Genomic DNA, 57,671 nt, shown 5'->3' with positions numbered 1-57,671 from the left:
GGGCGGCCCCTTCGGATCGCGCGTAAACAGCTGGACGACGCCGCCCGAGTGGTTGCCGTACAGGGCCGAGAACGGGCCGCGCAGCACTTCGATGCGCTCGGCCATGTCGAGATTGAAGGTGGCGGCCTGGCCCTGGCCGTCGGGCATGGTGGCCGGGATGCCGTCGGCGATCAGGCGCACGCCGCGCACGCCGAAGGCGGAACGGGCGCCGAAGCCGCGCGAGGAAATCTGCAGGTCTTGCGCATAATTCTGGCGGTCGCGCGCGACCAGGCCCGGCACCGAGGCCAGTGCCTCGGACGCGTTCACGCGCGGCTGGGTGTCGCGGATCTGCGCCGCGTCGATCACGTCGATGGCGGCCGGCAGGTCGAAGCTGGTGTGCTCGGATCGGCTGCCGGTCACGACCACCACGTTCATCGGGCCCTGCACCATCGGCGCTTGTGTCTGCGGCTCTTGCGGCGCGTCTGCCGCGAACGACGCCAGCGGCCAGCAGGCGCACAGGGCGGCGATCGCGTTCAAGCGGAATGCGTGTTGCGTCATTGTCTCTCCAGTGTTGTGATTGCTCCCCGCGAGGCGGGCTGCTGCTAAATGCGACAAGCAATATACCCCTCATGCAAAAAACGCGCCCGCAGCTGCGTGGCATGGCGCTTGCATCGCTACCGCTGTGGGTTCGTCGACCGGGGGTGTACCGGTCCGCTGACCGCTTGTGCTGTCCTGATTTTGAAACAGGTGTACCGGAAACACACAGCGGCCCCGGCGTGTACGGGGCAGGAGGTGCTGGCACGGCCCTTGCGGCAGTCCCGGTGTGCTTCGACACACCCGTTGCTGCCAACGGCCTACAACCATGAAGAAAGAGGATGACATGAATCTCGCGGACATCAGCAAGCTCGGCGTTGCCAACCCGTTCAAGCAGCGCTACGACAATTATATTGGCGGCCGCTTCGTGGCCCCGGTCAAGGGCGAGTACTTCCCCAACGTCACGCCGATCACCGGCCAGCCCTTCTGCGAGATCGCCCGCTCGACCGCCGAGGACATCGAACTGGCGCTGGACGCCGCCCACGAGGCCAGGGAAGCCTGGGGCAAGACCTCGCCGGCCGAGCGCGCCAACATCCTGAACAAGATCGCCGACCGCATCGAACAGAACCTCACCATGATCGCCACCGCCGAGACCATCGACAATGGCAAACCGATCCGCGAGTCGATGGCGGCCGACATTCCCCTCGCCATCGACCATTTCCGTTATTTCGCTGGCGCCATCCGCGCGCAGGAGGGCTCGATCGCCCAGATCGACCACGAAACCTATGCGTATCACTTCCACGAGCCGCTCGGTGTCGTTGGCCAGATCATTCCCTGGAACTTTCCGGTTTTGATGGCGGTCTGGAAGCTGGCGCCGGCGCTGGCCGCCGGCAACTGCGTCGTGCTGAAACCGGCCGAGCAGACCCCGGCCTCGATCATGGTGCTGATGGAACTGATCGGCGATTTGCTGCCGCCGGGCGTGGTCAATGTCGTGAATGGCTTCGGGCTCGAGGCGGGCAAGCCGCTGGCCTCCAGTAAACGCATCGCCAAGATCGCGTTTACGGGCGAGACCGGCACCGGGCGCCTGATCATGGGCTACGCGGCGCAGAACCTGATCCCGGTCACGCTGGAACTGGGCGGCAAATCACCCAACATCTTCTTTGCCGACGTCATGGACGCGGACGACGAATTCTTCGACAAGTGCCTGGAAGGCTTTGCGATGTTCGCGCTGAACCAGGGAGAAGTGTGCACCTGCCCGTCCCGTGTGCTGGTCCAGGAATCGATTTACGAACGTTTCATCGAGCGTGCGCTGGCACGTGTTGCCGCCATCAAGCAGGGCAATCCATTGGATTCGTCGACCATGATCGGCGCCCAGGCTTCGCAGGAACAGCTCGAGAAAATCCTCTCCTACCTCGACATCGGCCGCCAGGAGGGTGCCGAGGTGCTGGCTGGCGGCGAGCGCAACATGCAGGGCGGAGAACTGGCCGAAGGGTATTACGTGCGCCCGACCGTGTTCAAGGGCGACAATAAAATGCGCATCTTCCAGGAAGAGATCTTCGGGCCGGTGGTATCGGTCACGACCTTCAAGGACGAAGCCGACGCGCTGCGCATCGCCAACGACACCCTGTATGGCCTGGGCGCCGGGCTCTGGACGCGCGACGCCTCGCGCGCCTTCCGCATGGGCCGGGCGATTCAGGCCGGCCGCGTCTGGACCAACTGCTACCACCTGTACCCGGCCCACGCCGCGTTCGGCGGCTATAAACAGTCGGGCATCGGCCGCGAGAACCACAAGATGATGCTCGACCATTATCAGCAGACCAAGAACCTGCTGGTCAGCTATAGCCCGAAAGCGCTCGGCTTCTTCTGAGGCGCGTTTCCCGCGGCGCCGTGTGCGCCGCGGGATTTCGCACACTCTATGGTTTCGGAGTAAAACTTAGTCGGAATCGGAGGAGGGCATGGGAACTGCGATCGAACGTGTGACCGCGACACCGGCGGCGCTGGACTTTATCCAGGAACTGCGGCTACGGCACGGTCCGCTGATGTTCTTCCAGTCGGGCGGCTGCTGCGACGGCAGCGCACCGATGTGCTATCCGCAGGACGAGTTCAACCTGAGCGACACCGACGTCCATCTCGGCAACCTGGGCGGCACACCCTTCTATATGGGCGTCGAACAGTTCGGGTATTGGGAGCATACCCAGCTGATCATTGATGTCGTCGCGGGCAATGGCGGCATGTTCTCGCTCGATAACGGCACCGGGAAGCGCTTCCTGACCCGCTCGCGCCTGTTCAGCGACGACGAATGCGCACAGTTGCGCGCGCAGCAGCCAGGCCAGCCCGTCTGACTGCAGTAGGGGAAGCCGTTTTACCCGTTGTATTGGCGCGACGCACTAGGCCTGTTTTGATCCCAACAAAAAGCACTTGCGGACTCCCGTCGGGGTTCGCTATAATTCGCCTCCTGCTGAAAACGACAACGAAATCAAGGTGTTGTGTTGACAAAAGGAACCGCAAAAGCTGCGGTGCAACAAAAAAGAGGTTGACGAAAAACGCGAAACACTGCATAATCTCATCTCTCTGCTGCTGACAAACAAAACGCTTTGTCGACAAGTAGCAAGACGCAGTACCGAACAAGTTCTTTAAAAATTAACAGTCGATAAGTGTGGGCGTTTGATGAAGGTGCCAGTGACTTCGGTCACTGATTACTTAAATTATCAAATGTTCACAAAAAAGAAATACGTTGTCTCAGCAATGGGATAACGGTCAGTATTTTGAGTGAGCGACCCGCTAGCAATAGCGGTGGCAGCAATGCCAACAAACAGAGATTGAACTGAAGAGTTTGATCCTGGCTCAGATTGAACGCTGGCGGCATGCTTTACACATGCAAGTCGAACGGCAGCGCGGGGCAACCTGGCGGCGAGTGGCGAACGGGTGAGTAATATATCGGAACGTACCCAAGAGTGGGGGATAACGTAGCGAAAGTTACGCTAATACCGCATACGATCTAAGGATGAAAGCAGGGGACCGCAAGGCCTTGTGCTCCTGGAGCGGCCGATATCTGATTAGCTAGTTGGTGAGGTAAAGGCTCACCAAGGCCACGATCAGTAGCTGGTCTGAGAGGACGACCAGCCACACTGGAACTGAGACACGGTCCAGACTCCTACGGGAGGCAGCAGTGGGGAATTTTGGACAATGGGCGCAAGCCTGATCCAGCAATGCCGCGTGAGTGAAGAAGGCCTTCGGGTTGTAAAGCTCTTTTGTCAGGGAAGAAACGGTGGGGGATAATATCCCTCACTAATGACGGTACCTGAAGAATAAGCACCGGCTAACTACGTGCCAGCAGCCGCGGTAATACGTAGGGTGCAAGCGTTAATCGGAATTACTGGGCGTAAAGCGTGCGCAGGCGGTTTTGTAAGTCTGTCGTGAAAGCCCCGGGCTCAACCTGGGAATTGCGATGGAGACTGCAAGGCTTGAATCTGGCAGAGGGGGGTAGAATTCCACGTGTAGCAGTGAAATGCGTAGAGATGTGGAGGAACACCGATGGCGAAGGCAGCCCCCTGGGTCAAGATTGACGCTCATGCACGAAAGCGTGGGGAGCAAACAGGATTAGATACCCTGGTAGTCCACGCCCTAAACGATGTCTACTAGTTGTCGGGTTTTAATTAACTTGGTAACGCAGCTAACGCGTGAAGTAGACCGCCTGGGGAGTACGGTCGCAAGATTAAAACTCAAAGGAATTGACGGGGACCCGCACAAGCGGTGGATGATGTGGATTAATTCGATGCAACGCGAAAAACCTTACCTACCCTTGACATGTCAGGAAGTCTTGAGAGATCAGGATGTGCCCGAAAGGGAACCTGAACACAGGTGCTGCATGGCTGTCGTCAGCTCGTGTCGTGAGATGTTGGGTTAAGTCCCGCAACGAGCGCAACCCTTGTCATTAGTTGCTACATTCAGTTGAGCACTCTAATGAGACTGCCGGTGACAAACCGGAGGAAGGTGGGGATGACGTCAAGTCCTCATGGCCCTTATGGGTAGGGCTTCACACGTCATACAATGGTACATACAGAGGGCCGCCAACCCGCGAGGGGGAGCTAATCCCAGAAAGTGTATCGTAGTCCGGATCGCAGTCTGCAACTCGACTGCGTGAAGTTGGAATCGCTAGTAATCGCGGATCAGCATGTCGCGGTGAATACGTTCCCGGGTCTTGTACACACCGCCCGTCACACCATGGGAGCGGGTTTTACCAGAAGTAGGTAGCTTAACCGCAAGGGGGGCGCTTACCACGGTAGGATTCGTGACTGGGGTGAAGTCGTAACAAGGTAGCCGTATCGGAAGGTGCGGCTGGATCACCTCCTTTCTAGAGTAGCACCGGGCCTTGAGCCCAGTCACCAAACGCTCACACTTATCGACTGTTGAACAAAGAACACAGTTTCGGGGCTGTAGCTCAGCTGGTTAGAGCACCGTGTTGATAACGCGGGGGTCGTTGGTTCGAGTCCAACCAGCCCTACCAGGTTATTTGCATGACCCAATCGGGGGATTAGCTCAGCTGGGAGAGCACCTGCTTTGCAAGCAGGGGGTCGTCGGTTCGATCCCGTCATCCTCCACCATTCATTTGGTACCGAAGGCTGAAAGTGCAAACGTAAGCAAGTCAATATGACGAGCTGCTTAGGTTTGATCTTTTAGAGATTAACTGTTGTTCTGTTCTTTAACAATCTGGAAGAAGTAAAGTTTTATTGAGTACGCATGACAATGCGTACTCTGGGTAGTAACAAATCAACAAACATGCAACAAGCTGTACTCTTATTTCTATGACCGCTTCCTGGCAGGTGGGTAACTGCGCGCCAGGAGCTAACGTTATAGGGACAAGCGAATAAGTGCACATGGTGGATGCCTTGGCGATTACAGGCGATGAAGGACGTAGTAGCTTGCGATAAGCTGCGGGGAGTGAGCAAACACACTTTGATCCGCAGATTTCCGAATGGGGAAACCCGGCCTTTTAGGTCATTGCATGCTGAATACATAGGCATGCAAAGCGAACGCGGCGAACTGAAACATCTAAGTAGCTGCAGGAAAAGAAATCAACCGAGATTCCCAAAGTAGTGGCGAGCGAAATGGGAAGAGCCTGTACGTGATAGTCGATTGGATAGTGGAACAACCTGGAAATGTTGGCCATAGAGGGTGATAGCCCCTTACACGAAATTCAAACGGTGATACTAAGCGTACGACAAGTAGGGCGGGACACGAGAAATCCTGTCTGAACATGGGGGGACCATCCTCCAAGGCTAAATACTCGTAATCGACCGATAGTGAACCAGTACCGTGAGGGAAAGGCGAAAAGAACCCCGGGAGGGGAGTGAAATAGATCCTGAAACCGTGTGCATACAAACAGTCGGAGCGGACTTGTTCCGTGACGGCGTACCTTTTGTATAATGGGTCAGCGACTTACATTCAGTGGCGAGGTTAACCGAATAGGGGAGCCGTAGAGAAATCGAGTCCGAACAGGGCGACAGTCGCTGGGTGTAGACCCGAAACCAAGTGATCTACCCATGGCCAGGATGAAGGTGCGGTAACACGCCCTGGAGGTCCGAACCCACTAATGTTGAAAAATTAGGGGATGAGCTGTGGGTAGGGGTGAAAGGCTAAACAAACTTGGAAATAGCTGGTTCTCTCCGAAAACTATTTAGGTAGTGCCTCAAGTATCACCATCGGGGGTAGAGCACTGTTATGGCTAGGGGGTCATTGCGACTTACCAAACCATTGCAAACTCCGAATACCGATGAGTGCGAGCTTGGGAGACAGACGTCGGGTGCTAACGTCCGGCGTCAAGAGGGAAACAACCCAGACCGCCAGCTAAGGTCCCAAAGATTGGCTAAGTGGAAAACGAAGTGGGAAGGCTAAAACAGTCAGGATGTTGGCTTAGAAGCAGCCATCATTTAAAGAAAGCGTAATAGCTCACTGATCGAGTCGTCCTGCGCGGAAGATGTAACGGGGCTAAGCCAGTCACCGAAGCTGCGGATATCCTTTATTGGATATGGTAGGAGAGCGTTCTGTAAGCCTGCGAAGGTGTCTTGTGAAGGATGCTGGAGGTATCAGAAGTGCGAATGCTGACATGAGTAGCGATAATGGGGGTGAAAAGCCTCCACGCCGTAAGCCCAAGGTTTCCTGTTCAACGTTCATCGGAGCAGGGTGAGTCGGCCCCTAAGGCGAGGCAGAGATGCGTAGCTGATGGGAAGCAGGTTAATATTCCTGCACCGTCGTATGATGCGATGGGGGGACGGATCGCGGAAGGTTGTCTGACTGTTGGAATAGTCAGTTTCTGCTTCATAGAAGGTACTTAGGCAAATCCGGGTACGTAATTCAAGGGAGTGGGACGAGCGGCCTTGTGCTGCGAAGCAATCGGAAGTGGTTCCAAGAAAAGCCTCTAAGCTTCAGTCATACGAGACCGTACCGCAAACCGACACAGGTGGGCGAGATGAGTATTCTAAGGCGCTTGAGAGAACTCGGGAGAAGGAACTCGGCAAATTGGTACCGTAACTTCGGGAAAAGGTACGCCCTTGTAGTTTGACCACTTTACTGTGGAAGGATGAACGGGTTGCAATAAACTGGTGGCTGCGACTGTTTAATAAAAACACAGCACTCTGCAAACACGAAAGTGGACGTATAGGGTGTGACGCCTGCCCGGTGCTGGAAGATTAAATGATGGGGTGCAAGCTCTTGATTGAAGTCCCAGTAAACGGCGGCCGTAACTATAACGGTCCTAAGGTAGCGAAATTCCTTGTCGGGTAAGTTCCGACCTGCACGAATGGCGTAACGATGGCCACACTGTCTCCTCCCGAGACTCAGCGAAGTTGAAATGTTTGTGATGATGCAATCTACCCGCGGCTAGACGGAAAGACCCCATGAACCTTTACTGTAGCTTTGCATTGGACTTTGAACCAATCTGTGTAGGATAGGTGGGAGGCTTTGAAGCGGGGACGCCAGTTCTCGTGGAGCCATCCTTGAAATACCACCCTGGTTTGTTTGAGGTTCTAACCTTGGTCCGTTATCCGGATCGGGGACAGTGCATGGTAGGCAGTTTGACTGGGGCGGTCTCCTCCTAAAGTGTAACGGAGGAGTTCGAAGGTACGCTAGGTACGGTCGGACATCGTGCTAATAGTGCAATGGCATAAGCGTGCTTAACTGCGAGACCGACAAGTCGAGCAGGTACGAAAGTAGGACATAGTGATCCGGTGGTTCTGTATGGAAGGGCCATCGCTCAACGGATAAAAGGTACTCTGGGGATAACAGGCTGATTCCTCCCAAGAGTTCATATCGACGGGGGAGTTTGGCACCTCGATGTCGGCTCATCACATCCTGGGGCTGTAGCCGGTCCCAAGGGTATGGCTGTTCGCCATTTAAAGTGGTACGTGAGCTGGGTTTAAAACGTCGTGAGACAGTTTGGTCCCTATCTGCCGTGGGCGTTGGAAATTTGAAGGGGGCTGCTCCTAGTACGAGAGGACCGGAGTGGACGAACCTCTGGTGTACCGGTTGTCACGCCAGTGGCATTGCCGGGTAGCTAAGTTCGGAAGAGATAACCGCTGAAAGCATCTAAGCGGGAAACTTGCCTTGAGATGAGATTTCCCGGAGCCTTGAGCTCCTTGAAGGGTCGTTCGAGACCAGGACGTTGATAGGCTGGGTGTGGAAGTGCAGTAATGCATTAAGCTAACCAGTACTAATTGCCCGTACGGCTTGTCCCTATAACCTTAGCAGGTCATAGAATTCGAATACAGTGTGCTGTTTGTTGATTCACACTACCCGAAACTTTACTTCCTCCAGATTCTGAGCACGTTGCCCATCAGGGAACGCCGCTCGTACAAGTTATGCCTGATGACCATAGCAAGTCGGTCCCACCCCTTCCCATCCCGAACAGGACCGTGAAACGACTTTGCGCCGATGATAGTGCTGCAACCAGTGTGAAAGTAGGTTATCGTCAGGCTAGTTATAGAGAAAAACCCCGTTGAGCTGATGCTCGGCGGGGTTTTTTGCTTTGTGCGCCGCTTTGTCGGCCGCGTACGCACGCCACGCGCCAGCTCGTCTTACAATAGCCCGATGCGCATCCTCATCGTCGAAGACCATCCCGACATCCTGGCCAACCTGTACGGCTTCCTCGAGCCGAAGGGACATGTCCTCGACTCCGCCCGCAATGGCTATGCCGGGCTGGCGCTCGCCTCGGAAAACGAATACGACGTCATCGTGCTCGACATCGGCCTGCCCGGCCTGAACGGCCTCGAGCTGTGCCACAAGCTGCGCGCGGAGCTGTCGATCGCCACCCCCGTCCTGATGCTCACCGCGCGCGACAGCCTGTCCGACAAGGTCGCCGGTTTCGACAGCGGTGCCGACGATTACCTGGTCAAGCCCTTCTCCCTGGTTGAACTCGACGTGCGTTTAAAAGCATTGGTGCGGCGTTCCGAAGGGCGCAACGCGGGCAGCAGCAAACTGCGCTTCGGCGAACTCACCTTCGACCCCGACACCCAGCAGGCCAGCCGCGCCGGCCAGGGCGTGAACCTGACGCGCACCGGCTACATCCTGCTGCAGGCATTATTAAAATCCGCGCCGCGCATCGTCTCGCGTGAGACCCTCGAGCAGGCCGTGTGGGGCGACGACCGCCCCGACAGCGACGCCCTGCGCACTCACATCCACGCATTGCGCCAGGCAATCGACAAGCCGTTTACGTACCCCATGCTGCTCACCGTTCCCGGCGTCGGCTACCGCTTGGCGCTCCCCGATGCGCCCGGCTGATTCGCTGCGCCGGCGCATCGTCGTTGCCTTTGTCTCCTTCGGCATCGTATTGTCGATCTTCTTTGCCGTGATTGCCGCGGTGGCGGTCGAAGGCGTCGAGGTGCACCTGGTCGACAACCGCCTGGCCGAAGTGGCGAAGTGGGTGCTGCCGCGCCAGGCGGCCGGACTCGCGGTCGACCTGCCGTCGGGACTGCGCTTCCACCGCGGTGAAGCCATTCCGCGCTCGCTGCGCGGTTTGCCGCCAGGCGTCACCGACATCCACGTCGAAGGCGTCGGCCTGCACGTGCTGTCCGGTACCGATGCGGCCGGCCCCTATGTCGTGGTCGATCACGAAAGCGATTACGAGAAGGTCGAGCTGGTCGTGTATTCGATGTTCCTCGTCTTTTTCTTTGGTTTCCTGCTGCTCGCCGCCGCGCTCGGCGGTTTTGTCGCCCGGCGCCTCATCAACCCCATCGGCGAACTGGTCGATGCCGTCGCCCAGGGCCGTGGCTCCTTCCCGCTGATACAGCGCAAGGACGAACTCGGCATCCTGGCCCGCGCGCTCGAGGCGCACACCACCGAACTGCGCGCCTTCCTCGACCGCGAACGCTTTTTCACGGGCGACGTCAGCCACGAACTGCGCAGCCCGCTTACCGTGATCATGGGCGCGGCCGAGATCCTGATGGCCAATGCCGCCAACCAGGCGACACGCGCGCCTGCCGAACGCATCTACCGCGCCGCGCACGAGGCTGCCGAATGCATCACCGTCCTGCTGCTGCTGGCGCGCGCGCCCGAACTCGGCAGCCTGCCGGCAGTCGCGGTCGACGCCATCGCCGCGCGCGAAGTTGAACGCTACCGGCACCTGGTTGCCGACAAACCGGTCGAGCTCGATTATTTCGAGGGACCCGCCTTCGCCGTCCAGGCGCCCGCCGAACTGTGCGCCACCGCCATCGGCAATCTCGTGCGCAATGCCTGCCAGTACACGGAGCAGGGCGCGGTCACGGTCGCGCTGGCTCCGGGACGGGTCGTGGTCGAGGACACCGGTCCCGGTTTGCCGGCCGCGGTACGCGAGACCCTGGCCTATTCCGGCGCGACGGCCGCCGCCATCCCGTCGCGTGGCTCGGCCGGCACGGGACTGGGCCTGTCGCTCGTGTTGCGCATCTGCGAATACCTCGGCGCGACGCTGCGCTACCAGGACCGGCCCGGCGGAGGCAGCCGTTTCACCATCGATTTCAACGGCGATTTCACACATCCTTAACGTCCCGCTGACCAGGCCCTGACGCGGCCTCGGCTATCCTTGCTGATTGCGTGGGCACATCCGACCGCGCGGCTTCGATGGATGACAGTTGGAAAAATTCTTCGCACGGCGCATCAGCGCACCCCTCCTCACCCTGGCAGTGGCCTTGCTGCTGGCATCCGCCGGCAATATCACCTTCTGGTCGACACTCGCCCGCGCGACCGGGGGCCTGAGCTTGCAAAACCTGCCGCTGCTGCTGGGCGCCTTCGTCATCATTGTCCTGTTCTTCAATGCCTGCCTGACGCTGGCCAGTTTCCGCTACGTCGCCAAGCCGGTCCTGATCGCGCTGGTCCTGAGCGCCGCCAGCGCCAGTTATTTCATTGCCAGCTACGGCATCGTGATCGACAAGGCGATGATCCAGAACGTGTTCGAGACCGATACCCGCGAAGCGCTTGAGCTCTTCAGCTGGAAAATGGTGTTGACCGTCGGCCTGCTCGGCCTGCTGCCCTCGATCCTGATCGCGCGCGCCGACATCGGTTTCCCGCAAGGGGTGCGCGGCCTGCTGAAGCGCGCCGGTATTGCCGGCGGCTCGCTGCTGGTGGCGGTGCTGCTGCTGGTGCTGTTATTCAAAAGCCTGGCGCCGGCCGTGCGCGAACACCGCGAACTGCGCTTCCTGCTGACTCCAACCAACACCATCCAGGCGATGAACGGCTACCTGCGCGCCAAGTGGGCCAAGCCGGTCGTGATCGCGCCGCTCGGGCGCGATGCGATGAAGGGGCAAGCCTGGGCCGGCCAACAGCGGCGCACGGTGACGATCCTCGTGGTCGGCGAAACCGCGCGCGCAATGAACTTCTCGCTCAACGGCTACAAGCGCGAGACCAATCCGCTGCTGGCACGCCAGCAAGGGCTGATCAATTTCTCGCAGGTGTCGTCGTGCGGCACCGCGACCGCCGTCTCGGTCCCCTGCGTGTTTTCAGCGCTGGGACGCGATGATTACTCGGAAAACAAGGCGACCAGCCAGGAAGGCCTGCTCGACGTCCTGTCCCATGCGGGTTTCAATGTCCTCTGGCGCGACAACAACTCGGGCTGCAAGGGCGTCTGCGCCCGCGTCGGCTACGAAGACCTGTCGCAAGCCAAGCCGGGCGACCCCTTCTGCCAAGGCTACGAATGCTATGACGAGCGCCTGCTGGCCGGCCTGCCCGAACTGATCCGCAAGAGCAAAGGCGACCTGGTCGTCGTGCTGCACCAGAAAGGCAGCCATGGCCCGGCCTATGCGCGCCGCTACCCTGCCGGCTTCGGGCGTTTCGGTCCCGTCTGCACGACGAACGAATTCGAAAAATGCTCGCGCGAATCGATCGAGGCGGCCTACGACAACACCATCCTGTACACGGATTATTTCCTGAGCAAGACGATCGACTTGCTGCGCCAGACCGCCTCCAATGAAGGCATGGACACGGCCATGCTGTATTTTTCCGACCACGGCGAATCCCTGGGCGAGAACAACATGTACCTGCACGGCGCGCCCTACATGTTCGCGCCGAAGGAGCAGACCCGGGTGCCAATGATGCTCTGGATGTCCGACGGTTTCAGCGCGCGCTTCCACATCGACCGCACCTGCCTGATGGCGCGCCGCGACCAGCCGATGTCGCACGATAACGTGTTCCACTCGGTACTCGGCATGCTCGACGTGAACACGGCCGTGCTGAACCCGAAACTGGACTTGTTCCGCGCTTGCACCAGGGGCACCTGATGAAGCGCGCCGGCATCGACAACGCACCGAAGCTGCTCGGTGCGCGCCAGCTCTTGTTGCTCTGCGCCGGCCTGCTGGCGAGCGCCCTGGCCATCCTCTGGATCGGCCGCGCCACCGACATCGACCTGCGGCTGGCCGACACCATGTACGACGCCGGCGCCGGCGCTTTTCCATGGCGCCATGCCTGGCTGACCGAAACCTTCAGCCACAGCATCCTCAAAACCCTGCTGACGCTGGCTGCCGCGTATTTCATCGTCGCCGCGGGCTGGGACGCCTTCCGTCCGCGCGCCGGACGCAGCGCACTCGACCGGCTGCGCTTGCGCATCGTCGGCCTGTCGGCCGTGCTGGTGCCGCTCGTGATCAGCATGCTCAAGCAGGCGAGTGTCGCGCATTGCCCCTGGGACCTGGCGCGCTACGGCGGCAACGAGCCGTATTTGCGCTTGTTCGACGCCTTGCCGCTCGGCGTGCAAGCCGGGCACTGCCTGCCGGCGGGGCACGCCTCGAGTGCGCTGTGGCTGGTGTCGCTCTGCGTGTACTGGTTGCCGGGCCGGCCGCGGGGCGCGCGCATGGTCGCGCTGGCGGCGCTGCTGCTTGGCGGCCTGGTCGGCTGGATGCAGCAATTGCGCGGCGCGCATTTCCTGACCCATACGCTGTGGTCGATCTGGCTCGCCAGCGCAATCGTGCTGGCCGTGATCGCGGTCCTGCAGCGGCAGCCGGCACGGCGTCCGCAGGCAGCGCCCGATTACCAGGCAGAAACGGTAGAAGACGCAGGCTGATTGCTTCAGCTCAGCGTGCGATATTTTCCGCGAGGCAAACTTTCCAGGTTATTTCACTGGAGAACCCCATGCACGAAGCAATCGACTCCTCTGGCCTGTCCGACAAGCTGGCCGCTCCCCTGAATGCGATCGTCTCGCGCCATCGGGCTTCGCTCATGCCCATGCTGGGCGGTAGCGGACCGGCTGCGCGCGCCGCCCTGGCGAACGACGACGCGGTGCGCAAGGTTGCCGTGTTCTGCTACCCGCTGCTTCCCGGGCTCGTGCGCCTCGCGATCAAGGAACACAGCTTCGTCGACTTCGTGATGAACAACCGCGAGAAACTGCTGGTGCGGCTGACTGTCGACCCCTCGCCGGCCACCGGCACCTGAACAAGGCTCGACGCTATTGCGCCACCGGTTCGACCTCTTTGGCGACGGCACGGCCGCGGCTGATGCTGTCGCCGTCCTTGCGGCGCAGGCGCCAGAAGATCGCCGCCGACACCACCGTCATGATGGCCAGCGCCCAGAACGCGTGATGCAGGGCGCCGGTCACCAGCACCTGGTTCGTTTGCGGCACTCGGCCCAGGAACCAGGCGGTCACCAGCGACCCGGCGGCCAGGCCGAAACTCATCGACAATTGCTGGAACGAACTAGAGATCGTGCTCGCCATGCTCGTGTCGCCCGCTTCGATGTCGGCATACGCCAGCGTGTTCATGCTCGAAAACTGCAGCGAATTGAAGAAGCCCTGCATCAGACTGACGCAGACGATGGCGGCCAGCGGCGTCTCGCGCCCGACCAGCCCGTACAGGGCGATCGTCACCCCAATGAATAAGGTATTGACCACCAGCACCTGGCGATAGCCGAAACGCGCCAGCACTTTCGGCGCGATCAGTTTCATGCCCATGGCAGCGGCCGCCGACGGCATCATCAGCAAACCCGACTGCCAGGCCGGCAAGCCCAGTCCCAGCTGGTACAGCAGCGGCAACAGGAAGGGCAGGCCGCCCACGCCGAGGCGCGTCACGAAACCGCCGACGACCGAGATGCGGAAGGTGCGCACCTTCAACAGGGCCAGGCGCAACAGCGGATATTTGATGCGGCTGGCGTGCAAGGCGTAGGCGCCGAGCAGGCCGGCGGAGATTGCCAGCAGCAAGGCCATGGTCGGGCCGCTCAGGGTATGCTCGCCGAAGATTTCCAGCAGCCAGGACAGGATCGCGGTGCCGGAACTGAACAGGATCAGGCCGAACACGTCGAGCGGGCGCCGCTCGTCGCCGTGGTAATCCGGCATGTGGCGCCAGACCAGGTACATGGCGCCCAGGCCGAAGGGGACGTTGATGAAGAAGATCGCGCGCCACGAGGTCCAGTGCACCATCAGGCCGCCGACGGTCGGCCCCAGCAGCGGACCGATCAGGGCCGGGATGATGACGAAGTTCATCGCGCCGAGCAGTTCGGATTTCGGGAAGGTGCGGACAATGGCCAGGCGCCCGACCGGCATCATCATCGCACCGCCCAGACCCTGCAGCAGGCGCGCCGCCGTCATCATCTGGGCGCTCGGCGCCAGGCCGCACAGGACCGAGGCGAGGGTAAAAATGCCGATGGCGATCAGGAAGACCCGGCGCGTGCCGAAGCGGTCGGCCATCCAGCCGCTGACGGGAATGCCGACGGCGAGTCCCAGGATATAGCTGGTGACGACCGATTTCAGGCTCAGCGGCGTGACCCCGAGGCTGAGCGCGATGCTGGGAATGGCGGTGTTGACGACCGTGGCGTCGAGCTGCTCCATGAACAGGGCAGTGGCGACCAGCCAGGGCAAATAAGTCTTGACGGTGGAACTATCCAAACGGGCCTCATCCGGCATTGGGCGCGCGGATGCGCATGCCTCTCCAGATTGTCACATAAAACATGCGATCCCGAGTTTCAAGCGGGCGCCGAAGCGGATTGCGTATTGACAGAATCCGCTTCAGGGCGTGCGCTCTTAAAACTGGTAACGCACGCTGGCGACCACGAAATTCACGCCGTCATTCGGCTCCTTGATGCTGGCGTTCGAATAATGCTGGAACTTCAGGGAGAAATCCCATTTGTTCTGCGTGACATAACCGACGCCGATGTGGTCGCCGAACTCGAAGGCGGTCGACAACTGGTGGTCGTTGTTGTTGTACAGCTCGGAGAACAGGTTGGCGCCGATGCCGCCTTCGGCATACCAGCCGAGCTTGTCGTCACGCTGGTAGCGCACGACCGGCGTGAGGCCGACGACCGCCAGATTCTGGTGCTGGCCCGGCACGCCGCGATACGCGGTGCCGCGCCAGTACGAGGCCGACAGGTCCCAGTAGCCCCCCAGGTGGCGCCCGTTCGAGGCGAACCACTGGCCGTCCCAATCCTTCTGGACGCCCAGGCGCAGCATGCGTACTTTCGAACCGCTGCCGACGTCGATGGACGCCGAGTCGAACCAGCTTCCATCGGCAGCGCCGGCGTGGCCCGCCAACAGGGCGGCTGCGGCGCCAAGGACGGCCCCGATTTTTTGAATAGAGAACATAATTGCTTTCGTATGTAAGCACCAGTCCATGCTGGCGCGTCCAATTATTGTACTAGTATGAACAAAAGCTCGTGATCACCCGTCAAATCGTAAAAGGGAACGTATGCCTCTTCCAGTTGTAGCATTCCTTGGTATTGGCCTGATGGGCCGGCCGATGGCCGCCCGCCTCGCTCGTGCTGACTATACCCTGCATGCATGGAACCGCAGCGCCACGAAGGCGCAGGCGCTGGCCGCCGACGGCGCCATTCCCTGCGCTTCATTGGCGCAAGCCGTCGCCGGTGCGCAGATCGTCGTCTCGATGCTGGCCGATGGCCCGGCGGTGGGGGCGGCCATCGACGCGGCGCTGCCCGCCATGGCGCCGGGCACGCTCTGGATCGACATGAGTTCCACGCGCCATGACGAGGCGCTGGCTTTCCATGCGCGGCTGGCGGGGCAGGGCATGCGCTTCCTCGACGCGCCGGTGTCGGGCGGCGTGGGCGGCGCGGAAGCGGGCACGCTGGCGATCATGGCCGGCGGCAGCCTGCACGATTTCAACGAAGCCGCACCCTTGTTCACGGTCCTTGGCAGCGCCCGGCTGGTGGGTCCGAACGGCAGCGGCCAGGTCGCCAAACTATGTAATCAATTGATTGTCGGGGCGACGATCAATGTCGTCGCCGAGGCCTTGCTGCTGGCGCAGGCGGCCGGCGCCGACCCGGCGGCCGTGCGCGAAGCGATCCGCGGCGGTTTTGCGGGCAGCCGCATTCTCGAGGTGCACGGCCAGCGCATGCTGGACCGCAGTTTCGTGCCCGGCGGGCAGGTGAAAAGCCAATTGAAGGATTTAAGAAACGTGCAGGCCGCAGCAGCGGAGGCGGGCCTGGTACTGCCGTTGACGAACGCGGCGGCGCGCAGTTATGAGTCGATCGAAGGGGAGTTTGGTAGCGCGGACCACGCGGCGGCCTTGCTCGCGCTGGAGCGGATCAATCCGGGGCAGCGGGTGGGGACGGGGCCGGATCAGTTGCCGTGATGTTGGCGGCGTTCGGGTAGGCATGGGCACGTACGCCGACGTCCGTGGCCGATGCGCACTGTAGGGTGGGCATGCCCACGCGTTATCACACTGCGCACATCGGCGCCGTCATACCCGGCCACGTCTTTAACCAACCGGCAACCCTGTCTCCACCAGCCTTACCCAATAACTCGCCCCGATCGGCAGCAGCTGGTCATTGAAATCATAACTCCCGTTATGCAGCTGGCACGGCCCGAGCCCGTGACCACCCGAGCGATGCTCGCCATCGCCATTGCCGATAAACACATAGCACCCCGGCTTCGCCTGCAGCATGAAGGCAAAATCCTCCGCGCCCATGGTCGGCTCGACCTCGGTATTCACGTTGGCCGGACCGACGACCGCGCGCATCGCCTCGACCGCGAACGCGGTCTGCTCGGGATGGTTGATTAGCGGCGGATAGTTGCGCTTGAACCCGAAATCGACGCCGGCGTTAAAACCGGCCGCGATCCCGTTCGCCATTTCCTCCATGCGCCGCTCGATCAAATCCAGCACCTCGGTCGAGAAAGTGCGCACGGTCCCGATCATCACCGCTTCGTCGGGAATGACGTTGGTCGCGCTGCCCGCGTGGATCTGCGTGATCGACAGCACCGCCGTCTCGAGCGGATTCTTTTCGCGCGAGACGATCGTCTGCCAGCCTTGTGCGATCTGCACCGCGACCATCACCGGATCGATGCCGCGGTGCGGTTGCGCCGCATGCGCGCCCTTGCCGCGCACGACGACCCGAAACTCGTTACTCGATGCCATCATCGGCCCCGGGATCACGCCGAAGCTGCCGGCCGCCAGGCCTGGCCAGTTGTGCATGCCGTACACCGCGTCCATCGGAAATTGCTCGAACAGCCCGTCCTCGATCATGCGCCGCGCGCCGGCGCCGCCTTCTTCGGCCGGCTGGAAAATCAGATACACAGTGCCATCAAAGTTGCGGTGACGCGACAAATAGTGGGCTGCGCCAAGCAACATCGCTGTATGACCGTCATGCCCACATGCATGCATCTTGCCGGGGTGGACCGACGCATGGTCAAATGTGTTGAGTTCCTGCATCGGCAGCGCATCCATGTCGGCGCGCAGGCCGATTGCGCGGCTCGATGTGCCGTTCTTGATAACGCCGACCACGCCAGTACCACCGAGCCCGCGCACGACGGGAATGCCCCAGTCGGACAGGCGCGCGGCGACGACGTCGGCGGTGCGTTGTTCTTCGTAGCAGAGCTCCGGATGCGCGTGCAGGTCGCGCCGGATTGCTTCCAGTTCGGTTTGAAATGCGAGGATGGGTTCGACAAGTCTCATCATGATCTCCCTGTTTGCATGGACATGGATGCAAGTGTTGTAAGCCATTGTAGCCCGCCTCATCATGCGAAATCCAGCACCGGCCACGGGCGTCTGCGGAATCCGCTAAAGTATTGGTTTATCGACGTTTTTTCCGAGAATAGTCCCCGATGTCCATCACCCAAGTCCGCGCCGCCTGCCCCCACGATTGCCCCGACACCTGTGCCTTGCTGATCACCGTCGAAGATGGCGTGGCGCTTGATGTGCGCGGCGATCCCGAGCATCCGACCACGGCCGGCGTGCTGTGCACGAAGGTATCGCGCTACGTCGAGCGCACCTATTCGCCGGACCGGGTATTGCACCCGATGCGCCGCGTCGGCAAGAAGGGAGAGGGAAAATTCGATCGCATCAGCTGGGATCAGGCGCTCGATGAAATCGCCGCGCGCCTGAAGCCGATCGCCGCGCGCGATCCGGAAGCGATCCTGCCCTACAGCTACTGCGGCACCATGGGCCTGGTGCAGGGAGAGGCGATGTCGATGCGCTTCTTCAACAAGCTGGGCGCCTCGCTGCTCGACCGCACGATCTGCGCCACCGCCGGCTTTACCGGCTACAAGTACACGGTCGGCGCCTCCATCGGCACCGACATGGAGCAGTTCCAGGACGCGAAACTGATCATCATCTGGGGCGGCAACCCGATCGCCTCGAACCTGCACTTCTGGATGCGCGCCCAGGAAGCGAAACGGCGCGGCGCCAAGCTGATCGCGATCGACCCCTACCGCTCGCTGACGGCCGAGAAGTGCCACCAGCACATTGCGCTGCTGCCCGGCACCGACGCCGCCTTCGCGCTCGGAATGATGCACGTCCTGATCCAGGAAGACCTGCTCGATCACGACTACATCGCGCAGCACACCCTCGGCTTCGAAGAGCTGAAAGAACGCGCCCTTGCGTGGACGCCGGAACGCACCGCCGACACCTGCGGCATCACGGCCCAGGAAGTGATCGACCTGGCACGCCTGTACGGCGGCATGGCCCAGCGCGGCGAGCCGGTCGCGATCCGCTGCAACTACGGCGTGCAGCGTGCGCGCGGCGGCGGCATGGCGGTGCGCAACATGAGCTGCCTGCCGGCCCTGGTCGGCGCCTGGCGCCATGCGGCGGGCGGCATCCAGCTCTCGACTTCGGGTTCGTTCCCGGTGAATAAAGCCAAGCTGCAGCGCCCCGACCTGCTGGCCGGCCGCAGCCCGCGCACGATCAACATGACGACCATCGGCGACGATTTATTGAAAGACGCCTCGCCCGCATTCGGCCCGAAGGTCGAAGCGGTCATCGTCTACAACGCCAACCCGCTGGCGATCGCACCCGATTCGGCCAAGGTACAACAAGGCTTCGAGCGCGAAGATTTGTTTACCGTGGTGCTGGAACACTTCCGCACCGACAGCGCCGATTATGCCGATATCCTGCTGCCGGCCACGACCCAGCTCGAACACGTCGATGCCCATCTCGCCTATGGCCACCTGTACATGCTGGCGAATAACGCGGCGATCGCACCGATGGGCGAAGCCAAGCCGAACACGGAAATCTTCCGCCTGCTGGCCGCGCGCATGGGGTTGACCGATCCCTGCTTCAGCGAATCCGACGATGAACTGGCCGCACAAGCCTTCGACAAGACCCACAGCCGTGCGATCCATTTTGATTGGGAATCGCTGAAACAAAAGGGCTGGCAAAAGCTGAACATGCCGGACGCCCCCTTTGCCGAAGGCGGTTTTCCTACGCCTTCGGGCAAGTGCGAGTTTTATTCGGCCGCGATGGCGAACGATGGCCTCGATCCGCTGCCTGCTTATATCGCCCCTTACGAATCGGTGGCCTCGAATCCAGCCCTGGCGAAAAAATATCCGCTGGCGATGATTTCTCCGCCGGCCCGGAACTTCCTGAACTCAACCTTTGTCAATGTACAGAGCCTACGTGCAACCGAGGGCGAGCCGCACCTCGACATCCACCCGAACGACGCCGCCCCGCGCGGCATCGTTCACGGTGACATGGCACGTATCTATAACGACCGCGGCTCTTTTGTTGCCAAGGCGCGCGTGACCGAGAAAGCGCGACCGGGCCTCGTGGTGGGCTTGTCGATCTGGTGGAAGAAGCTTTCCAAAGACGGCAAGAACGCCAATGAAGTGACCAGCCAGCGCCTGACCGACATGGGTCGGGCGCCCACTTTCTACGACACCCTGGTGCAGGTCGAAAAGGCCGCGCTCCGACCCGGACATGAAGAAACTATCCCCTAAACCTTCCCCTTTGTTCCGGCGCGCGCTCCTCCTGAGCGCCGCCGCCGGCGCCGTTTCATTACTTGCCAGTTGTTCTACTCTGAATTACTACACCCAGGCCGCCCAGGGCCAGCTCGAACTCCTCTCCGACGCCCGCCCCATCGATGACTGGCTGGCCGACCCGGCCACCAACACCTCGCTGCGGCACCGCCTGGAAACGGCGCGCCAGATCCGCCGCTTCGCGGTCCAGCGCATGGGCCTGCCCGACAACGACAGCTACAAAACCTACGCCGCGCTGAAACGCCCGTATGTGCTGTGGAACGTCGTCGCCACGCCCGAACTGTCGATGAAACCGCTGCAATGGTGCTTCCCGGTGGCCGGCTGCGTGAATTACCGCGGCTACTACAGCAAGGACGACGCGCAGGCCTACGCCAAACAGTTGCGCGACGAAGGCCGCGACGTCGAAGTAGGCGGCGTCAGCGCCTATTCGACCCTCGGCTGGTTCAACGATCCCCTGATCTCGACCTTCATCAATTATCCCGATGCCGAACTGGCGCGCCTGATCTTCCACGAGCTGGCGCACCAGATGACCTATGTGGCGGGCGACTCGCGTTTCAACGAATCCTTCGCCAGCGCGGTGGAAGAGGAGGGCGTCGAGCTGTGGCTGGAACGCTTCGGCAACCCGGCCATGCGCGAGGGCTTTGCGCGCTACACGGCGCGGCGCCAGGATTTCCTGGCACTGCTGCTGAAGTACCGGAAGGAACTCGAACGCACCTACGCCTCCATCATCCCGGATGAAGACAAGCGCATCGCCAAGGGGCGCCTGTTCGTCGCGCTGAAGGAGGAGTACCAGGTACTCAAGGCCACCTGGGGCGGCTATGCGGGCTACGACCGCTTCTTCGCCGAGCCGCTGTCGAACGCCCACCTGGCCTCGATCGCGACGTACAACGATTACGTCCCCGCCTTCCGCGCAATGCTGCGTCATGAAAAGGATTTCGGCAGCTTTTATCGCAAGGTGAACCGCCTGGCGAAACTTGACAACAGCGAGCGCCAGCACGCCCTGGCGCTGATCGACGTCGCCGCACCCGCCTCCACCCTCATGGTGCAGCGCACCAATGCAGCCATGCCGTAGAGTGCCTCGTAGAGTGCCTGTTCCAATCGCGCCAAAAGCGCTTGCTTCTGCAGGCGCTGCCCGATAGCATCACATTCAGCAATAGCAAAGACATAAGCGTCAGCACGCGCACGCCTGTTCCGCAGACCGCAACTGGTCTGCGGGGTGGGCCATAACGATCCTATTCGAGACAGAGGCACCGATGGACAAAATTTGGCTGAAGTCGTATCCCCCTGGCGTACCTGCCGAGATCAACCCCGACCAGTACACCTCGCTCGTCCACCTGCTGGAAGAATCGTTCCGCAAGTACGCACATAACAGTGCCTACGTGTGCATGGACCGCTTCCTGAGCTATGCCGAGCTGGACGAGTGCTCGAAGCGCCTCGCCGCCTGGTTGCAAAGCCGCGGCATGGACAAGGGTGCGCGCGTGGCCGTCATGATGCCCAACGTCCTCCAGTATCCGATCGCGATCGCCGCCATCCTGCGTGCCGGCTATACCGTCGTCAACGTCAACCCGCTGTACACCGCGCGCGAACTCGAGCATCAATTGAAAGACTCGGGCAGCGAAGCGATCATCGTGCTCGAGAACTTCGCGCACACGGTCGAACAGGTCCTCAAAAGCACGCCGGTGCGGCACGTGGTCGTGGCCAGCATGGGCGAACTGCTCGGCGGCGCCAAGGGCATGCTGGTCAACTTCGTCGTGCGTAACGTGAAGAAGATGGTGCCGGAGTTCGCGCTGCCGAACATGGTGCGCTTCAAGGACGCGCTGGCGCAGGGCGGCAAGATGCCGTTCAGCCCTGTCAACCTGAACCCGTCGGACGTCGCCTTCCTGCAGTACACCGGCGGCACCACGGGCGTCTCGAAAGGCGCCACGCTCACGCACCGCAACGTGATCGCCAACGTGCTGCAGACCGAAGCCTGGGCCGAGCCGGCCATGTCGATGCCCCCCGTGGTCGAGTTCCCGACCATCGTCTGCGCGCTGCCGCTGTACCACATCTTCGCGCTGACGGCCTGCGCCCTGTGGGGCATGCGCGCCGGCGCCATGAACATCCTGATCCCGAACCCGCGCGACATCCCTGGCTTCATCAAGGAACTGTCCAAGTACAAGATCAACATGCTGCCGGCGGTGAACACGCTGTACAACGCGCTGGTCAACCACCCCGACTTCGCCAGCCTCGATTTCTCGCAGCTGAAAACGGCGAACGGCGGCGGCATGGCCGTGCAGCAGGCGGTCAACGACAAGTGGAAGCAGGTCACCGGCAAGAGTATCATCGAGGGTTACGGTTTGTCGGAGACCTCGCCGGTCGCCACCTGCAACCGCTCGGACGAAACCGGTTTTACGGGCAGCATCGGCCTGCCGGTGCCGTCGACCGACATCGCCATCCTCGATGACGACGGCAACCCGGTACCGCTCGGCCAGCCCGGCGAGATCGCGATCCGCGGCCCGCAGGTGATGGCGGGCTACTGGAACCGTCCCGACGAAACGGCCAAGGTCATGACGGCCGACGGCTTCTTCAAGTCGGGCGACATCGGCACCATGGACGAACGCGGCTACGTGAAAATCGTCGACCGAAAGAAGGACATGATCCTGGTGTCCGGCTTTAACGTCTACCCGAACGAACTCGAAGGCGTGATCGCCGCCCACCCGGGCGTGCTCGAATGCGCGGTCGTCGGCGTGCCCGACGAGCACTCGGGCGAGGCCGTCAAAGTCTTCGTGGTGCGGCGCGACCCGGCCCTGACGGAAAGCGCGCTGATGGAGTACTGCAAGGCGCAGTTCACCGGCTACAAGAAACCGAAGTACATCGAGTTCCGCGACGAACTGCCGAAGACGAACGTCGGCAAGATCCTGCGGCGCGCGCTGCGCGACGAACAGCAGCAAAAGCAAAAGCAAGCAGCCTGACGCCACATGCTTGAGTAAGCAGCGCGTTTGGTTGGCGAAGCCGCCCGGGTGATGGGCGGCTTTGCATTTTATTGGACATAAAGTTTAAGAAGGCGAGGCATCAATGGACAAGTTTTGGCTCAAGTCGTACCAGGCGGGTGTCGCATCGGAGATCGATCCGACGCAATACCGTTCCCTGACCCATTTGCTGGAAGAGTCCTTCCGCAAGTACGCGGGCCAGAACGCGTTTGCCTGCATGGACAAGGTCATCACCTACGCCGACCTCGACCGCATGTCGCAGCAGATGGCCGCCTGGTTCCAGAGCCGCGGCCTGCAGCCGGGCGCGCGCGTGGCGATCATGCTGCCCAACGTGCTGCAATACCCGGTGGCGATGGCCGCGGCCCTGCGCGGCGGCTACACCATCGTCAACGTCAACCCGCTGTACACCCCGCGCGAACTGCAGCACCAATTGAAGGACTCGGGCGCCGAAGCCCTCGTCGTGCTGGAAAACTTCGCGCACACGGTAGAGCAGGTGATCGCGAATACGCCGGTCAAGCACGTCATCGTCGGCACCATGGGCGACCTGCTGGGCAGCGTCAAAGGAACGATCGTCAACTTCGTCGTGCGCAAGGTAAAGAAAATGGTGCCGGGCTGGTCGCTGCCGGGCTCGACCAGCTTCAACAAGGTGCTGGCCGAGGGCGCGCGCCTGACGTTCAAACCGGTGAAGCTTGGGCATGACGACATCGCCTTCCTGCAGTACACGGGCGGCACCACGGGCGTCTCGAAAGGCGCCGTCCTGCTGCACAAGAACGTGCTGGCCAACGTACTGCAAAACGAAGCCTGGTTCGGCCCGTCGCTCGGCCGCGCCCAGTCAGGCAAGCAGCTCGAATTCATGTGCGCGCTGCCGCTGTACCATATCTATGCGCTGACCGTCTGCGCCTTGCTCGGCATGCGCCTGGGCGGGATGAACGTGCTGATCCCGAACCCGCGCGACATGGACGGGTTTATCAAGGAACTGGGCAAGTACCGCATCAACGTCTTCCCGGCCGTGAACACCCTCTACAACGGCTTGATCAACCAGCCGGCCTTTGCGAATCTCGACCATTCGAGCTACCTGGTCTGCCCTGGCGGCGGCATGGCGGTGCAGCAGGCGGTCGCCGACAAATGGCTCAAGATTACCGGTACCCCGATCGTCGAAGGTTATGGCTTGTCCGAGACCTCGCCGGTCGTGACCGCGAACCGCTGCGACATCACCGATTTTACGGGCACCATCGGCCTGCCGCTGCCGTCCACCGAGATCCTGATCCTCGACGAAGCGGACAAACCTGTCCCCTTCGGCCAGTCCGGAGAGATCGCCGTGCGCGGCCCGCAGGTGATGGCCGGCTACTGGAAGCGCGACGACGAAACGGCCAAGGTCATGACTGCCGATGGCTTCCTGAAAACCGGCGATATCGGCATCATGGACGAGCGCGGCTACACGCGCATCGTCGACCGCAAGAAGGACATGATCCTGGTTTCCGGTTTCAACGTCTACCCGAACGAAGTCGAGAACGTCGTCGCCTCGCATCCGGGCGTGCTGGAAGTGGCCTGCGTCGGTGTGCCCGATAAACACTCGGGCGAAGCGGTCAAGCTGTACGTGGTCAAGAAAGACCCGGGCTTGAGCGTCGAGGCGCTGATGGAGTTCTGCAAGGAAGAGCTGACCGGTTATAAGCGCCCGCGCCTGATCGAGTTCCGCGACACGCTGCCGAAGACGAACGTCGGCAAGATTTTGCGGCGCGAGCTGCGCGATGAGAAGCAGAGCGCCTGACGATTGGATTCGAATGTCTGGGCGGATCGTCGGGTGATCCGCGTGGGCACAAGTGCCCACCCTACGGTGCACTACCGCCGCAGGCTTTTTTTCGTTCCGCGTAGCGGTTACAAACCCTTCCCGTAGCGTGGGCGGGTCTCCCGCCCACGCGGATCGAAGGCGCCGCGAACAGCACAGGCAACAGCCCCACTATGATCCTCGCGCTGCCAGCGCGAATTCGTTGACACCTCCCCACCTTTTTGCAACACTCATCTGGCTGTCGACCTGGGCCAGACGCGCCTCCTGCGCGCCGCCGTAGCTTGGCAGCTTCCCTCCCGCGGAGCTGCGAATGCGCGCCATGAACCGAGTGTTGTCCTCCCTGGTCCTCACCCTCTGCGCCCACGCCGCCATCGCGCAGACAAGCGTCTCCGCGTTCTCGCCCGAGGGCGCGGTCAAGGCGGTACGCCAGGTCACCGCGCGCTTCTCGAACCAGATGGTCGCCTTCGGCGATCCCCGCGCCCCCGACCCCTTCGCCATCGATTGCCCCGAGAAGGGCAAGGGACGCTGGATCGACGGCGCCACCTGGAGCTACGACTTCGACCTTGACCTGCCCGGCGCCGTCGCCTGCAGCTTCAGGCTGCTCCCGGAAACGCGCGACCTGGCCGGCCAGCCGCTCGCCGGCCCGCGCGCATTCTCCTTCCATACGAGCGGCCCGTCGGTCGCGCGCTCGCTGCCCCACGAGGGCGCCCGCCAGGTCGACGAGCAGCAAATCTTTCTCCTCGCCCTCGATGCGCCCGCACCTGCGGCCAGTATCGAAGGCCATGCCTGGTGCCGCGCGGGCGGCATCAACGAAAAGATCGGCGTACGCGTGCTGGCCGGCGAAGAGCGCGAACGCGTGCTGGCGCAGCGGCGCGATTTCGTCGACCGCTACCTGACCCTCTACTGGCGCGCGCGTGGCCAGGTCTGGAGCGTGTCCGCGCCGCTTAAAAACAAGCTGGGCGAGGGCCCCATCGTCGCGCTGCAATGCCGCCGCACGCTGCCGGCCGACACCGACCTGACGCTGGTCTGGGCCAAGGAGATCGCCGCGCCGAACGGCATCGCCAACAGCGTCGACCAGCAGCTGGCCTACCACACGCGCCCCGATTTCACCCTGGCGCTGCGCTGCGACCGCGTCAACGCGAAAGCCGGCTGCGTGCCATTTTTACCGGTGCGGCTGGACTTCAGCGCGCCGGTGTCCGTGGCCGATGCCCGCAAGATCCACCTCGAAGGCCCGGCAAACAAACGCTTCGCCCCCGAGTTCGGCGACGAGGCGAAGAGCGGCTTTGTCAGCGCGATGACTTTCCCCGGTCCCTTCCCCGAACTGGCTTCCCTGCAGCTGCGCCTGCCGCCCGGCTTGAAGGATGACGCCGGCCGCCCCCTCGTGACCGGCAAACAGGGCGCGCTGGCGCTGCGCGTCGACCGCCAGCCGCCGCTGGTGAAATTCGCGGCGCCCTTCGGCATCATCGAAGCGCGTGGCGACCGCATGCTGCCGGTCACGGTGCGCAATGTCGAAGCGAAGCTGGCGACGAGCGTACGCAGCAGCGGCGCCAGCCTGCGCGTCGCCCAGGAGGCGGACATCATGGCCTGGTTCGAGAAGCTTGCGGGCGGCCCGGTATCGAGCCCGTCCGGGCAGTACGGCGCTGCGCTGCAAAAGCAGGTGCTCGGCGCGCATGCCGGCGGCAGCGTCGAACGCTTCGCGCTGCCCAAACCGAACGGGCGGCGCGCCTTCGAAGTCGTCGGCATCCCGCTGCGCCAGCCGGGCTTTTATGTCGTCGAGCTGGCCAGCCCGCAGTTGGGCAAGGCGATCAACGACGAAGGCCGCACGGCCTACGTGCACACGACGGCGCTGGTGACCAACATGGCGGCCCACTTCAAGCGCGGCGCCGAGTCCTCGCTGGTCTGGGTGACGTCGCTCGACAAGGGACGGCCGGTGGCGCGCGCCCAGGTCGCCGTGCGCAGCTGCGCCGGCAAGGTTTTATGGAGCGGCGTCACCGACGCCAGCGGCGTGGCGCGCATCCGGCAGGAGCTGCCGCCGGCCTCCTGCCGCCGCGGAGGGGGCTATTTCGTCAGCGCGCGCAGCGGCGACGATTTCACGTTCACGCTCTCGGAGTGGCAGCACGGGATCGAGTCCTGGCGCTTCAACCTGAATACCGGATCGATGGACAGCGACAGCCGCGTACTTGCCACCGTGTTCGACCGTACGCTGCTGCGCGCCGGCGAAACGGTCCACATGAAGCACTTCCTGCGCCGCCGCGTCGGCGCCGGGCTGGCGCTGGTCGGCGCACGCGATCCGGCGCCGCGTAGCGTCCCTTCGTGGCCGGTGGCGGAAGCCGCCGCGGACAAAGCGCCGCGGCCCTCGCAGGGCTGGCTGGTGCACCAGGGCAGCGGCGACAAGATCGCCTTCGACCTGACATGGGACGCGGCCGGCCAGGCGCCTGGCGAATGGGCGATCCCGGCCGACTCGAAGCTGGGACAATACGACGTCGTCATCGGCGGCCAGGTCGCCGGCAGCTTCCGGGTCGAGCAGTTCCGCGTGCCGACCATGAAGGCCGTGCTCAAGGGACCGTCCGAACCGGCGGTGGCGCCGCGCAGCGTCGTGCTCGATGCACAGGTCAATTACCTGTCCGGCGGCCCGGCGGGACTGGCGCCGGTCAAGCTGAGAACCGTGCTGGAGCCGGCCAGCACCCGCTTCGACGGCTACGACGGTTTTGCATTCGCCGATGGCGACGTCAAGGAAGGCGTCGAGCAGCCGGGCGCAGGCGGCTGGTCTGACGAGGAGGATGATGAAGTCGATGAAGCCGCGCCCGAACACGACAGCAGCGCGGCCGCGCGCACGCAAAACCTGAATCTCGACCGCGCCGGCGGCGCCCGCGTCACGGTGCCCGACTTGCCCCAGCTGGAGCAGCCGCGCAGCCTGTTGGCCGAGCTGAGCTACCAGGACGCGAACGGCGAAACGCTCACGGCCTCGACCCGCGTGACCCTGTGGCCATCGCGCCTCGCGGTCGGCATCAAGCAGGACAGCTGGATGAGCCGCGACACCATGAAATTCCAGGTGGCGGCACTCGACGTGAAGGGCAAGCCGGCGGCCGGCGTCCAGCTTGATGTCGACGTGTTCCAGCGCACGACGTATTCGCACCGGCGGCGCCTGGTGGGCGGCTTCTACGCTTACGAGAACAGCAGCGAGATCAAGCGCATCGGCGCGGCCTGCGCCGGCCTCACCAATGAACGCGGCCTGCTGCTGTGCGAACTGAAGGCGCCGGGCGAGGGCAACCTGATCCTGCGGGCGCGCGCTGTCGATGCCGAGGGACGCGCCAGCGTGGCACGCAGCGAGGTCTGGATCGCCGGCCGCCGCGCTACCTGGTTCGAGGCTTCCGACAACGACCGCATCGACCTGCTGCCCGTCAAACCGCGCTTCGAGCCAGGCGAGAACGCGCGCTTCCAGGTGCGCATGCCCTTCCGTGCCGCCACCGTGCTGGTGACGGTCGAGCGCGAGGGCATCCTCGACACCTTCGTGCAGCGCATTTCAAGCCAGGATCCGACGATCACGGTGCCGATGAAGGCGAGCTATGCGCCCAACGTGTTCGTGTCGGCGCTGGTGGTGCGCGGGCGCGTGGCCGGCGTGCAGCCGACCGCGCTGGTCGACCTCGGCAAGCCGGCCTACAAACTCGGCATCGCGCCGGTGCGGGTTGGCTGGGCGGCGCACGAATTGCAAGTGCGGGTCAGCAGCGACAAGCCGGTCTATAAAGTGCGCGAGACCGCCGGCGTCCGTGTCAAGGTCACGCGCGCCGATGGCAAGCCGCTGCCGGCCGGCGCCGAGATCGCGCTGGCGGCGGTCGATGTCGGCCTGCTCGAACTCAAACCCAACGACAGCTGGAAGCTGCTCGAGACCATGATGAGCGAGCGGCCACTGCAAGTGCAGACGGCGACCGCGCAGATGCAGGTAGTGGGCAAGCGCCACTTCGGCCGCAAGGCGGTCGCACACGGCGGCGGCGGCGGGCGCGGCGCCAGCCGCGAACTGTTCGATACGCTGCTGCTGTGGCAGGGAAAAGTCAGGCTCGACGCCAACGGCGAAGCGCACATCCCGGTCCAGCTGAACGATTCGCTGACGAGTTTTCGCATCGTGGCCGTGGCCAGCGCCGGCGCCGGCCTGTTCGGCACAGGGTCGGTCGACGTGCGCAGCACGCAAGACCTGATGCTGATGTCCGGCCTGCCGCAACTGGTGCGCGAAGGCGATCGCCTGCGCGCCGGTTTTACGGTGCGTAACGCGTCCGACCGCGCGCAGCAGGTGCAGTTGAGCGCGCGCGTCAGCGCCGACGACAAGGCGCCGCAAGCGCTGGCTGCGCAGTCGGTGGCGCTCGGCGCCGGCGAGTCGCGCGAGGTCGGCTGGGATTATGTCGTGCCGCAGGCCAGGGCGCTGCGCTGGCAGGTCGATGCGAAAAGCGGCGGCGCCAGCGACAGCATGCGCGCCACCCAGAAGGTCGGATCTGCCGTGCCGGTGCGTACGCTGCAGGCGACCCTGCTGCAGCTCGACGCGCCGAAGACGATGCAGGTCGCACGTCCCGCCGACGCCTTGCACGGACACGGCGGCGTGCGCACCAGCTTCAGCCCGCGCCTCGGCGGCGACCTGGCCGGCGTGCGCGACTACATGGCGGCCTACCCGTATTCCTGTTTCGAACAGCGCACCTCGCGCGCGGTGGCGCTGGGCGACAAAAAGGAGTGGACGCAGGTCGCCGCGACGCTGCCGGCGCATCTCGACAGCGATGGCCTGCTCAAATATTTCGCGACGATGAACGAGGGCAGCGACAGCCTGACGGCCTATGTGCTGTCGGTGACGCGGGAGGCGGGTTTCGAGATCGAAGCGGAGCAGCGCGCACGCATGCAGGCCGGCTTGCAGGCTTTCGTCGAAGGCAAGACCGTGCGCGGCTCGCACCTGCGCAGCGGCGAACTGGCGGTGCGCAAGCTGGCCGCGCTCGAGGCGCTGTCGCGCGAAGCACCGGTACGCGGCGAGTGGCTGGAATCGTTCACGATCGCGCCGAACCTGTGGCCGACATCGGCCGTCATCGACTGGTACCTGGTGCTGCAACGCTCGCCCGCGCTGGCGCGGCGCGACACGCTGCTGGCCGAAGCGCAGCGGATCCTGCGCGCGCGCCTGAACCTGCAGGGCACGACGATGGGCTTCTCCACCGAGCGCAGCGACGACTGGTGGTGGCTGATGGCCTCGGCCGACGTGAATGCCAACCGCCTGCTGCTGGCGATGCTCGACAACCCGGCCTGGCAGGCCGATATGGGCCGCCTCGCACGCGGCACGCTGGGCCGCCAGCAGAAGGGCCGCTGGGGCACGACGCTGGCCAACGCCTGGGGCAAGCTGGCGCTGGAAAAATTCTCGGCAAAATTCGAAGCGCAACCGGTGACCGGCACCAGCAGCGCCGTGCTGGCAGGGACGGGCAAACCCGACAGCAAGCCCGCCAGCTGGACCGGTCCCGTGCCTGCCAGCGTGCTGCAGGGCTGGCCGCAAGGCCCGGCCCAGCTGACGCTGCGCCACAACGGCGGGGGCAAGCCCTGGGCCACCGTGCAGAGCCTGGGTGCGGTCCCCTTGACGGCGCCGCTGTCCTCGGGCTACCGCATAGCGCGCAGCGTGACGCCGGTCGAGCAGGCCACAGCCGGCAGCTGGTCGCGCGGCGACGTCTACCGCGTGAAGCTCGCGCTGGAAGCGCAGGCCGACATGAGCTGGGTCGTCGTCGACGATCCGATTCCGGCCAGCGCCAGCATCCTCGGCACCGGCCTGGGCCGCGATGCGCAGATTGCCACCCGCGGCGAGGAACGGCGCGGCTGGGTCCAGCCGGACTATGAGGAGCGCACCAGCGGCGCCTTCCGCGCCTATTATTCGTTCGTCCCGAAAGGTAAATGGAACATCGAGTACACGGTGCGCCTGAATAACGAGGGACGTTTCAGCCTGCCGCCGACGCGGGTCGAGGCGATGTACAGCCCCGAGATGTTCGGCGAAGCGCCGAATGCGGCGGTCGTGGTGGGACGCTGATGCGGCGTGCGCCGGCGCTGCTGGCTGCCTTGCTGTGCGCGGCCGCTGCTGCGACTGCCGCGGTGCCGACGCCGGCCCAGGTGCAGGCGGCGTATCGCGCCTCGGACGCCCGGCTGCTGGACCGCCACGGCGTGCCGCTGGACGCGCTGCGCATCGACATGCAGGTGCGGCGCCTGGCCTGGACGCCGCTGGCCGACATCTCGCCGGCGTTTGGTGCGGCCGTGATGCAGGCCGAGGACGGGCGCTTCATGGAGCATGGCGGCATCGACCTGCGCGCGGTCGGCCAGGCCGCCTGGGACAACCTGCTGCGCAAGCGCCCGCGCGGCGCCTCGACCATCACGATGCAGCTGGCAAGCCTGCTCGACCCGGGCTTGCGCGCCGGCGGCGGCGGCCGCTCGTGGGGCCAGAAATGGGACCAGGCGCTCGCCGCGCGCGAGATCGAGGCCGGCTGGAGCAAGGCGCAGATCCTCGAAGCTTACCTGAACCTGGCGCCCTTCCGCGGCGAGCTGCAGGGCGTCGGCGCGGCATCGCGTGCGCTGTTCGGCAAGGCGCCGTCGGGATTGGACCGGGCGGAATCGAGCATCCTGGCGGCCCTGCTGCGCGCTCCCGCGGCCTCCCCCAAGGCGGTCGCGCGGCGCGCCTGCGCGATCGCGCGCGAACTGGCCGAACCGAACTCAGGCGCCAGTTGTGCCGTGATCGAATGGCAGGCCGAGGTGGCGCTGGGTCGGCCCGCCATGGCGGCAATGGATGCACCGGCGCGCCAGGCCGCGCGCAAGCTGCTTGGCGAAGGCGGCCTGTCTGGCCCCAGCACGCTCGACGCCGGCCTGCAGCACTTCGCCGTCGATTCGCTGCAGCGCCACCTGCGCGCGCTGGCCGGGCGCAATGCCGGCGACGGCGCGCTGGTCGTGATCGACAACGCCAGCGGCGAACTGCTGGCCTATGTCGGCAATGCCGGCAACAGCGAAGTCGATGGCGTGATGGCGCTGCGCCAGGCCGGGTCGACCCTGAAACCGTTTTTATATGAACTCGCGCTCGAACGGCGCCTGCTCACGGCGGCCTCCCTGATCGACGACAGCCCGGTCGACATCGCGGCCGGCGCCGGCATGTACGTACCCCAGAATTACGACCGCCACTACAAGGGCCTGGCGAGCGTGCGCACCAGCCTGGCCAGTTCGCTCAACATCCCGGCGGTGCGCACCCTGTTGATGACGGGCCTGGACCGCTTTCACGCGCGCCTGCAGGAACTCGGCCTCACCTCGTTGACGGAAGACGCCCAGTTCTACGGCCCCTCGCTGGCGCTGGGATCGGCCGACGTCTCGCTGCTGGAGTTGACGAATGCCTACCGCACGCTGGCCAACGGCGGCATGCAGGGCTCCGTCACCCTGCGCCCGCGTGGTCCGGAGCGACAAAGGCGCGTGCTGGATGCCGGCGCCACCTGGATCGTCGGCGACATCCTCGCCGACCGCGGTGCCCGCAGCCCGACCTTCGGCCTGCGCAGCGAGCTGGCGACGGCCTACTGGAGCGCCGTCAAAACCGGCACCAGCAAGGACATGCGCGACAACTGGTGCCTCGGTTATTCGGACCGCTACACGGTCGGCGTCTGGGTCGGCAATTTCGATGGGCAGCCGATGTGGGACGTTTCCGGGGTGTCCGGCGCGGCGCCGGTCTGGCGCGACCTCATGGATTACCTGCACCGCGACCGCCCCGGCCAGCAGGGAGCGGCGCCGCGCGCGCTGGTCCGGCGCGAGGTGCGCTTCGTCCCGGCACACGAACCGCCGCGGCCGGAATGGTTCCTGGGCGGGACCGAGACCAGCGAGATCGAAGCCGTGCCGGCAGCCCGGCAGGGGCCACGCATCGTCTACCCGGCCGACGGCAGCATCATCGCGGCCGATCCGGATATCCCCGAGCAGCTTGAACGCGTGATGTTCCGGGCCCAGGGTGGTGCCGGCCTGCGCTGGCGCGTCGACGGCGCCGAAGCGGGGGAGGCGGGCGCGCCGGCCGCGTGGCGCCCCGTCCAGGGCGAGCACCGGCTGGAGCTGGTCGACAGCGCCGGCAAGGCAATGGCGACGAGCCGCTTCCAGGTGCGCGGCAACCGCCCGCTGGACGCGCCGAATCCATAAGCCCGTCTTATTGATCGGCCTGGCCGGGAAGCCAGGCCAGGGAATCGCCGCTCAGCCGTGGCGCAGGCCGGGAAGCCGGTCCGTCACCGTAAACGCAGCGAGTTCCGACTGGTTCGACCCTGCATCGTGCACATCGTCGAGCGCCATGAAGCGTGCGTTGGTCGACTGCGGCGTCAGATCGAGCAGCATGTAGCCGCGCCGGTCGCTGCGCCCGTACAGGATGTGCGGATTGCGCTCGACGTTCTCCTGCGTACGATGTTGTGGTCGCGAACTCGAGGTAACCGAAGTCCCGCAGAATTCCGCCGCAACCACCGGATTCGCCTTCGACACCGGCCGGTTGAAGTCCCGCCGCAATTGGCTCGCATAGAAGGTGTGCACGTCGCCGGCCAGAACCAGCGGATTCTTCGCGCCGCTGTTCACCAGCGTTTCCAGTAAACGCCGCCGCGCCAGCGGATAGCCATCCCAGCCATCGGTCCAGAAGCGGCCATCCTCGGGAGACTGGATCGGCACGCCGCTCGACTGCGCCATCGGCGTCTGCTGGGCCAGGATGTTCCATTGCGCGCGCGAGGACAACAAACCCTGCGCCAGCCAGGCTTCCTGCTCGCTTCCCAGCATCGTGCGCGACGGGTCGCGCAAGGCATCGCAGGCGCGCGCCAGCACCACGTTCGAGCCGCCGCGGCCCGGCTTCGGACAGGGCGGCGGCGAGCGATATTGGCGGTCGTCGAGCACGTGGAAGCGCGCCAATCTCCCCCAGTCGTAGCGCTGGAACATGCGGATGGCGCCGAAGCGGCCCCCCTGCGGCGGCGCCAGGCGCAGCGGCATGTGCTCATAAAAGGCTTGATAGGCTGCTGCGCGGCGCGCGGCGAAGTCGCCCGACAAGCGCTCGTCGATGTCGCCGGCGTAGTCGTTGGCGACTTCGTGGTCGTCCCAGGTCACGATCCAGGGCGCGGCCAGGTGGGCCGCCTGCAGGTCGCGGTCGCTTTTGTATTGTGCATAGCGTGCGCGGTACTGCGCCAGCGTGAACGATTCGTCGGTGCGCACGGCCCGCTCGGGATGGCGCAGCCGGTACGGGCCCCACTCGTAGATGTAATCGCCGAGGAAGGCGACCAGGTCGGGCGCGGCGGCCGCGATGTGGCGGTGCGCCGCGTAGTGGCCGAATTCCCAGTGCTGGCAGGACGCGACGGCCAGCTTCAGTTTCGAGGGCAGGGTGTCGTTCGCGGGCGCCGTGCGGGTCCGCCCGACCGGGCTGACCGCGTCGCCCAGCATGAAGCGGTACCAGTACCAGCGGTCGGGCTGCAAACCGCCCGCATCGACGTGCACGCTGTGGGCGAGGGCAGGCGAGGCCACCGCGCTGCCCGACGTGACGATCTTCCTGAACGCTTCATCCTGCGCCACTTCCCAGCGCACGGTCAGCGCCAGCGGCGGCACCGATGCCGCATCCAGCGGATCAGGCAGGATGCGGGTCCAGAGGATGACGGAATCGGGGAGCGGCGAACCGGAGGCGACGCCGAGCGAAAACGGATACGCAGCGCCGGCCGCAGCCGCGCCGAACGCGGTACCGGCCGAGGCCGCGGCCGCCAGGCGCGCCGCATCGAGCAGGAAGATGCGGCGTGCTTCCTTCACGGATTACTGATGCGAGATCAGCGATTCGATCGGCGGCAGCTGGCGCGGCTTGCGGTCCGGGCCGGTGGCGACATAGGTCAGCGTCGCTTCGGTGACCTTGACGATGTTCGACTGCAGGCGGTTGCGCTCGGCATACACCTCGACGTAGACCGTGATCGAGGTGTTGCCTACCTTGACGATATCGGCGTAAAACGACAGCAGGTCGCCGACGAATACCGGGTTCTTGAACAGGAAGGAGTTGACGGCAATCGTCGCGACGCGGCCATTGGCGCGGCGGGTGGCCGGCAGTGAGCCGGCGATGTCGACCTGCGCCATGATCCAGCCGCCGAAGACGTCGCCATAGACATTCGCGTCGGGCGGACCCGGCATCACACGCAGCTGCGGCATTTTTCCTTCCGGCAGGCGGTTGGTGTGGACAGGGGCGGTGTTTTCTGGCGTGGTCATCTTGATTTCTCGTGAAAAGCTACAATCGTCCCGAATTGAACCATAAATCCCGGACCCCTGCCATGCGACGCCATTCCACGAATCCCCCCCCACCGCCTGATGCGAAAGGCCGGCAGCGCAGCGACTGGGCAACCCTCAAAACGCTGTTCCCCTACCTGTGGGTCTACAAATGGCGGGTCATCGCCGCGCTCGGTGCGCTGATCGGCGCCAAAATGGCCAACGTCGGCGTGCCGCTGGTGCTGAAAAAACTGATCGATCAACTGGCGATCGACCCCACGCACCCGCAGGCGCTGCTGGTGCTGCCGCTCGGCGCGCTGGTGGCCTACGGCTTGCTGCGCCTGTCGACCACGGTGTTTACCGAGCTGCGCGAATTCCTGTTCGCGCGCGTGACGCAACGGGCGGTACGCACGATTGCACTGCAGGTGTTTCGCCACCTGCACGCGCTGTCGCTGCGCTTCCACCTGAACCGCCAGACCGGCGGCATGACGCGCGATATCGAACGCGGCACGCGCGGCGTCAATTCGCTGATCTCGTATTCGCTCTTCAACGTGCTGCCCACCCTGGTCGAGATCACGCTGGTGCTGGGCTACCTGGTCATCCACTACGACAAGTGGTTCTCAATCATCACCGCCGTCGCGCTGGCGACCTACATCACCTTCACCGTGCTGGTCACCGAATGGCGCACCCACTTCCGGCGCACGATGAACGAGCTCGATTCGAAAGCCAATACCAAGGCGATCGACTCGCTGATCAATTACGAAACCGTCAAATACTTCGGTAACGAGGACTATGAGGCGAAGCGCTACGACCAGGGCCTGCAGCATTACGAAAACGCGGCAGTACGTTCGCAGACCTCGCTGTCGGTCTTGAACACGGGCCAGTCGCTGATCATCGCCACCGCGGTCACGCTGATCCTGTGGCGCGCGACCGAGGGCGTGATCGCGGGCACGATGTCGCTGGGCGACCTGGTGCTGGTGAACTCGTTCATGATCCAGCTGTACATTCCGCTGAACTTCCTGGGCGTGATCTACCGCGAGATCAAGCAGGCGCTGGCCGACATGGAGCGCCTGTTTGGCCTGCTCGACCAGAACCGCGAAGTAGCCGATACGCCAGGGGCGCAGCCGCTGATTGCGCGTGGCGCGCGTGTCGAGTTCTCGCATGTGGAATTCAGCTATGAAGCGAAGCGCCAGATCCTGTTCGACGTCGACTTCGCCATCCCCGCCGGCACCACGACTGCGGTGGTCGGCCACAGCGGTTCCGGAAAATCGACCTTGTCGCGCCTGCTGTTCCGGTTCTATGACGTGAACAAGGGGTCGATCAGCATCGACGGCCAGGACATCCGGTCCATCACGCAAGCCTCGCTACGCTCGGCGATCGGCATCGTGCCGCAGGATACGGTGCTGTTCAACGACACGATCGAATACAACATCGCGTATGGCCGGCCGGGGGCGAGCCGCGCGGACATCGTCGCGGCGGCGCGCGCAGCGTCGATCCACGACTTTATCGAAAGCCTGCCGGATGGGTATGCGACGATGGTCGGGGAGCGCGGACTGAAACTGTCGGGCGGCGAGAAGCAGCGGGTGGCGATTGCACGGACCTTGCTGAAAAATCCGGCAATCCTGATTTTCGACGAAGCGACGTCGGCGCTCGACTCGAAGTCGGAGCAGGCGATCCAGGCGCAGCTGAAGGAGATTGCGCGCAATCGCACTACGCTCGTGATCGCGCACCGCTTGTCGACGATCGCGGATGCGCAGCAGATCATCGTGCTCGATCACGGCAAGATCGTCGAGCGCGGCACGCACGGGAGTTTGCTCGCGGCGCGCGGCTTGTATGCGCAGATGTGGGAGCGCCAGCTGGCGCGGCCGGATGAGGAGCTGGCGTCGCCGCCGTTGGAATTGCAGGGGGAGTGAGGATGTGGCGCCATTGCGTGAGGCGCTATTGGTTCGCATGATCCGCGTGGGCATGCCCACCCTACGTTATGCGCCTGCCTTTGGCCGTCGTGCGCCGTAGGGTGGGCATGCCCACGCGGATTTGCCCACCCAAGCTCACACGCGACGGCGCCACGAACGACTCAATACGTACTGAACATCTTCTGAATATCCCGCGTATTGGTCGTCCGGGTCAAGGCCAGCATCAACAAAATCCGCGCCTTCTGCGGCGACAAATTATCCCCCGCCACGAAATCGAGCTCGTCGTCATTCGCCTCGCCATTCCGCGCCACGATGCCCTGGCCGACCCGGCTCGAGCGCACGATGATCACGCCCTTCTTGCGTGCAGCCGAGAGGGCAGGGCGCACCTTCGCCGGCAGCGAGCCATCGCCCACGCCCGCGTGCACCAGCCCCCTGGCGCCCGACGCCACCAGCGCGTCGATCGCCACCGGCCCCACGTTCGCATGGGCGTAAGCGATTTCCACCTGCGGCAGCACCGACAAATTCATCACGTCGAACTCGGTATCGACCGTGTGCTTGCGGGTCGACGCGCGATAGAAGAAGGGCTTGCCGCCCACGATGTAGCCGAGCATGCCCAGTTCCGGCGTTTTAAACGTGTCGGCAGCGACCGTATTGGTCTTGGTGACGTCGCGTGCGCCGTTGATCTGGTCGTTCAGGGTCACCAGCACGCCGCGCCCGACGGCTTCCTGCGAACCGGCCAGCAGCACCGCGTTGTACAGGTTGATCGGGCCATCGGCCGACAGCGCGGTCGACGGACGCATCGAGCCGACCAGCACGACCGGCTTCCTGCTCTTGACGACCAGGTTCAGGAAATAGGCCGTCTCTTCCAGCGTGTCGGTGCCGTGGGTGATGACGATGCCGTCCACGTTCGGCTGCGCCAGCAGCGTGTTGACGCGCTTGGCCAGCGTCAGCCAGTGCTCGTTGCCCATGTTCTCGCTGGCGATCTGGAATACCTGCTCGCCGCTGACGTTGGCGATCTTCGTCATCTCGGGCACGGCCTGGATCAGCGCCTGCACGCCGACGGTGGCGGCCGTGTAGCCGACGGTGGTGGTGCTGGTGGCGCCGGTGCCGGCGATCGTCCCGCCGGTGGCGAGGATAGTCACGTTCGGTAGCTTCGTCGTTTGCGCCTGCGCCGACGACGTGGCGGCAAACGCAAGACAGAACAGTAACCCGAACAGGAACCCGAACAGCGTGGCGGCCGAGCGGGCGGTTTTCTGGAACAGCATGGACTTCTCCTTGATTACATGAAAAAAGGCCTCCCATCGCTGGAAGGCCTCGTATGCTTGTTGATGTTCGATCAGCGCAGCGGCGACGTGGCCACGTCCTTGTGCGGCACCGGCTCCTCGAGGTCGCCCTCCCATTTCGCGACGACGGCGGTGGCGATGCCGTTGCCGATCACGTTGGTGGCCGAACGCGCCATGTCGAGGAAGTGGTCGATGCCCAGCAGGAGCAGCAGGCCCGCTTCCGGGATGTTGAACTGGGCCAGCGTCGCGGCGATCACGACCAGCGAAGCGCGCGGCACGCCGGCCATGCCCTTCGAGGTCAGCATCAGCACCAGCATCATCATGATCTGGGTCGACAGCGGAATATCCATGCCGTAGGCCTGGGCGATGAAGACGGCGGCGAAGGTGCAGTACATCATCGAGCCGTCGAGGTTGAACGAGTAACCGATCGGCAGCACGAAGGCGGCCAGGCGGTTCTTGACGCCGAAGCGCTCCAGTCCTTCCAGGGTTTTCGGGAAGGCCGCTTCCGACGAGGCGGTCGAGAAGGCCAGCAGGGTCGGCTCTTTCAGCAGGCCGATCAGGCGCAGCACGCGCGGGCCGAGGAAGGCCATGCCGATCAGGATCAGGATCACCCACAGCAGGATGATGCCGAGGTAGAACTCGGCCATGAAGATGCCGTAGGTCTGCAGCACGCCCAGGCCGCTCTTGGCGATGATGCCGGCCACCGCCGCGAACACGGCGATCGGCGCGAAGTTCATCACATAGCCGGTCACCTTCAGCATGATGTGGGCGACGCCGTCGACCGCGTCGATCAGCGGCGTGGCGCGCGCGCCGACGGCGGCGGCGGCGGTGCCGAAGAAGATCGAGAACACGACGATCTGCAGGATCTCGTTTTTCGCCATGCCGTCGGCGATCGAGGACGGCACCAGGTGGGTGATGAATTCCTTCAGCGTCAGGCCGGAGGTCACGATGTCGGTCTTCGAACCGACCGGCGGCAGGTGGCCCGAGATCGCCATCGCGTCGCCCGGACGGAACAGGTTCACCAGGATCAGGCCCAGCGACAGCGAGAGGATCGAGGCGATGATGAACCAGCCGAGCGCCTTGACGCCGATGCGGCCCACTTCCTTGGCGTCGCCCATCTTGGCGATGCCGACCACCAGGGTCGAGAAGACCAGCGGCGCGATGATCATTTTAATCAGGCGCAGGAACAGGGTCGTCACCAGCGCCATCGTCTCGGAGAAGCCCTTGGGGTCTGCCAGATTGGTGTTGGCGATGTAGCCGACGACAATGCCCAGCGCGAGGCCGATCAGGATATATGTGGTGAGACGGTTTCGATTGTTCATGGGCTGATTCCTGTAGTCGGCCTGCGCGTTCGGTCCGGTATGCCGGGAATGAACTCCTGGCGCACCGAGGTGGGAAAAATAAGGTGGTTCTCAGAGCGAACGAGGATTCGTTCCAATTCTGAGTATATTGGCAAGTTCCGCAGTATCCTAGGGGCTGTTAGTGCTGTCAAGCACGCTCGGAGCTGTGGTTCAGGTTTGGCAAACAAGTGGCGAAATATGATTGAAATCGACAAGGTCAGTAAATGGTACGGCGACTTCCAGGTGCTTGCCGATTGCAGCACGCAGGTGGCGCGGGGCGATGTCGTGGTGGTCTGCGGCCCCTCGGGTTCCGGCAAGTCGACCCTGATCAAGACCGTCAACGGCCTGGAACCGGTGCAGGAGGGCGTGATCCGGGTCGACGGCGTGGCCGTCACCGAGCGCAAGACCGATTTACCGAAGCTGCGCGCGCGGATCGGCATGGTGTTCCAGAATTTCGAATTATTCCCCCACCTGTCGGTGCGCGAGAACCTGACGCTGGCGCAGATAAAAGTGCTGGGGCGCGCGAAGGGCGAGGCGATCGAGCGCGGCCTGCGCTACCTCGACCGCGTGGGCCTGCTGGCGCACCAGGGCAAATTCCCGGCCCAGCTCTCCGGCGGCCAGCAGCAGCGTGTGGCGATCGCCCGCGCACTGGCAATGGACCCAGTGGCGATGCTGTTCGACGAACCGACCTCCGCGCTCGACCCGGAAATGATCGGCGAGGTCCTCGACGTCATGGTTAAATTGGCCGAGGACGGCATGACGATGATGGTCGTGACCCACGAAATGGGTTTTGCGCGCAAGGTGGCCGACCGCATCGTCTTCATGGACCACGGCCGCATCGTCGAGGACACCCCGACCGACGCCTTCTTCACCGCCCCCCGCTCCGAACGCGCCCGCGAGTTCCTGGCCAAGATCATCCACTGACGGGCGGCGCGGCGGGTGATGTGCGTAGGGTGGGCTCTCGAGCCCACGCGGTCGTACCCATGCGTACCGCACGGATTCCGCAAGCCGGCTGCGTTCTCAAACATCTCGGGTGTTGGCATCCTGTTCATATTGCAATGTCACGGAGACCAGCGCGGCGCGCCATCCCCTATGCAGGTAAAATGACGCCGTCCCGCAATCCGAGAGCCGCCATGTCCACCATCGAGATCCCGCAATCCATCACCATCACCCGCCCGGACGACTGGCACCTGCACCTGCGCGACGGCGCGGCGCTGGCCAGCGTGCTGCCGCACACCGCGCGCCAGTTCGCGCGTGCGATCGTGATGCCGAACCTCAAACCCCCGGTCACCACCACCGCCGATGCCACCGCCTACCGCAACCGCATCCTGGCCGCGCTCCCGGAAGGCAGCAGCTTCGAGCCGCTGATGACGCTGTACCTGACCGACAACACCGACCCGGACGAGATCCGGCGCGCCCTGGATACCGGTTTCATCCACGCCGTCAAACTCTACCCGGCAGGCGCCACCACGAATTCGGACGCCGGCGTCACCGACCTCAAAAAATGCTACAAGGTGCTGGAAGTGATGCAGGACCTCGGCATGCCGCTGCTGGTGCATGGCGAAGTCACGGATAACGACATCGACCTGTTCGACAGGGAGGCCGTCTTCATCGAGCGCGTGATGCGTCCGCTGCGCAAGGATATGCCGACCCTGAACATCGTCTTCGAGCACATCACCACCAAGGACGCAGCCCAGTACGTGGCCGAGGCCGAAGGCCCGATCGCGGCGACCATCACCGCGCACCACCTGCTCTACAACCGCAACGAGATCTTCCGCGGCGGGATTCGTCCTCACTATTACTGCCTGCCGGTGCTGAAGCGCGAAGAACACCGCCTGGCGCTGGTGACGGCCGCCACCAGCGGCGACGAGCGCTTCTTCCTCGGTACCGATTCGGCGCCGCACGCGATCGGCGCGAAAGAGTCGAGCTGCGGCTGCGCCGGCTGCTACACCGCGCTGCACGCGATGGAGCTGTACACGCAAGCCTTCGCCGACGCCGGCGCGCTCGACAAGCTCGAAGCCTTCGCCAGCCTGAACGGCCCGGCCTTCTACGGCCTGCCGAAGAACGAAGGGACGATCACGCTCACGCGCGAATCGTGGACGCTGCCGGCCACCGTGCCGATGGGCGAACACCAGCTGGTGCCGCTGAACGCGGGCGAACGCATCGACTGGAAGATGCTGTAAGTGACATCCGGGTTCGCATCCTGGTTGGCGTCCGGGGTGGCGTCCGAACTCGCGCAGATCGACTGGTCGCGGCCGTGGTACGACGCCGTGCGCCCGGCTTATCAAGCTCTCGGTCTCGAAGGCGAGGAGTTCTCCGGCGCCTTCAACCGGCAAGCCGCGCTGCTGGCGCTGCGCAACCACCGTGGCCTGCCCATCGCCTTCGTGCCCCAGGAGTCGCTGCCGGACGGGATGGCGTATGAAGAATTCATCAGCGCGACGGGCAAGGTGCCCACGCGCGCGAACCTGCACGACTTCTTCAATGGCCTCGTGTGGCAGACCTTCCCCCTGATTAAACGCGAGCTGAACGCCTTGCAGGCGGCGCAGATCGCGGCGGCCGGCGGCAGTAAAGCACGCGGACCGGCGCGCGACGCCGCCACCATTTTCGACGAGAACGCGGCCCTGCTGGTGGTGCGCGCATCGAGCGAAGGGCGGGCGCTGGCCGACGAGCTGCGCGCGCACTGCTGGGAAGGAGCACTCTTTGAAAAGCGGGCGCTGTTCGAAAAGCGCGCCATGTCCGGGCCGGATGCCCAGCTCTGGCTGTTCGGCCACGCGCTGATGGAAAAGCTGGTCGCGCCGCGCAAGGCGATCACTGCGCACGTGCGCATCGTGTTCGCGCCCGATGAGTACTTCAGCTTCGACGCCGGCGCCCGGCGCGCCTGGATCGACACCACGGTCGCGCAAGCGCTGCGGGATGAAGGCTTGACGACCTCGGGCTTCACGCCGCTGCCGGTGCTCGGCGTGCCGGGCTGGTGGCCGGATCAGGACCAGGCTTTTTACCTGGACACGACCGTATTTCGTCCCAGGCGCAGGCAAAACGGGGCGGCTTGAAAGGAGCGGTAATGGGTGAGTCAGTTCGCTGGGGTATCCTGGGCACGGGCAAGATTGCACGCGCGTTTGCCACCGCGCTGCAGGACGTGCCGGGGGCGGTATTGGCCGGCGTCGCGTCGCGCAGCCTTGAGAAGGCGAGGGAATTCGCCGCCGATTTCCATGCGGCCGCCGCCTTCGGCTCCTACGAGGAGCTGGCTGCGTCAGGGGGCATCGACCTGGTCTACGTCGCCACGCCCCATCCGCAGCATGCGCAGAATGCCCTGCTGGCGCTGGGCGCCGGCAAGGGCGTGCTGGTCGAAAAACCGTTTACGATGAACCTGCGCGAAGCAGAGCAGGTCGTCGCGCTGGCGCGTTCGAAAAACCTGTTCCTGATGGAGGCGATGTGGACGCGCTTCCTGCCCGCGCTGGCCGAGGTCAAGCGCCTCATCGCCTCGGGCGAGATCGGCAGCGTGCACCAGGTGGTGGCCGACTTCGGCTTTACGGCGACCTTCGGTCCCGAGCACCGCGTGTTCAATCCGGAGCTGGGTGGCGGTGCGCTGCTCGACCTCGGCATCTATCCGCTGTCGATCGCCGCCAGCCTGCTCGGTCCCGTGGTCGACGTCAAGGCGCAGGCCGAGATGGGGCCGACCGGCGTCGATGTGCAGACCGGTTTCACGTTAAAACATGAGGGCGGCGCCATGTCGGTCTGCAGCTGCTCGTTCCAGGCGCGCACGCCGGGCGAGCTGACGGTATCGGGCTCGCGCGGGCACATCCGCATGAACACCATGTTCCACCGTGCGCGCTCGCTGGCCGTGGCGCTGGAAGAGGGCGGCACGCGCACGATCGACACGCCGTATCTCGGCAACGGCTATGTGCACGAAGCGATCGAGGCGCAGCGCTGCTTCCTGGACGGCCTGATCGAAAGTCCCGGCATGACGCACGGCGAGACGCTGGCGCTGATGGGGGTGATGGACGAGATCCGGCGCCAGATCGGTCTGCATTACGCGGCCGACAGCGCACGCTGAACACGCAAGGCCACCCGGCGTATGCATGTTGACAACACATCGCGATGCGCGAATACTCGGCAGGCCGTCCCCATTCACTGCCTGCCGAGAGCCTTCCATGCAACTCCTTCGCACCGCCATCCTCGCCGCCTGCCTGCTGCCGCTGGCTGCCCATGCCGACCCTGTCCCGGTCCCGCTTGAGAAGATGGCCTATGTCGGCGACTGGCAGGGCAAGGACATGCGCATCCAGATGGGCAAGGACGGCAAGGTCCAGTACAAGCGCAACCAGCCCGGCAAGAACCTCAGCCTCAGCGTCGACCTGCAGGGTTTTAATGGCGACAATTTCGATGTCGGCGTGCCCTTCCTGCGCTCGACGTTTGTGGTCAGCAAGCCGCCGCACCGCGAGGGCGACAAGTGGAAAATGACGGTCGATGGCGTCGAGCTGACCAAGGTGGATTGAACGATCACACGGAACAGATGCGTTGACCGTAGGGTGGGCGCCCCGTGCCCACGCGGAACGCCGCTTTGTGTTGGCCATAATTGAAAGGCCGCGCCAGATCATTGGTCAAGTTCCAACAATGAGCCGTTAGCGCGGCACAGCGCCACGTTACCGATAGGCAGGCGTCCGCGTGGGCACAGGGCGCCCGCCCTACACCTTCAAGAACTCTTCCTTGCCACCCAGCCAGCGCGCCAGGTGCGCATCCACGATCTCGACATTCGGCCCGGTCTCGCTCTCCAACAAGCTGGCCGCGATATCGCGCGCATGCTCGACCAGCCACTGGTCGGTTTCCAAATCCGCGAAACGCAGCATCGCCTGCCCCGACTGGCGCGCGCCCAAAAACTCGCCAGGCCCGCGGATCTCCAGGTCGCGCCGCGCAATTTCAAAACCGTCGGTGGTCTCGCGCATCGTCAGCAGGCGCTGCTTGGCGACTTGTCCGAGCGGGCTCTGATACAGCAGCAGGCAGACGCTGGCCGCCGAGCCCCGCCCCACGCGCCCGCGCAGCTGGTGCAGCTGCGACAGGCCAAAGCGCTCGGCATGCTCGATCACCATCAGCGAAGAATTCGGCACGTCGACGCCGACCTCGATGACGGTGGTCGCGACCAGCACGTGTACCTCGCCGGCCGTGAACGCATCCATCACCGCCTGTTTCTCGGCCGGCTTCATGCGCCCGTGTACCAGGCCGACCTGCAGGTCGGGCAGGGCTTCGGCCAGTGTTTCGTAGGTTTCGGTCGCGGTCTGCAGCTGCAGCGCTTCCGACTCCTCGATCAGCGGACACACCCAGTACGCCTGCCGCCCCTCGAGGACGGCCGCATGCACGCGTTCGATGACTTCGTCCCGCCGGTTCTGGTCGATCGCACGGGTGACGATCGGGGTGCGCCCGGGCGGCAGCTCGTCGATCACCGACACCTCAAGATCAGCGTAATACGTCATGGCGAGGGTGCGCGGGATCGGCGTGGCCGACATCATGAGCTGGTGTGGCACCAGGCCGTCGCTGCCCTTGTTGCGCAAGGTCAGGCGCTGGCCGACGCCGAAGCGGTGCTGTTCGTCGACGATCACCAGGCCCAGTTTCGCGAACTGCACCGTGTCCTGGATCAGCGCGTGGGTGCCGATCACCAGGCGCGCTTCGCCCGATTCCACCATCTCGACGGCCGCCGTCTTGTCCTTCTTTTTCAGGCTGCCGGTCAGCCAGGCGACTTTGACGCCGAGCGGCTCCATCCACGCCGCGATCTTGCGGAAATGCTGCTCGGCGAGGATCTCGGTCGGCGCCATCAGCGCCGCCTGGTAGCCGGAATCGATCGCCTGCGCGGCGGCCAGCGCCGCAACCACCGTCTTGCCGCTGCCGACGTCGCCCTGCAGCAGGCGCTGCATCGGATAACCCTCGCGCAGGTCGGCACGGATTTCCTTCACCACGCGCTGTTGGGCGCCCGTCAGGGCGAAGGGCAGCGCGCCCAGAAAACCTTCGGACAGCTGGCCGACAGCGCGCAGCGTCGGCGCGCCCTTGTCGCGGCGCGCGCGCTGGGCGCGTTTGAGCGATAACTGCTGCGCCAGCAGCTCGTCGAACTTCATGCGCGTCCAGGCCGGATGCGATTTTTCCATCAGCGCGTATTCGTCCACGTCCACCGGCGGGTAGTGCAGCATTTTGACGGCCGGCTCGAAGTCGATCAGGTCCATCTGGCGCCGGATCGCCGCCGGCACGGTGTCGGTCCAGTCCACGCGCCGCATCGCTTCGGCAATCGCGCGGCGCAGGATCGGCTGCGACAGGCCTTCGCCGGACGGATACACGGGCGTCAGGGAAGTGGGCAGCGGCGCATTCTCGTTCACGACTTTATAGGTCGGATGGACCATCTCGGCCCCGAAGAAGCCGTGTTTGATTTCGGTGCGCGCCCGCACGCGCACGCCCTCGGAAAGCTGCTTGACCTGGCTGCCGTAGAAATTCATGAAGCGCAGCAGCAGCTCGCCGCTGTCGTCGGCAATGGTGACGAGCAGCTGGCGCCGCGGTTTCAGGCTGATCTCGTTCTTGATGACGAGACCCTCGACCTGCGACACATGGCCGCCGCGCAGGCAGGCCTCGCGGATCGGCACGATCTTCGTCTCGTCCTCGTAGCGCAGCGGCAGGTGCAGGATCAGGTCCATGTCGCTGCGCAGGCCGAGCTTGGCGAGTTTCGTTTGTGTCGTTTTCGGGGCGGGAGGGGTCTTTAAGGCAGGCATATCGCGGCAGATTGATGCAGGCTGGCGTAAAATAGAGGGTTCGCCGCACGTACTTGGGGCCATATTGTAAGGCTGCCAGCACTTAAGCACTTATTTTCCCAGAATTGACCAGAATGTATTCGCTTTCCGATTTCGATTTCGACCTGCCGCCCGAACGCATCGCGCAATTGCCGCTGCCGGACCGCAGCGCTTCGCGCCTTTTGCAGCTCGATGGCGAGCAGATCACCGACCGCCATTTCGCCGACATCGTCGACCAGCTGCAAGCCGGCGACCTGCTGGTGATGAACAATACCCGTGTTTTGAAAGCGCGCTTTTTCGGCGTGAAGGAAACCGGCGGCCAGGTCGAGGTGCTGGTCGAGCGCGTGCTGGACGACCGCACCGTGCTGGCGCAAGTACGCGCGTCCAAGTCGCCGAAACCCGGCAACCGCATCCGCCTGGCCGACGCCTTCGACGTCACCACGGGCGAGCGCGCCGGCGAATTTTTCACGCTCCACTTCGAGGGCGACGTGTTCGAGCTGATCGAAGCGCATGGCCGCCTGCCGTTGCCGCCCTATATCGAGCACACGGCCGACGAATTCGACGAGCAGCGCTACCAGACCGTGTATTCGAAGGAACCGGGCGCCGTCGCCGCGCCGACCGCCGGCCTGCACTTCGACCAGCCGCTGCTGGATAAACTGGCGGCCAAGGGCGTGAACTTCGCCTACGTCACGCTGCACGTGGGCGCCGGCACCTTCCAGCCGGTGCGCGTGGAAGACCTCTCGCAGCACAACATGCACACCGAGTGGTACACCATCGCGCAAGAGACGGTCGACGCCGTGCGCGCTGCCAAAGCCGCCGGGCGCGATGTCGTCGCCGTCGGCACCACCTCCTTGCGCGCACTGGAATCTGCCTCGCAGACGGGCGAACTGGTGGCCGGCAGCGCCGACACGGCGCTCTTCATCACGCCGGGCTACAGATTCAAGACGGTCACGCGTTTGATCACCAATTTTCACTTGCCGAAGTCGACCCTGCTGATGCTGGTGTCGGCCTTTGCCGGTTACGCCGAGATCCGCAAGGCCTATGCCCATGCGATCGCCAACGAATACCGTTTCTTCAGCTATGGCGACGCCATGCTGTTGACAACCTCATCACGCTAGAATCCCCGATGCTCGAATTTACGCTCCTCAAAAAAGACACCAGCGGCCTGTCGCACGCCCGCCGCGGCCGTTTGACAGTTAACCACGGCACCATCGAAACGCCGATCTTCATGCCGGTCGGGACCTATGGTTCCGTGAAGGCGATGGACCCGGTCGAGCTGAAGGAAGTCGGCTCGCAGATCATCCTCGGTAACACTTTCCACCTGTGGCTGCGCCCTGGCACCGAGGTATTGAACAAGTTCGGCGGCCTGCACGGCTTCATGGGCTGGGACAAGCCGATTTTGACCGACTCGGGCGGCTTCCAGGTGTTCTCGCTGGGCGCGATGCGCAAGATTACGGAAGAGGGCGTGACCTTCGCTTCGCCGATCGACGGCTCGCGTAAATTCCTGTCGCCGGAAGTGTCGATGCAGATCCAGCGCGCGCTGAACTCGGACATCGTGATGCAGTTCGACGAGTGCACGCCCTACGAAATCGACGGCCGTGCCGCGACGGCCGAAGAAGCGGCGAAGTCGATGCGCATGTCGCTGCGCTGGGCCCAGCGCTCGATGAACGAATTCAAGGGCGGCGAAAATCCGAACGCGCTGTTCGGTATCGTCCAGGGCGGCATGTACGAGCACCTGCGCGACGAATCGCTGGCCGGTCTCGAAGACATTGACTTCCCGGGTCTCGCCATCGGCGGCCTGTCGGTGGGCGAACCGAAGGAAGACATGAAGCGCATCCTGGCCCACGTCGGCCCGCGCCTGCCGGAAAACAAGCCCCACTACCTGATGGGCGTCGGCACGCCGGAAGACCTGGTCGAGGGCGTGGCGAATGGCGTCGACATGTTCGACTGCGTGATGCCGACCCGGAATGCCCGCAATGGCTGGCTGTTCACGCGTTTTGGCGACGTCAAGATCAAGAACGCGCGCTACAAGGAAGACACGGGGCCGCTGGACGAATCCTGCGACTGCTACTGCTGCAAGAATTTCTCGCGTGCTTACCTGCACCACCTGCACCGCTCGAACGAGATTTTGGGCGCGCGCCTGAACACGATCCACAACCTGCATTACTACCTGAAACTGATGCAGGAGATTCGCGACGCGATCGATGCGGATGGCTTCCACGCCTTCCGCCTGACATTCGCCGTCGACCGCGCCCGCGGCGTATAACCATGCGCTTTCCGTAGGGTGGGCATGCCCACGCGTACGTGCCGGGGCGGGCCGCAAAAACCGGGCTCGCAACGGCGGCCGATTTGCCGTCCGTCTCCGGCCCGCGCCATTCGACTCTCACTCGCGGCAACGCGTGGGCATGCCCACCCTACGTTACGCGACCGCCAACATTCAATCTGAGCGGTCCGGGCACACATCCGCCCCCAATCCTCCCAATTTCCAGCTTGCAATTTTTAGTTGCAATCCCATCTACGCCAGAATGGCCGCTGGCGATTCGCCGGTGCTAGAATACAGCGCTGTTTTTTTTATCTCACAATCGGAGTTCTTGTGTTCATTTCCAACGCGTACGCGCAAACCACCACCGCTGCCGATCCTGGCCTGATGGGCAATCTGACGACCTTCGCCCCGATCCTGATCATGTTCGTGGTCATGTATTTCCTGATGATTCGTCCCCAGCAGAAGCGCCAGAAGGAAACGAAGCTGATGATGGAAGCGCTGGCCAAGGGCGACGAAGTCGTCACCGCGGGCGGCATCCTGGGCCGTGTCGTGCAGGTGAAAGACGCCTACGTCACCATCGAAGTGGCGAGCGGTACCGAAATGGTCGTGCAGAAGAACGCAGTCACCACGCTGCTGCCGAAGGGTACGCTCAAGTCCCTGTAAGCCTGCGCCGCGGCCCTTGCTATCCCAGGGGCCGCTGTCGCTCAACACCCAACGCTGGAACACTATGAATCGCTATCCCGTCTGGAAATACATACTGATCGCTGTCGCGCTCCTGCTGGGCGCGCTGTACACGGCGCCTAATTACTTCGGCGAATCGCCGGCCTTGCAGGTTACGACCGGCAAGACGACGGTCAAGATCACGAGCGACACCACGGCGCGGGTAGCGGATGCGCTCAAGCGCGTAGGTGTTCCGGCGAACCAGGTTTCCCTGGAAGGCTCGGGCAACTCGACGGCCGTACGCGCCCGTTTCGACACCACCGATGCCCAGTTCAAGGCCAAGCTCGCGCTCGAGCGCCAGCTCAACCGTGATGCGGCCGATCCCGATTACATCGTCACCGTCAACCTGGTCAAAAATACCCCTGCCTGGATGCAGCACCTGCACGCGCTGCCGATGAACCTCGGCCTCGACCTGCGCGGCGGCGTCCACTTCCTGCTGCAAGTCGATGCCAAGGCCGTGCTGGAAACCAAGATGAAGGGCACGCAAGCGAGCGTGCGCAGCATCCTGCGCGACAAGAACGTGCGCCACGCCGGCATCGAGCGTAGCGGCAATACCGTGGAAGTCACCTTCCGCGACGCCGAGACCCGCAGCGCCGCCCGCAACGTCCTGTCGAGCCAGATGCAGGACCTGCAACTGGCCGACGCCGCCGACGGCACGGACCTGAAACTGCTCGTCACCCTGAAGCCGGCCGCGCTGCAGCGCACCGTCGAAGAAGGCGTGAACCAGAACATCACGACCCTGTCCAAGCGTATCAACGAACTCGGCGTGACCGAGCCGGTCATCCAGCGCCAGGGCGCCGACCGCATCGTCGTGCAATTGCCGGGCGTGCAGGACGTCGCCCGTGCGAAAGACCTGATCGGCCGCACCGCGACCCTCGAAATGCGCATGGTCGATCCGACCGTGACGCCAGGCACCGAGCTGTCGGCTGCCGTCCCGCTGAACTCGGAACTGTTCACCGAAGGCCGCGGCGCCCCGGTCGTGGTGTCGAAAGACATCATCCTGACGGGTGACTACATTTCCAGCGCCGTCGCCACCTTCGACCAGAACCACCAGCCAGCCGTCTCGATCGACCTGAACGGCGACGGCGGCCGCAAGATCCGCCTGGTGACCCGCGAAAACATCGGCAAGCGCATGGCGGTCCTGTTGAAAGAGAAGGGCAAGTACACCGTGCCGACGGCCCCGACCATCCAGGGCGAACTCGGCTCGACCTTCCAGATCACCGGCATCGGCAGCATCGAAGATGCAAATGAACTGGCGCTGCTGCTGCGCTCGGGCGCGCTGTCGGCACCAATGGAATTCATCGAAGAACGCGTGGTCGGCCCGCAGCTGGGCGCCGAAAACATCTCGAAGGGCCTGCACTCGACCCTGTGGGGCTTCGTTGCCATCGCGATCTTCATGATCATCTATTACCACGTGTTCGGCTTCTTCAGCGTGCTGGCGCTGTCGGCGAATTTGCTGTTCCTGATGGCGATCCTGTCGACCCTGCAGGCAACATTGACCCTGCCGGGTATCGCGGCAATCGCGCTGGCACTCGGTATGGCCATTGACGCCAACGTGCTGATCAACGAGCGTATCCGTGAAGAGCTGCGTGGCGGCGCCACCCCACAGCAGGCCATCACCAACGGTTTCGGCCACGCCTGGGACACGATTTTCGACTCGAACGTGACCACCCTGATCGTCGGCCTGGCGCTGCTGATCTTCGGTTCGGGCGCGGTGCGCGGCTTCGCCGTCGTGCACAGCCTGGGCATCCTGACCTCGATGTTCTCGGCGGTGTTCGTTTCGCGCGGCATCGTCAACCTCTGGTACGGCCGCCGCGGCAAGAAGCTCAAGGGCCTGTCGGTGGGTACCGTCTGGACTCCGGGCCTGCCCGCTGAAAAGAAATAAAGACTAGGAATCGTCATGGAATTTTTCAAAATCAAGCGGGACATCCCGTTCATGCGCCACGCGTTGATCTTCAACGTGATCTCGGCGCTGACCTTCGTGGCCGCGGTATTCTTCCTGGTGACCAAAGGACTGAATTTCTCGGTCGAGTTCACCGGCGGCACCGTGATGGAACTGCGCTATCCGCACGCGGCGGACCAGGAAAAGGTCCGCGCAACCTTGCGCTCCCTCCACTATGAATCGCCCGAGGTGAGCAGCTTCGGCACCGCCAGCGACATCATCCTGCGCCTGCCGCCGACGAAGAATGCCAGCGGCGCCAGTGCCTCGGCCCAGGCCTTCAGCGCCGTGTGCGCGTCGGAAGGCGGCACCGTCAAGCAGGTCAGCCTGATGGAAAAGGGCCAGCAGGTATCGCGCAGCAGCTGCGCGAGCGCCGCCGGCGCCGAGCTGGTGACGCTGCAGCGCGTCGACTTCGTCGGCCCGCAGGTCGGCGACGAACTGGCCACCAACGGCCTGAACGCACTGATCATGGTGATCGTCGGCGTGGTGCTCTACCTGATGGTCCGCTTCGAGTGGAAGTTCGGCGTGGCGGCGATCATCGCCAACCTGCACGACGTGGTCATCATCCTCGGCTTCTTCGCCTTCTTCCAGTGGGAGTTCTCGCTGACGGTGCTGGCGGCAGTGCTGGCCGTGCTCGGTTATTCGGTCAACGAATCGGTCGTCATCTTCGACCGGATCCGCGAAACCTTCCGCAAGCAGCGCAAGATGGCCGTGACCGAAGTCATCGACCACGCGATCACGACCACGATTTCGCGCACCATCATCACCCACGGCTGCACCCAGATGATGGTGCTGTCGATGCTGTTCTTCGGAGGCCTGTCGCTGCACTACTTCGCCATGGCGCTGACGATCGGCATCTGCTTCGGTATCTATTCGTCCGTGTTCGTGGCAGCAGCAATTGCCATGTGGCTCGGCGTGAAGCGTGAAGACCTGATCAAGCCGATCAAGGAAAAAGACGAAACGGACGGCGCCGTCGTGTAATTGTTTTTGGGCATGCATGCATGTCCCAGCCGAAAAAAATGCCGCCCGACTCAACTCGGGCGGCATTTTTCGTTCTGCGGACACTTTTCCCGGTCTACCCTGTTGGCATTCCGGTTTGCACAAAAGATATTTAACAAATGAGGGGTTTCGGTCTCATGTGTGAGTTCCCGCACAGAGAGCGGGGAGGGCGAAACCTTATAGTGGAACTGTCTCTTTCAGGACATCCCTAGTTTTGGACTTCACCCGCTCCCCCTCGGAGCGGGTTTTTTTTTGCGCGGAAAGAAAGTAAAGCCAGCGGCCGAGAAAATGTCACAAGTGTGAACTGGCGCACAGAGTGTGCGGGAACCGGGAACTAATATGGAGCTGTCTCTTTCAGGACATCCCTAGTTTTGGACTTTGCCCGCTCCCTGAGCGGGCATTTTTTTTGTCGGATGAAGATCGGTAGGGTGGGCGCCCCGTGCCCACGCGGGCATGTGTGGCGTTGACGCTCTTGAAACCCGTTGCGCAATCGCCGCTGGGTAATGGCGTAATCGCTGTGCATCGTTCGGCGTGGGCACGGGGCGCCCACCCTACGGAACGTTGGTGTAAATGCTTACAACAAGGCCGACGTCAAACTCTGCACCTCGTGCGCCGACTCTTCCATGATCATCGCCAGCGTGCCATCGCCCACCGCGAAATCGATCGACGCCGCAGCCGCCACCGTCGTCGCACCCGGACGCTCGAGCAAGGGCGAGGCCACCGGCGACAAATCATTCGCCAGCAGCAAAGTATCGCCCAGCGTTTCCGGCGGCAAGGCACGCATGCCATTCCACATCGCCTCGATCGCCCCCATCACCGGCGCCGGCACGCCCAGGCGCAGCAACACGCCGCGCCCGACCGCCACTTCGCCATGTTCCAGCCACTCGTCCGCATCGCCATCGAGCAGCCCCGGATACTCATGCGCGCGCGACAGCATATAAAAGCCGCCAACCTCATGCACGATACCCGCAAACATCGCCGTTTCCGGATCCACAAACGACACCCGGCGCGCGATCACCTGCGCCAGCGCGGCGACATGCGCCGAGTGGCGCCACAGCGCATCGGCGCGGGCACGGAGGGCCGGATCGGTAATCTCGCTGCTCAGCTGGCGCACGATGACGCTGGCCGCCAGCGCGCCAAGGGTACGAAAACCCACGCGCTGCACGGCCGCACGGACATTGGTCACGTCGTTGCCGGAGCGGTTATAGGTAACGGAATTGGCGATGGCCACGGTGCGCGCCGCCAGCAGCGGCTCGGCCTGGACCAGGCGGGCCGCCGCATCGGCGTGGCACTCGGGATCGTTCAGGGCTTGTTGAAGCCTGAGCGTGGCGTCGACATTCGTCGGAAAGCTGAGTTCGCCGCGAATGGCCTGGGCCGCGATACTGTTAAGGGCGTCAAGTCTGTCCATCGAAAAATTATACCCCCAATGGCCAGGCCCTCCCCAGGCAAAGTTTGCCGTGGGGCACTTTTACAACGGCAGATGACGGTAGATCAGGGCTCGCTGAAGATGGCATCGCAGCCATCCTTGAGTTCTTCCGTGTCCTGCAGTTCATCGACCAGGCCGAGGTCGATCAGTTCTTCGACGGCGTTCATGAAGTTATTCAATTTCGCCGCGCCGATCAGGCGATAGATCTCGCCGGCCTCGTTGCGCACGCCGATCAGCATCTTGTTCTGGCGTACTTCCTCTTCCGAAGCCTGGTCGAGCAGGATGTTGCCGATGATGTGCTTGTCGAAATGGGCGGGCGTCATGCCCTCGAGCAGGGTGGTTTTCAAGATTCTTCCTTTTGTTGTGGTGATAAGGGGGACGGGCGCCCGGCCTGGTTGATGCGCTCGCGCAGCTTGGTCAAGGCCCCATCGATTTCATCGAATTCGGTCTCGCTGTACGCGGCAAACAATTGCTTGCCGTGAGCAACCGCTTTGGGGAACACTTCCCGGAACACGGTTTCGCCGGCATCGCTCAGGCGCACGTGGAACGACCGTTTATCGTTGCTGCTGCGTTCGCGCAGCACGATGCCCTTCCGTTCGAGGCGCTCGATCACGCCGGTCAGCGTGCCTTTCGTGATGAGGGTGCGCTCGCCGAGTTCCTTGTAGCTCATCCCGTCCGTATTGCCCAGCGTGGCGATGATGTCGAACTGCGCGTGCGTCAAACCAAATTGCCGCACCGACTCGCCCGAATACCGCTCGAAGCCTTGCAGGCATTCGGCCAGCAAGCGGACGCTTTTTAAATATCGTTCCCCCATGGAGGGGAATTATAGCCGTCCCCGGGCCTTTACCGGCCGCGGTTCGCCTTTTACTGTCGAGGCGCGTACCATAACGCTTTTGCTTATTCGCCACACCGGACTGTCACCCATGCACCGCCACCTCCACGGCATTCTCGCCCTGTTGCTCGTCACCCTGGTCTGGGGCACGACCTTCCCCGCCATGAAAGATTTGACGAGCCATTTCTCAGCGGTATGGATCATCCTGGTGCGTTTCGCCATCGCAGCCTTGCTGCTGTCGCCCTTCCTGTGGCGCGCCAAGGCAGCGGACCTGCGCTCGGGCGCCATCCTCGGTGGCTTGTTGTTCTTCTGCTTCATCTTCCAGGTCGAGGGCCTGGCGCTGACCAGCTCCAACCGCAACGCCTTCATTTGCGGCCTGAACGTCCTCGTCGTTCCGCTGCTGGGCGTGCTGGCCGGGCGCCTGCCCGAACGCCGCATCGTCCTCGCATTGATCATGTCGATCGCGGGCCTGGCCGCGCTGTGCTGGGATGGCGGCGGCTGGGGAACGGGCGATTCGCTCGCCCTGCTGTGCGCGCTGTGTTTCGGCGTGTACATCAAAGTGATGGAAGTGCACACCCGGCGCGCCACGCGCCTGCTGACGATCACCGCGGCCCAGATCGGCATGGTGGCCGTCTGCGCCGCATTGTGGCTGCTGGCGCGCGAAGTGCCGGGCGACGCCGCCGCACGCGGCATCTGGTTCGACGGCGTCGTAACAAGCATCGGCCAGCACGCCTGGAACTTCGCCTACCTCGGCGTCATCGCCACCGCCGCGATCATTTCGCTGCAAACCTGGGGCCAGTCGCGCACGACGGCCAACGAGGCCGCCGTCGTCTACGCCTTCGAGCCGGCCGCGGCCGCCTTCTTCGGCTATTTCTGGCTGGGCGAGGCCATGACCACCCGCGGCTGGCTCGGCGGCTTGCTATTGATCTCCGGTATGATAGTCAGCCAATGGAACTCCGAGCGCCGCCCCGCCGCCGCGCTCGCCCCCGAGTGATGACGTTGTTAATCCGCCCCGATGCCGCACCCTGAACTGTCCGTCCTGGCGCAGGAACGGCCGCTGCGCATCCTGCTGGTCAACGCCGGCGAGCCGGACACCCTCACCTGGTCCGGCCTGGTGCAACCGCTGCGCCAGGCGGCCAAGATCCTCGGCCCCGAGCGCCTGCACGTCGACGTGCGCAGCCCCGACAAATTTACGAGCGACGCCCAGCGCCACTGGCACCTGGTGCTGCTCGCCGCCGACGAAGCGCAGGCGGGACTGAAACCCGCGAACTTCCGCGCCCTGGTCGAACGCTGCCGCGCCGCGCCTTTCTGGGGCGGCGTCGGGGCAGGGGTGCTGTGGCTGGCCGAAGCGGGCGCCCTCAACAGCGTGAAGACCGCATTGCCTTGGTCGCTCTACGCCGATGCCGACAGCCGCGCCGATCAGGCCGTGTTCACGCCCCACCTGTATGAAATCGACGGCAATCGTTTGACCTGCTGTGGAGGAGCTGCATCCGTCGATTTCGCGCTGAGTTTGATCGACATCATTTTTGGATCGAACGTGCAGGCGCCCGTAAAAGAGTTGCTGTGCGTGGATCGGGTGCGCGGCCGCGAGGAGCGTCAGCGGGTGGCGCTGCAGGCGCGGTTCGGGACGCTGCAGCCGAAGCTGACCGAGGCGGTGACCCTGATGGAAGCGAATATCGAGGAGCCGCTGTCGACGGATGAGATTGCCCAGCTGGCGGGGGTGTCGCGCCGTCAGCTGGAGCGGTTGTTCAAGCAGTATCTCGGGAGTTTGCCGTCGCGTTACTACCTGGAACTACGCCTGAACCGGGCGCGGCAGTTGCTGCTCGATACGAATAACTCGATCGTGCAGGTTGGGCTGATGTGCGGGTTTTCGTCGGGGTCGCATTTTTCGACGGCGTTTGGAGCCTTGTTTGGGAATACGCCGCGGGAGGAGCGGCAGCGCAGGCTGGCGGAGTAAGCGTGGCCGGCCGACCTGCTTGCGCTAGCGCGAAAACGTGAAGGCGACGTCCGGCTGGCGTCCGGAAATGATATCGGCCAGTGCCCGGCCGGCGCCGCAGCCCATGGTCCAGCCAAGCGTACCGTGTCCGGTATTCAGATACAGGTTTGCATAGCGCGTCTTCCCGATGTAGGGCACGTTCGACGGCGTCAGCGGCCGCAGCCCAGCCCAGTAGCGCGGACGGTCGTAGTCGCAGGCGTCCGGAAACAGGGCCCGCACCCGACGCGTGATCGCTTCGCAGCGCACCCGGTTCAATTCGCGCGAATAACCGTTGAGCTCACAGGTTCCGGCGACCCGCAAGCGTGATCCCAGCCGTGACAGCACCAGCTTGTGACCGTCGTCGGTCAGGGATACCGAGGGCGCGGCGGCGGCGTCGGTGATTCGATAGGTCGCCGAATAGCCTTTCCCGGGATAGATCATCAACCTGATTCCCAGCGGTGCGAGCAATCCTGCCGAAAAGCTGCCGAGCGCGACGACAAATGCGTCCGCATGGAGCACCTGGTGGCGGCCCTCGCCATCGATGACCTCGACACCACTCACCTTGCCCGCGTCGACCAGCAGGCGCGTCACAGTCATGTTGTAGAAAAAACCAATTCCCTCCGCCTGGCCTCGCGCAGCAAGCCGTGACGTGAATTTGTAGACATCGCCCGATTCGTCGCTGCTCGTAAAATCTCCGCCCACCAGGTTGGCGCGCGCAGCCGCCAGCGCAGGCTCGATCCGCAGCACCTCATCGACGTCGATCGTCATGCGCGGGCAACCCAGTTCGCGCATCGCCGCAGCTGCGCGGCGTGACTTGTCGAACTCCTGTCGATCGGTATAGAAATGCAGTATGCCGCGTGTCAGGCTGTCGTATTCGATCCCGGTGTCGGCACGCAGGGCCTGCAGGCTGCGGCGGCTGTAATCGGCGATGGCGACGATCTGGCGCAGGTTGGCGGCGACGCGCGCCGGCCGGCATTCGCGCACGAACTGCAGGCACCACCGCCATTGCAAGGGATCGGCGCGCAGGCGGAAAAGCAAGGGCGCGTCTTCGCGCCTCAGTGAGCGCAACACCTTGAGCAAGGTAGCGGG

40 protein-coding genes, 2 tRNA genes and 3 rRNA genes (2 of these 45 cut by a window edge) are annotated in these 57,671 nt (G+C 63.7%); 32 read left to right on the top strand and 13 right to left on the bottom strand.

Annotated elements, in window-relative coordinates:
* Positions 1–537, bottom strand: the beginning of a protein-coding gene (locus AC1MEM_RS02270; protein ID WP_499475065.1) for a TonB-dependent receptor family protein. The gene continues 1,623 nt to the left of window position 1, outside the view; 537 of the gene's 2,160 nt are visible here — the first part of the coding sequence; the start codon lies at positions 535–537; its stop codon lies off the left edge, out of view.
* Between the two features lie 322 nt (positions 538–859).
* On the opposite strand from AC1MEM_RS02270, the gene adh reads away from it, so the two are divergent.
* The 12 genes from adh to AC1MEM_RS02210 all read left to right on the top strand — a co-directional run bounded on the left by adh (position 860) and on the right by AC1MEM_RS02210 (position 13,398).
* Positions 860–2,380, top strand: a complete 1,521-nt coding sequence (gene adh, locus AC1MEM_RS02265) for an aldehyde dehydrogenase (RefSeq protein WP_499475064.1) — start codon at positions 860–862, stop codon at positions 2,378–2,380.
* 88 nt (positions 2,381–2,468) lie between these two features.
* On the top strand, positions 2,469–2,855 hold the full coding sequence (locus tag AC1MEM_RS02260; protein ID WP_499475063.1) for a DUF779 domain-containing protein: 387 nt from the start codon (positions 2,469–2,471) through the stop codon (positions 2,853–2,855).
* A gap of 479 nt (positions 2,856–3,334) precedes the next feature.
* A 16S ribosomal RNA gene (locus AC1MEM_RS02255) occupies positions 3,335–4,867 on the top strand.
* Positions 4,868–4,943: 76 nt separating this feature from the next.
* Positions 4,944–5,020, top strand: a tRNA-Ile gene (locus AC1MEM_RS02250).
* Positions 5,021–5,041: 21 nt separating this feature from the next.
* A tRNA-Ala gene (locus tag AC1MEM_RS02245) sits at positions 5,042–5,117 on the top strand.
* Positions 5,118–5,370: 253 nt separating this feature from the next.
* Positions 5,371–8,246, top strand: a 23S ribosomal RNA gene (locus AC1MEM_RS02240).
* Between the two features lie 126 nt (positions 8,247–8,372).
* Positions 8,373–8,485 (top strand): 5S ribosomal RNA (gene rrf / locus AC1MEM_RS02235).
* The 16S, 23S and 5S rRNA genes sit together here with 2 tRNA genes alongside, the layout of an rRNA operon.
* Before the next feature lie 113 nt (positions 8,486–8,598).
* Positions 8,599–9,288 carry a response regulator transcription factor gene (locus tag AC1MEM_RS02230; RefSeq protein ID WP_499475062.1) on the top strand — a complete coding sequence of 230 codons (690 nt, stop codon included), beginning with the start codon at positions 8,599–8,601 and terminating at the stop codon, positions 9,286–9,288.
* Positions 9,275–10,525, top strand: coding sequence for a sensor histidine kinase (locus AC1MEM_RS02225; protein WP_499475061.1), 1,251 nt, complete (start codon positions 9,275–9,277; stop codon positions 10,523–10,525). Before AC1MEM_RS02230 ends, AC1MEM_RS02225 begins: the two co-directional genes overlap by 14 nt.
* Positions 10,526–10,613: 88 nt before the next feature.
* A complete protein-coding gene (locus tag AC1MEM_RS02220) occupies positions 10,614–12,254 on the top strand; it encodes a phosphoethanolamine transferase (RefSeq protein ID WP_499475060.1) in 1,641 nt (546 codons plus the stop codon).
* Positions 12,254–13,030, top strand: coding sequence for a phosphatase PAP2 family protein (locus AC1MEM_RS02215; RefSeq protein WP_499475059.1), 777 nt, complete (start codon positions 12,254–12,256; stop codon positions 13,028–13,030). The genes AC1MEM_RS02220 and AC1MEM_RS02215 overlap by 1 nt, the downstream gene beginning before the upstream one ends.
* 68 nt (positions 13,031–13,098) lie before the next feature.
* Positions 13,099–13,398: a hypothetical protein gene (locus AC1MEM_RS02210; RefSeq protein ID WP_499475058.1), complete on the top strand. Its 300-nt coding sequence runs from the start codon at positions 13,099–13,101 to the stop codon at positions 13,396–13,398.
* Positions 13,399–13,411: 13 nt separating this feature from the next.
* Here the strand turns inward: AC1MEM_RS02210 and AC1MEM_RS02205 are convergent, their stop codons facing one another.
* Together AC1MEM_RS02205 and AC1MEM_RS02200 are read right to left on the bottom strand one after the other, a co-directional pair.
* Positions 13,412–14,860, bottom strand: coding sequence for a DHA2 family efflux MFS transporter permease subunit (locus AC1MEM_RS02205; protein ID WP_499475057.1), 1,449 nt, complete (start codon positions 14,858–14,860; stop codon positions 13,412–13,414).
* A 117-nt stretch (positions 14,861–14,977) separates the two neighbouring features.
* Positions 14,978–15,535: an acyloxyacyl hydrolase gene (locus AC1MEM_RS02200; protein WP_499475056.1), complete on the bottom strand. Its 558-nt coding sequence runs from the start codon at positions 15,533–15,535 to the stop codon at positions 14,978–14,980.
* 103 nt (positions 15,536–15,638) lie between these two features.
* Here AC1MEM_RS02200 and AC1MEM_RS02195 point away from each other — a divergent pair, with 103 nt between their 5' ends.
* Entirely contained in the window at positions 15,639–16,538 is a 900-nt protein-coding gene (locus tag AC1MEM_RS02195; RefSeq protein ID WP_499475054.1) for an NAD(P)-dependent oxidoreductase, read from the top strand.
* 126 nt (positions 16,539–16,664) lie between these two features.
* On the opposite strand, the gene AC1MEM_RS02190 is transcribed toward AC1MEM_RS02195, so the two are convergent.
* Positions 16,665–17,858: a M20 aminoacylase family protein gene (locus tag AC1MEM_RS02190; RefSeq protein ID WP_499477542.1), complete on the bottom strand. Its 1,194-nt coding sequence runs from the start codon at positions 17,856–17,858 to the stop codon at positions 16,665–16,667.
* A gap of 149 nt (positions 17,859–18,007) precedes the next feature.
* Between AC1MEM_RS02190 and AC1MEM_RS02185 the strand changes: the two genes are divergently transcribed.
* The 6 genes from AC1MEM_RS02185 (at position 18,008) to pbpC (ending at position 33,067) form a co-directional block, all read left to right on the top strand.
* On the top strand, positions 18,008–20,116 hold the full coding sequence (locus tag AC1MEM_RS02185) for a molybdopterin-containing oxidoreductase family protein (protein ID WP_499475053.1): 2,109 nt from the start codon (positions 18,008–18,010) through the stop codon (positions 20,114–20,116).
* A complete protein-coding gene (locus AC1MEM_RS02180) occupies positions 20,097–21,227 on the top strand; it encodes an aminopeptidase (protein WP_499475052.1) in 1,131 nt (376 codons plus the stop codon). The genes AC1MEM_RS02185 and AC1MEM_RS02180 overlap by 20 nt, the downstream gene beginning before the upstream one ends.
* 181 nt (positions 21,228–21,408) lie before the next feature.
* Positions 21,409–23,106, top strand: coding sequence for a long-chain fatty acid--CoA ligase (locus tag AC1MEM_RS02175; RefSeq protein WP_499475050.1), 1,698 nt, complete (start codon positions 21,409–21,411; stop codon positions 23,104–23,106).
* Between the two features lie 103 nt (positions 23,107–23,209).
* A complete protein-coding gene (locus tag AC1MEM_RS02170) occupies positions 23,210–24,892 on the top strand; it encodes a long-chain-fatty-acid--CoA ligase (RefSeq protein ID WP_499475049.1) in 1,683 nt (560 codons plus the stop codon).
* A gap of 328 nt (positions 24,893–25,220) precedes the next feature.
* Entirely contained in the window at positions 25,221–30,947 is a 5,727-nt protein-coding gene (locus tag AC1MEM_RS02165) for an alpha-2-macroglobulin family protein (protein ID WP_499475048.1), read from the top strand.
* Positions 30,947–33,067: a penicillin-binding protein 1C gene (gene pbpC / locus AC1MEM_RS02160; protein ID WP_499475047.1), complete on the top strand. Its 2,121-nt coding sequence runs from the start codon at positions 30,947–30,949 to the stop codon at positions 33,065–33,067. Before AC1MEM_RS02165 ends, pbpC begins: the two co-directional genes overlap by 1 nt.
* Before the next feature lie 51 nt (positions 33,068–33,118).
* Here the strand turns inward: pbpC and AC1MEM_RS02155 are convergent, their stop codons facing one another.
* Both AC1MEM_RS02155 and AC1MEM_RS02150 read right to left on the bottom strand, forming a co-directional pair.
* Entirely contained in the window at positions 33,119–34,690 is a 1,572-nt protein-coding gene (locus AC1MEM_RS02155; RefSeq protein WP_499475046.1) for an alkaline phosphatase D family protein, read from the bottom strand.
* A gap of 3 nt (positions 34,691–34,693) precedes the next feature.
* Positions 34,694–35,134 carry an acyl-CoA thioesterase gene (locus AC1MEM_RS02150; protein ID WP_499475045.1) on the bottom strand — a complete coding sequence of 147 codons (441 nt, stop codon included), beginning with the start codon at positions 35,132–35,134 and terminating at the stop codon, positions 34,694–34,696.
* Between the two features lie 62 nt (positions 35,135–35,196).
* Between AC1MEM_RS02150 and AC1MEM_RS02145 the strand changes: the two genes are divergently transcribed.
* Entirely contained in the window at positions 35,197–37,044 is a 1,848-nt protein-coding gene (locus tag AC1MEM_RS02145; RefSeq protein WP_499475044.1) for an ABCB family ABC transporter ATP-binding protein/permease, read from the top strand.
* A 161-nt stretch (positions 37,045–37,205) separates the two neighbouring features.
* Here the strand turns inward: AC1MEM_RS02145 and AC1MEM_RS02140 are convergent, their stop codons facing one another.
* Both AC1MEM_RS02140 and AC1MEM_RS02135 read right to left on the bottom strand, forming a co-directional pair.
* Positions 37,206–38,309 (bottom strand): type II asparaginase, encoded by a 1,104-nt coding sequence (locus tag AC1MEM_RS02140; protein ID WP_499475042.1) that lies wholly within the window; start codon positions 38,307–38,309, stop codon positions 37,206–37,208.
* Between the two features lie 71 nt (positions 38,310–38,380).
* Positions 38,381–39,649 (bottom strand): dicarboxylate/amino acid:cation symporter, encoded by a 1,269-nt coding sequence (locus AC1MEM_RS02135; RefSeq protein ID WP_499475040.1) that lies wholly within the window; start codon positions 39,647–39,649, stop codon positions 38,381–38,383.
* A 216-nt stretch (positions 39,650–39,865) separates the two neighbouring features.
* On the opposite strand from AC1MEM_RS02135, the gene AC1MEM_RS02130 reads away from it, so the two are divergent.
* The 5 genes from AC1MEM_RS02130 (at position 39,866) to AC1MEM_RS02110 (ending at position 44,160) form a co-directional block, all read left to right on the top strand.
* Entirely contained in the window at positions 39,866–40,591 is a 726-nt protein-coding gene (locus tag AC1MEM_RS02130) for an amino acid ABC transporter ATP-binding protein (RefSeq protein WP_499475039.1), read from the top strand.
* Between the two features lie 209 nt (positions 40,592–40,800).
* Positions 40,801–41,850, top strand: coding sequence for a dihydroorotase (gene pyrC, locus AC1MEM_RS02125; protein ID WP_499475038.1), 1,050 nt, complete (start codon positions 40,801–40,803; stop codon positions 41,848–41,850).
* A 36-nt stretch (positions 41,851–41,886) separates the two neighbouring features.
* Entirely contained in the window at positions 41,887–42,717 is an 831-nt protein-coding gene (locus AC1MEM_RS02120) for a DUF3025 domain-containing protein (protein WP_499475037.1), read from the top strand.
* An 11-nt stretch (positions 42,718–42,728) separates the two neighbouring features.
* Positions 42,729–43,721, top strand: coding sequence for a Gfo/Idh/MocA family protein (locus AC1MEM_RS02115; protein WP_499475036.1), 993 nt, complete (start codon positions 42,729–42,731; stop codon positions 43,719–43,721).
* Between the two features lie 97 nt (positions 43,722–43,818).
* A complete protein-coding gene (locus tag AC1MEM_RS02110; protein WP_499475035.1) occupies positions 43,819–44,160 on the top strand; it encodes a hypothetical protein in 342 nt (113 codons plus the stop codon).
* 189 nt (positions 44,161–44,349) lie between these two features.
* On the opposite strand, the gene recG is transcribed toward AC1MEM_RS02110, so the two are convergent.
* A complete protein-coding gene (gene recG, locus AC1MEM_RS02105) occupies positions 44,350–46,410 on the bottom strand; it encodes an ATP-dependent DNA helicase RecG (protein WP_499475034.1) in 2,061 nt (686 codons plus the stop codon).
* A gap of 113 nt (positions 46,411–46,523) precedes the next feature.
* Between recG and queA the strand changes: the two genes are divergently transcribed.
* The 5 genes from queA (at position 46,524) to secF (ending at position 52,331) form a co-directional block, all read left to right on the top strand.
* Entirely contained in the window at positions 46,524–47,546 is a 1,023-nt protein-coding gene (gene queA / locus AC1MEM_RS02100; protein ID WP_499475032.1) for a tRNA preQ1(34) S-adenosylmethionine ribosyltransferase-isomerase QueA, read from the top strand.
* An 8-nt stretch (positions 47,547–47,554) separates the two neighbouring features.
* A complete protein-coding gene (tgt, locus tag AC1MEM_RS02095) occupies positions 47,555–48,694 on the top strand; it encodes a tRNA guanosine(34) transglycosylase Tgt (RefSeq protein ID WP_499475031.1) in 1,140 nt (379 codons plus the stop codon).
* Positions 48,695–49,021: 327 nt separating this feature from the next.
* The gene (gene yajC / locus AC1MEM_RS02090) at positions 49,022–49,354 is read left to right on the top strand and encodes a preprotein translocase subunit YajC (RefSeq protein WP_499475029.1); all 333 of its coding nucleotides are present in this window, start codon (positions 49,022–49,024) and stop codon (positions 49,352–49,354) included.
* Positions 49,355–49,418: 64 nt separating this feature from the next.
* Positions 49,419–51,296 (top strand): protein translocase subunit SecD, encoded by a 1,878-nt coding sequence (secD, locus tag AC1MEM_RS02085; protein ID WP_499475027.1) that lies wholly within the window; start codon positions 49,419–49,421, stop codon positions 51,294–51,296.
* A 15-nt stretch (positions 51,297–51,311) separates the two neighbouring features.
* Positions 51,312–52,331 (top strand): protein translocase subunit SecF, encoded by a 1,020-nt coding sequence (gene secF, locus AC1MEM_RS02080; protein ID WP_499475025.1) that lies wholly within the window; start codon positions 51,312–51,314, stop codon positions 52,329–52,331.
* Positions 52,332–52,923: 592 nt separating this feature from the next.
* Here the strand turns inward: secF and AC1MEM_RS02075 are convergent.
* From AC1MEM_RS02075 to AC1MEM_RS02065, 3 genes are all read right to left on the bottom strand, one after another.
* Positions 52,924–53,757 carry an HDOD domain-containing protein gene (locus AC1MEM_RS02075; protein WP_499475024.1) on the bottom strand — a complete coding sequence of 278 codons (834 nt, stop codon included), beginning with the start codon at positions 53,755–53,757 and terminating at the stop codon, positions 52,924–52,926.
* Positions 53,758–53,840: 83 nt separating this feature from the next.
* Positions 53,841–54,122, bottom strand: a complete 282-nt coding sequence (locus AC1MEM_RS02070) for a hypothetical protein (RefSeq protein WP_499475023.1) — start codon at positions 54,120–54,122, stop codon at positions 53,841–53,843.
* On the bottom strand, positions 54,119–54,589 hold the full coding sequence (locus AC1MEM_RS02065; RefSeq protein ID WP_499475022.1) for a MarR family winged helix-turn-helix transcriptional regulator: 471 nt from the start codon (positions 54,587–54,589) through the stop codon (positions 54,119–54,121). Before AC1MEM_RS02065 ends, AC1MEM_RS02070 begins: the two co-directional genes overlap by 4 nt.
* A 109-nt stretch (positions 54,590–54,698) precedes the next feature.
* Here AC1MEM_RS02065 and AC1MEM_RS02060 point away from each other — a divergent pair, with 109 nt between their 5' ends.
* Complete coding sequence (locus AC1MEM_RS02060) at positions 54,699–55,601, top strand: DMT family transporter (protein ID WP_499475020.1); 903 nt, start codon at positions 54,699–54,701, stop codon at positions 55,599–55,601.
* Positions 55,602–55,622: 21 nt separating this feature from the next.
* A complete protein-coding gene (locus tag AC1MEM_RS02055; RefSeq protein WP_499475018.1) occupies positions 55,623–56,564 on the top strand; it encodes a GlxA family transcriptional regulator in 942 nt (313 codons plus the stop codon).
* Positions 56,565–56,588: 24 nt separating this feature from the next.
* Here the strand turns inward: AC1MEM_RS02055 and AC1MEM_RS02050 are convergent, their stop codons facing one another.
* Positions 56,589–57,671, bottom strand: partial view of a D-amino acid dehydrogenase gene (locus tag AC1MEM_RS02050; protein WP_499475017.1) — the 3' portion only. It continues 171 nt past the right edge of the window; the window shows 1,083 of its 1,254 coding nt (coding positions 172–1,254); its start codon lies beyond the right edge, outside the window; the stop codon is at positions 56,589–56,591.

It is taken from the genome of Telluria sp. AIW5 (assembly GCF_056680575.1).
This window is presented reverse-complemented; position numbering and strand designations above follow the sequence as displayed.

Coding starts and splice junctions, on each gene's coding strand:
- adh (WP_499475064.1), top strand. CDS start 860: ATGAATCTCGCGGACATCAGCAAGCTCGGCGTTGCCAACCCGTTCAAG.
- AC1MEM_RS02260 (WP_499475063.1), top strand. CDS start 2,469: ATGGGAACTGCGATCGAACGTGTGACCGCGACACCGGCGGCGCTGGAC.
- AC1MEM_RS02230 (WP_499475062.1), top strand. CDS start 8,599: ATGCGCATCCTCATCGTCGAAGACCATCCCGACATCCTGGCCAACCTG.
- AC1MEM_RS02225 (WP_499475061.1), top strand. CDS start 9,275: ATGCGCCCGGCTGATTCGCTGCGCCGGCGCATCGTCGTTGCCTTTGTC.
- AC1MEM_RS02215 (WP_499475059.1), top strand. CDS start 12,254: ATGAAGCGCGCCGGCATCGACAACGCACCGAAGCTGCTCGGTGCGCGC.
- AC1MEM_RS02210 (WP_499475058.1), top strand. CDS start 13,099: ATGCACGAAGCAATCGACTCCTCTGGCCTGTCCGACAAGCTGGCCGCT.
- AC1MEM_RS02205 (WP_499475057.1), bottom strand. CDS start 14,860: ATGCCGGATGAGGCCCGTTTGGATAGTTCCACCGTCAAGACTTATTTG.
- AC1MEM_RS02200 (WP_499475056.1), bottom strand. CDS start 15,535: ATGTTCTCTATTCAAAAAATCGGGGCCGTCCTTGGCGCCGCAGCCGCC.
- AC1MEM_RS02195 (WP_499475054.1), top strand. CDS start 15,639: ATGCCTCTTCCAGTTGTAGCATTCCTTGGTATTGGCCTGATGGGCCGG.
- AC1MEM_RS02190 (WP_499477542.1), bottom strand. CDS start 17,858: ATGAGACTTGTCGAACCCATCCTCGCATTTCAAACCGAACTGGAAGCA.
- AC1MEM_RS02185 (WP_499475053.1), top strand. CDS start 18,008: ATGTCCATCACCCAAGTCCGCGCCGCCTGCCCCCACGATTGCCCCGAC.
- AC1MEM_RS02180 (WP_499475052.1), top strand. CDS start 20,097: ATGAAGAAACTATCCCCTAAACCTTCCCCTTTGTTCCGGCGCGCGCTC.
- AC1MEM_RS02175 (WP_499475050.1), top strand. CDS start 21,409: ATGGACAAAATTTGGCTGAAGTCGTATCCCCCTGGCGTACCTGCCGAG.
- AC1MEM_RS02170 (WP_499475049.1), top strand. CDS start 23,210: ATGGACAAGTTTTGGCTCAAGTCGTACCAGGCGGGTGTCGCATCGGAG.
- AC1MEM_RS02165 (WP_499475048.1), top strand. CDS start 25,221: ATGCGCGCCATGAACCGAGTGTTGTCCTCCCTGGTCCTCACCCTCTGC.
- pbpC (WP_499475047.1), top strand. CDS start 30,947: ATGCGGCGTGCGCCGGCGCTGCTGGCTGCCTTGCTGTGCGCGGCCGCT.
- AC1MEM_RS02150 (WP_499475045.1), bottom strand. CDS start 35,134: ATGACCACGCCAGAAAACACCGCCCCTGTCCACACCAACCGCCTGCCG.
- AC1MEM_RS02145 (WP_499475044.1), top strand. CDS start 35,197: ATGCGACGCCATTCCACGAATCCCCCCCCACCGCCTGATGCGAAAGGC.
- AC1MEM_RS02140 (WP_499475042.1), bottom strand. CDS start 38,309: ATGCTGTTCCAGAAAACCGCCCGCTCGGCCGCCACGCTGTTCGGGTTC.
- AC1MEM_RS02135 (WP_499475040.1), bottom strand. CDS start 39,649: ATGAACAATCGAAACCGTCTCACCACATATATCCTGATCGGCCTCGCG.
- AC1MEM_RS02130 (WP_499475039.1), top strand. CDS start 39,866: ATGATTGAAATCGACAAGGTCAGTAAATGGTACGGCGACTTCCAGGTG.
- pyrC (WP_499475038.1), top strand. CDS start 40,801: ATGTCCACCATCGAGATCCCGCAATCCATCACCATCACCCGCCCGGAC.
- AC1MEM_RS02115 (WP_499475036.1), top strand. CDS start 42,729: ATGGGTGAGTCAGTTCGCTGGGGTATCCTGGGCACGGGCAAGATTGCA.
- AC1MEM_RS02110 (WP_499475035.1), top strand. CDS start 43,819: ATGCAACTCCTTCGCACCGCCATCCTCGCCGCCTGCCTGCTGCCGCTG.
- recG (WP_499475034.1), bottom strand. CDS start 46,410: ATGCCTGCCTTAAAGACCCCTCCCGCCCCGAAAACGACACAAACGAAA.
- queA (WP_499475032.1), top strand. CDS start 46,524: ATGTATTCGCTTTCCGATTTCGATTTCGACCTGCCGCCCGAACGCATC.
- tgt (WP_499475031.1), top strand. CDS start 47,555: ATGCTCGAATTTACGCTCCTCAAAAAAGACACCAGCGGCCTGTCGCAC.
- secD (WP_499475027.1), top strand. CDS start 49,419: ATGAATCGCTATCCCGTCTGGAAATACATACTGATCGCTGTCGCGCTC.
- secF (WP_499475025.1), top strand. CDS start 51,312: ATGGAATTTTTCAAAATCAAGCGGGACATCCCGTTCATGCGCCACGCG.
- AC1MEM_RS02075 (WP_499475024.1), bottom strand. CDS start 53,757: ATGGACAGACTTGACGCCCTTAACAGTATCGCGGCCCAGGCCATTCGC.
- AC1MEM_RS02065 (WP_499475022.1), bottom strand. CDS start 54,589: ATGGGGGAACGATATTTAAAAAGCGTCCGCTTGCTGGCCGAATGCCTG.
- AC1MEM_RS02060 (WP_499475020.1), top strand. CDS start 54,699: ATGCACCGCCACCTCCACGGCATTCTCGCCCTGTTGCTCGTCACCCTG.
- AC1MEM_RS02055 (WP_499475018.1), top strand. CDS start 55,623: ATGCCGCACCCTGAACTGTCCGTCCTGGCGCAGGAACGGCCGCTGCGC.